53 protein-coding genes and 1 tRNA gene (2 of these 54 only partly in view) are annotated in these 56,884 nt (G+C 62.6%); 20 read left to right on the forward strand and 34 right to left on the reverse strand.

Annotation, left to right across the window (positions count from 1 at the left end; translation table 11 throughout):
• The 4 genes from IGS61_RS05925 to IGS61_RS05940 all read left to right on the forward strand — a co-directional run.
• A protein-coding gene (locus tag IGS61_RS05925; protein WP_230538753.1) for a hypothetical protein crosses the window boundary here: on the forward strand, positions 1 to 630 show its final stretch. 768 nt of this gene lie to the left of the window's left edge; only the last 630 of its 1,398 coding nucleotides appear in the window; its start codon lies off the left edge, out of view; the stop codon is at positions 628 to 630.
• 128 nt (positions 631 to 758) lie between these two features.
• Positions 759 to 1,046 (forward strand): protealysin inhibitor emfourin, encoded by a 288-nt coding sequence (locus IGS61_RS05930; protein ID WP_230538754.1) that lies wholly within the window; start codon positions 759 to 761, stop codon positions 1,044 to 1,046.
• Between the two features lie 332 nt (positions 1,047 to 1,378).
• Positions 1,379 to 1,702, forward strand: a complete 324-nt coding sequence (gene fdxA / locus IGS61_RS05935) for a ferredoxin FdxA (protein ID WP_010395176.1) — start codon at positions 1,379 to 1,381, stop codon at positions 1,700 to 1,702.
• A 273-nt stretch (positions 1,703 to 1,975) separates the two neighbouring features.
• Positions 1,976 to 3,196: a polyhydroxyalkanoate depolymerase gene (locus IGS61_RS05940; protein WP_230538755.1), complete on the forward strand. Its 1,221-nt coding sequence runs from the start codon at positions 1,976 to 1,978 to the stop codon at positions 3,194 to 3,196.
• A gap of 67 nt (positions 3,197 to 3,263) precedes the next feature.
• Here IGS61_RS05940 and IGS61_RS05945 read toward each other — a convergent pair whose 3' ends face one another.
• The 3 genes from IGS61_RS05945 to IGS61_RS05955 all read right to left on the reverse strand — a co-directional run bounded on the left by IGS61_RS05945 (position 3,264) and on the right by IGS61_RS05955 (position 7,415).
• Positions 3,264 to 3,941 (reverse strand): DOPA 4,5-dioxygenase family protein, encoded by a 678-nt coding sequence (locus tag IGS61_RS05945; RefSeq protein WP_230538756.1) that lies wholly within the window; start codon positions 3,939 to 3,941, stop codon positions 3,264 to 3,266.
• A gap of 42 nt (positions 3,942 to 3,983) precedes the next feature.
• Positions 3,984 to 6,548: a TonB-dependent receptor plug domain-containing protein gene (locus tag IGS61_RS05950; protein ID WP_230538757.1), complete on the reverse strand. Its 2,565-nt coding sequence runs from the start codon at positions 6,546 to 6,548 to the stop codon at positions 3,984 to 3,986.
• Between the two features lie 126 nt (positions 6,549 to 6,674).
• Positions 6,675 to 7,415 carry a substrate-binding periplasmic protein gene (locus IGS61_RS05955; protein WP_230538758.1) on the reverse strand — a complete coding sequence of 247 codons (741 nt, stop codon included), beginning with the start codon at positions 7,413 to 7,415 and terminating at the stop codon, positions 6,675 to 6,677.
• Positions 7,416 to 7,458: 43 nt separating this feature from the next.
• Between IGS61_RS05955 and IGS61_RS05960 the strand changes: the two genes are divergently transcribed.
• From IGS61_RS05960 to nth, 3 genes are read left to right on the forward strand one after another with little or no spacing between them, the layout of a single operon-like run.
• On the forward strand, positions 7,459 to 7,767 hold the full coding sequence (locus IGS61_RS05960) for a hypothetical protein (RefSeq protein ID WP_230538759.1): 309 nt from the start codon (positions 7,459 to 7,461) through the stop codon (positions 7,765 to 7,767).
• A gap of 8 nt (positions 7,768 to 7,775) precedes the next feature.
• Positions 7,776 to 8,498: an electron transport complex subunit RsxB gene (rsxB, locus tag IGS61_RS05965; protein ID WP_230538760.1), complete on the forward strand. Its 723-nt coding sequence runs from the start codon at positions 7,776 to 7,778 to the stop codon at positions 8,496 to 8,498.
• Complete coding sequence (nth, locus tag IGS61_RS05970; protein ID WP_230538761.1) at positions 8,495 to 9,142, forward strand: endonuclease III; 648 nt, start codon at positions 8,495 to 8,497, stop codon at positions 9,140 to 9,142. Before rsxB ends, nth begins: the two co-directional genes overlap by 4 nt.
• A 57-nt stretch (positions 9,143 to 9,199) precedes the next feature.
• Here nth and proB read toward each other — a convergent pair whose 3' ends face one another.
• The 5 genes from proB to rplU form a co-directional block, all read right to left on the reverse strand.
• Positions 9,200 to 10,318, reverse strand: coding sequence for a glutamate 5-kinase (proB, locus tag IGS61_RS05975; protein WP_230538762.1), 1,119 nt, complete (start codon positions 10,316 to 10,318; stop codon positions 9,200 to 9,202).
• A 27-nt stretch (positions 10,319 to 10,345) separates the two neighbouring features.
• Complete coding sequence (locus IGS61_RS05980; protein WP_230538763.1) at positions 10,346 to 10,756, reverse strand: hypothetical protein; 411 nt, start codon at positions 10,754 to 10,756, stop codon at positions 10,346 to 10,348.
• A gap of 13 nt (positions 10,757 to 10,769) precedes the next feature.
• Positions 10,770 to 11,879 carry a GTPase ObgE gene (obgE, locus tag IGS61_RS05985; protein ID WP_071325171.1) on the reverse strand — a complete coding sequence of 370 codons (1,110 nt, stop codon included), beginning with the start codon at positions 11,877 to 11,879 and terminating at the stop codon, positions 10,770 to 10,772.
• A gap of 114 nt (positions 11,880 to 11,993) precedes the next feature.
• Positions 11,994 to 12,266, reverse strand: a complete 273-nt coding sequence (rpmA, locus tag IGS61_RS05990) for a 50S ribosomal protein L27 (protein WP_070219281.1) — start codon at positions 12,264 to 12,266, stop codon at positions 11,994 to 11,996.
• Positions 12,267 to 12,319: 53 nt separating this feature from the next.
• Entirely contained in the window at positions 12,320 to 12,631 is a 312-nt protein-coding gene (gene rplU, locus IGS61_RS05995; protein WP_034754730.1) for a 50S ribosomal protein L21, read from the reverse strand.
• A 304-nt stretch (positions 12,632 to 12,935) separates the two neighbouring features.
• Here rplU and ispB point away from each other — a divergent pair, with 304 nt between their 5' ends.
• Positions 12,936 to 13,925: an octaprenyl diphosphate synthase gene (gene ispB / locus IGS61_RS06000; RefSeq protein ID WP_099395339.1), complete on the forward strand. Its 990-nt coding sequence runs from the start codon at positions 12,936 to 12,938 to the stop codon at positions 13,923 to 13,925.
• Positions 13,926 to 13,975: 50 nt separating this feature from the next.
• On the opposite strand, the gene arsH is transcribed toward ispB, so the two are convergent.
• From arsH to IGS61_RS06015, 3 genes are read right to left on the reverse strand one after another with little or no spacing between them, the layout of a single operon-like run.
• A complete protein-coding gene (gene arsH / locus IGS61_RS06005; RefSeq protein ID WP_230538764.1) occupies positions 13,976 to 14,701 on the reverse strand; it encodes an arsenical resistance protein ArsH in 726 nt (241 codons plus the stop codon).
• Positions 14,702 to 15,124, reverse strand: coding sequence for an arsenate reductase (glutaredoxin) (gene arsC, locus IGS61_RS06010; RefSeq protein WP_230538765.1), 423 nt, complete (start codon positions 15,122 to 15,124; stop codon positions 14,702 to 14,704).
• Complete coding sequence (locus IGS61_RS06015) at positions 15,121 to 15,492, reverse strand: ArsR/SmtB family transcription factor (RefSeq protein ID WP_230538766.1); 372 nt, start codon at positions 15,490 to 15,492, stop codon at positions 15,121 to 15,123. The genes arsC and IGS61_RS06015 overlap by 4 nt, the downstream gene beginning before the upstream one ends.
• 123 nt (positions 15,493 to 15,615) lie before the next feature.
• On the opposite strand from IGS61_RS06015, the gene IGS61_RS06020 reads away from it, so the two are divergent.
• From IGS61_RS06020 to IGS61_RS06030, 3 genes are all read left to right on the forward strand, one after another.
• Positions 15,616 to 17,709, forward strand: coding sequence for an AsmA family protein (locus IGS61_RS06020; RefSeq protein ID WP_230538767.1), 2,094 nt, complete (start codon positions 15,616 to 15,618; stop codon positions 17,707 to 17,709).
• 54 nt (positions 17,710 to 17,763) lie between these two features.
• Positions 17,764 to 17,840 (forward strand) — tRNA-Pro (locus tag IGS61_RS06025).
• A 92-nt stretch (positions 17,841 to 17,932) separates the two neighbouring features.
• A complete protein-coding gene (locus tag IGS61_RS06030; RefSeq protein ID WP_230538768.1) occupies positions 17,933 to 19,327 on the forward strand; it encodes a GntP family permease in 1,395 nt (464 codons plus the stop codon).
• A 13-nt stretch (positions 19,328 to 19,340) separates the two neighbouring features.
• Here the strand turns inward: IGS61_RS06030 and IGS61_RS06035 are convergent, their stop codons facing one another.
• From IGS61_RS06035 to IGS61_RS06050, 4 genes are all read right to left on the reverse strand, one after another.
• Entirely contained in the window at positions 19,341 to 20,744 is a 1,404-nt protein-coding gene (locus tag IGS61_RS06035) for a sodium:solute symporter family protein (RefSeq protein ID WP_230538769.1), read from the reverse strand.
• A 131-nt stretch (positions 20,745 to 20,875) separates the two neighbouring features.
• Positions 20,876 to 21,679, reverse strand: coding sequence for a 3-oxoadipate enol-lactonase (pcaD, locus tag IGS61_RS06040; RefSeq protein WP_230538770.1), 804 nt, complete (start codon positions 21,677 to 21,679; stop codon positions 20,876 to 20,878).
• Between the two features lie 11 nt (positions 21,680 to 21,690).
• Entirely contained in the window at positions 21,691 to 21,981 is a 291-nt protein-coding gene (catC, locus tag IGS61_RS06045; RefSeq protein WP_230538771.1) for a muconolactone Delta-isomerase, read from the reverse strand.
• Between the two features lie 10 nt (positions 21,982 to 21,991).
• Entirely contained in the window at positions 21,992 to 23,101 is a 1,110-nt protein-coding gene (locus IGS61_RS06050) for a muconate/chloromuconate family cycloisomerase (protein WP_230538772.1), read from the reverse strand.
• 102 nt (positions 23,102 to 23,203) lie between these two features.
• Here IGS61_RS06050 and IGS61_RS06055 point away from each other — a divergent pair, with 102 nt between their 5' ends.
• A complete protein-coding gene (locus IGS61_RS06055; RefSeq protein ID WP_230538773.1) occupies positions 23,204 to 24,130 on the forward strand; it encodes a LysR family transcriptional regulator in 927 nt (308 codons plus the stop codon).
• Here the strand turns inward: IGS61_RS06055 and IGS61_RS06060 are convergent.
• The 10 genes from IGS61_RS06060 to IGS61_RS06105 all read right to left on the reverse strand — a co-directional run bounded on the left by IGS61_RS06060 (position 24,122) and on the right by IGS61_RS06105 (position 36,084).
• Positions 24,122 to 24,514: a hypothetical protein gene (locus IGS61_RS06060; protein WP_230538774.1), complete on the reverse strand. Its 393-nt coding sequence runs from the start codon at positions 24,512 to 24,514 to the stop codon at positions 24,122 to 24,124. The two genes, IGS61_RS06055 and IGS61_RS06060, sit on opposite strands and share 9 nt — an antisense overlap.
• Positions 24,515 to 24,570: 56 nt before the next feature.
• Positions 24,571 to 25,911, reverse strand: coding sequence for a PepSY-associated TM helix domain-containing protein (locus IGS61_RS06065; RefSeq protein WP_230538775.1), 1,341 nt, complete (start codon positions 25,909 to 25,911; stop codon positions 24,571 to 24,573).
• 8 nt (positions 25,912 to 25,919) lie between these two features.
• Positions 25,920 to 28,031 carry a TonB-dependent receptor family protein gene (locus IGS61_RS06070; RefSeq protein ID WP_230538776.1) on the reverse strand — a complete coding sequence of 704 codons (2,112 nt, stop codon included), beginning with the start codon at positions 28,029 to 28,031 and terminating at the stop codon, positions 25,920 to 25,922.
• Positions 28,032 to 28,109: 78 nt separating this feature from the next.
• A complete protein-coding gene (locus IGS61_RS06075) occupies positions 28,110 to 28,517 on the reverse strand; it encodes a DUF2946 domain-containing protein (RefSeq protein ID WP_230538777.1) in 408 nt (135 codons plus the stop codon).
• A gap of 47 nt (positions 28,518 to 28,564) precedes the next feature.
• On the reverse strand, positions 28,565 to 29,161 hold the full coding sequence (locus IGS61_RS06080; RefSeq protein ID WP_230538778.1) for a PqiC family protein: 597 nt from the start codon (positions 29,159 to 29,161) through the stop codon (positions 28,565 to 28,567).
• On the reverse strand, positions 29,158 to 30,789 hold the full coding sequence (locus tag IGS61_RS06085) for a PqiB family protein (RefSeq protein WP_230538779.1): 1,632 nt from the start codon (positions 30,787 to 30,789) through the stop codon (positions 29,158 to 29,160). Before IGS61_RS06085 ends, IGS61_RS06080 begins: the two co-directional genes overlap by 4 nt.
• Positions 30,782 to 32,074 carry a paraquat-inducible protein A gene (locus tag IGS61_RS06090; RefSeq protein ID WP_442908029.1) on the reverse strand — a complete coding sequence of 431 codons (1,293 nt, stop codon included), beginning with the start codon at positions 32,072 to 32,074 and terminating at the stop codon, positions 30,782 to 30,784. The genes IGS61_RS06085 and IGS61_RS06090 overlap by 8 nt, the downstream gene beginning before the upstream one ends.
• 129 nt (positions 32,075 to 32,203) lie before the next feature.
• Positions 32,204 to 33,565, reverse strand: coding sequence for an amidase (locus tag IGS61_RS06095; protein WP_230538781.1), 1,362 nt, complete (start codon positions 33,563 to 33,565; stop codon positions 32,204 to 32,206).
• 63 nt (positions 33,566 to 33,628) lie between these two features.
• Positions 33,629 to 34,861 carry a M20/M25/M40 family metallo-hydrolase gene (locus IGS61_RS06100; RefSeq protein WP_230538782.1) on the reverse strand — a complete coding sequence of 411 codons (1,233 nt, stop codon included), beginning with the start codon at positions 34,859 to 34,861 and terminating at the stop codon, positions 33,629 to 33,631.
• Positions 34,858 to 36,084 carry a urate hydroxylase PuuD gene (locus IGS61_RS06105; RefSeq protein ID WP_230538783.1) on the reverse strand — a complete coding sequence of 409 codons (1,227 nt, stop codon included), beginning with the start codon at positions 36,082 to 36,084 and terminating at the stop codon, positions 34,858 to 34,860. Before IGS61_RS06105 ends, IGS61_RS06100 begins: the two co-directional genes overlap by 4 nt.
• 131 nt (positions 36,085 to 36,215) lie before the next feature.
• On the opposite strand from IGS61_RS06105, the gene IGS61_RS06110 reads away from it, so the two are divergent.
• Both IGS61_RS06110 and IGS61_RS06115 read left to right on the forward strand, forming a co-directional pair.
• A complete protein-coding gene (locus IGS61_RS06110) occupies positions 36,216 to 37,154 on the forward strand; it encodes a LysR substrate-binding domain-containing protein (protein ID WP_100875714.1) in 939 nt (312 codons plus the stop codon).
• Positions 37,155 to 37,227: 73 nt separating this feature from the next.
• A complete protein-coding gene (locus IGS61_RS06115; protein WP_230538784.1) occupies positions 37,228 to 38,985 on the forward strand; it encodes an allantoate amidohydrolase in 1,758 nt (585 codons plus the stop codon).
• 213 nt (positions 38,986 to 39,198) lie between these two features.
• Here the strand turns inward: IGS61_RS06115 and IGS61_RS06120 are convergent, their stop codons facing one another.
• From IGS61_RS06120 to IGS61_RS06155, 8 genes are all read right to left on the reverse strand, one after another.
• The gene (locus tag IGS61_RS06120; RefSeq protein ID WP_230538785.1) at positions 39,199 to 40,539 is read right to left on the reverse strand and encodes a sulfatase-like hydrolase/transferase; all 1,341 of its coding nucleotides are present in this window, start codon (positions 40,537 to 40,539) and stop codon (positions 39,199 to 39,201) included.
• A gap of 459 nt (positions 40,540 to 40,998) precedes the next feature.
• Complete coding sequence (locus IGS61_RS06125) at positions 40,999 to 42,234, reverse strand: Zn-dependent hydrolase (protein ID WP_230538786.1); 1,236 nt, start codon at positions 42,232 to 42,234, stop codon at positions 40,999 to 41,001.
• A gap of 10 nt (positions 42,235 to 42,244) precedes the next feature.
• Positions 42,245 to 43,636, reverse strand: coding sequence for a dihydropyrimidinase (hydA, locus tag IGS61_RS06130; RefSeq protein ID WP_230538787.1), 1,392 nt, complete (start codon positions 43,634 to 43,636; stop codon positions 42,245 to 42,247).
• A 17-nt stretch (positions 43,637 to 43,653) separates the two neighbouring features.
• The gene (locus IGS61_RS06135) at positions 43,654 to 45,138 is read right to left on the reverse strand and encodes an NCS1 family nucleobase:cation symporter-1 (RefSeq protein ID WP_230538788.1); all 1,485 of its coding nucleotides are present in this window, start codon (positions 45,136 to 45,138) and stop codon (positions 43,654 to 43,656) included.
• 109 nt (positions 45,139 to 45,247) lie between these two features.
• On the reverse strand, positions 45,248 to 46,528 hold the full coding sequence (gene preA, locus IGS61_RS06140; RefSeq protein WP_230538789.1) for an NAD-dependent dihydropyrimidine dehydrogenase subunit PreA: 1,281 nt from the start codon (positions 46,526 to 46,528) through the stop codon (positions 45,248 to 45,250).
• Complete coding sequence (locus IGS61_RS06145; protein WP_230538790.1) at positions 46,528 to 47,895, reverse strand: NAD(P)-dependent oxidoreductase; 1,368 nt, start codon at positions 47,893 to 47,895, stop codon at positions 46,528 to 46,530. Before IGS61_RS06145 ends, preA begins: the two co-directional genes overlap by 1 nt.
• A gap of 47 nt (positions 47,896 to 47,942) precedes the next feature.
• Positions 47,943 to 49,445: a CoA-acylating methylmalonate-semialdehyde dehydrogenase gene (locus IGS61_RS06150; protein ID WP_230538791.1), complete on the reverse strand. Its 1,503-nt coding sequence runs from the start codon at positions 49,443 to 49,445 to the stop codon at positions 47,943 to 47,945.
• A gap of 8 nt (positions 49,446 to 49,453) precedes the next feature.
• A complete protein-coding gene (locus IGS61_RS06155) occupies positions 49,454 to 50,770 on the reverse strand; it encodes an aspartate aminotransferase family protein (protein WP_230538792.1) in 1,317 nt (438 codons plus the stop codon).
• A 188-nt stretch (positions 50,771 to 50,958) separates the two neighbouring features.
• Between IGS61_RS06155 and IGS61_RS06160 the strand changes: the two genes are divergently transcribed.
• From IGS61_RS06160 to IGS61_RS06185, 6 genes are all read left to right on the forward strand, one after another.
• Positions 50,959 to 52,428 (forward strand): aminotransferase-like domain-containing protein, encoded by a 1,470-nt coding sequence (locus IGS61_RS06160; RefSeq protein ID WP_230538793.1) that lies wholly within the window; start codon positions 50,959 to 50,961, stop codon positions 52,426 to 52,428.
• A gap of 10 nt (positions 52,429 to 52,438) precedes the next feature.
• A complete protein-coding gene (locus IGS61_RS06165; RefSeq protein WP_230538794.1) occupies positions 52,439 to 53,116 on the forward strand; it encodes a TetR/AcrR family transcriptional regulator in 678 nt (225 codons plus the stop codon).
• 91 nt (positions 53,117 to 53,207) lie between these two features.
• On the forward strand, positions 53,208 to 53,723 hold the full coding sequence (locus IGS61_RS06170) for a hypothetical protein (protein WP_230538795.1): 516 nt from the start codon (positions 53,208 to 53,210) through the stop codon (positions 53,721 to 53,723).
• A 141-nt stretch (positions 53,724 to 53,864) separates the two neighbouring features.
• Positions 53,865 to 54,134 (forward strand): hypothetical protein, encoded by a 270-nt coding sequence (locus IGS61_RS06175; RefSeq protein ID WP_230538796.1) that lies wholly within the window; start codon positions 53,865 to 53,867, stop codon positions 54,132 to 54,134.
• A gap of 160 nt (positions 54,135 to 54,294) precedes the next feature.
• The gene (locus IGS61_RS06180; RefSeq protein ID WP_230538797.1) at positions 54,295 to 54,717 is read left to right on the forward strand and encodes a VOC family protein; all 423 of its coding nucleotides are present in this window, start codon (positions 54,295 to 54,297) and stop codon (positions 54,715 to 54,717) included.
• 11 nt (positions 54,718 to 54,728) lie between these two features.
• Complete coding sequence (locus tag IGS61_RS06185) at positions 54,729 to 55,892, forward strand: dipeptidase (protein WP_230538798.1); 1,164 nt, start codon at positions 54,729 to 54,731, stop codon at positions 55,890 to 55,892.
• Here the strand turns inward: IGS61_RS06185 and IGS61_RS06190 are convergent.
• Positions 55,889 to 56,884 carry the 3' portion of a nucleoside deaminase gene (locus IGS61_RS06190; protein WP_230538827.1) on the reverse strand. 222 nt of this gene lie beyond the right edge of the window, so the window shows 996 of its 1,218 coding nt (coding positions 223–1,218); the start codon falls outside the window, past its right edge; the stop codon is at positions 55,889 to 55,891. The two genes, IGS61_RS06185 and IGS61_RS06190, sit on opposite strands and share 4 nt — an antisense overlap.

Below are 56,884 nucleotides of genomic sequence, written 5' to 3' on the forward strand. Positions count from 1 at the left end.
CTGGACCAGGTGGAGGCGGTGATCGCGCAAACGAAGTCCGACCTGCACGATAAAACCTTCCTGGCCGACCTGGCGGAGCAATTCGGCCTGGCGCTGGGCCGTCCCAATGGCTTGCGCAATGCCGACAACGACATCAAATTATCGGAAGCAGGCACGGAAGTGCACGCCATCTCGCAAGTGTTTACGGGCGCCATCTACGACATCCTGGCCGACATCTTTGCCCACGAACGCCAGCCCCAGCTGGAAGACGACGCGGCCGTGCTGCACCGCTGCGGCGACTACCTGCGCAGCCTGGTCTTGCGCGCCCTGGTGGCATCGCCCGAGCAGGCCGCCACGTATGCCGACGTGGCCGGCCACATGCTGACCATCGCCCAGGCCGACGGCAACGGCGCCTACCTCGATTTCATCCGCAACAGCTTTACCGTGCGCGAAGTGCTCAAGGCCAATGCCATGACGGACGATGGCCAGATGACGTTTGCCCCCGATGTTGTCGACGAAGACGACGCCGTGCAAGACAGGCGCGCCTGCTGCGGTACGATGAACCATGCGGAATACAGCGAATCGGATCAATTGCTCGAAGCGGAACGCGAAGCGCTGGCCGCCTGGTGCCGCAGCTACGGTCCCCGGTAAACAGTACAAGTACAGCCCAACAACAGTACAGTGCACCGTACGGCAGCGCACCGGCGCGCCCGCTTCAGGCCAGTTGCACCGGCGGCAGGCCATGGCGTACCCCACCACCATCGATAGCAAGGAGCAGCATGAAAATTTCAGCCCGCAGCAGCGGCGGCTTTGCCGGCCTGAGCGAACAGTACGAGATCGATACGCAAGCCCATCCGGCTGGCCCCAGGCTGGAAGCGGCACTGGCCAGCAGCGGCTTTTTCACGCACCAGCAAGCAACGGGTGAACAGCTAGGCGCCGACATCCCCCACTGGCAGATCACCGTCGATGCGCCCACCGCGCGGCGCACCATCACGTTTGCCGAGGATGGCAGCGCAGAAAATGCACGTTGGCAACAGTTGCTGACGCAAATACGTGCCAGCGCCTGATTTTTTGGCATGTATTTTGTACCGCACTTGATTTGAGTAAAACAAAAACACCACACGGCAAGCCAGCACGCCACCCGCCCTGCATCCTGCCGCGGCGGGCGACTGTCGCTTTCTTGCCGCGTTCTTCATGGCAACGTCCCGGATAGTCGCTGAAATGCCCGCTCTGCGCAGCAACGGCACTGCCAAAAAATGAATTTGCTTATATGTATTGTATATAAGCGGGATTTGTGAGAAATAGCGAATTGCCTTAAAATACAATGCTTTGCTTTAGTATGCGCCGCCGAGGTTCCTGCAGGCGCTACAGCACCTCCCCCCAAATTGATAGGACTGTTATGACCCACGTTGTCACCGAATCCTGCATCGCCTGTCGCTATACCGACTGCGTCGATGTCTGCCCGGTAGATTGTTTCCGGGAAGGCCCGAACTTCCTGGCAATCGATCCGGACGAATGTATTGACTGCGCCGTCTGCGTGGCAGAGTGCCCGGTGAACGCGATTTTCGCGGAAGAAGACGTGCCGGGCGACCAGCAAGCCTTCATCAAGATCAACGTCGATCTGGCCCGCAACTGGCCCTCGATCACCAAGACGAAGGCTGCCTTGCCGGAAGCCGAGCAATACAAGGACGTCAAGGACAAGCTCGACATGCTGGTGCGCTAAGCGCGCGGCAGTTGCGGCGGCAGTTCCGGCGGAGACTCTTCCCCGCAGGGGCGTGGCGGCAAAAAAATGTACAAAAAGCAGCGGAAACGCTGCTTTTTTTGCTTTTATGGCATCGTTGCAGGTCTATCCACGCAAGTGTGGCGCGCTGTCACAGCAAAGCGCAAACTGTGGACCTGTGCGCGGTAAAGCACATTTTGTCCTCAACAAATATCGTAAAATTGGATTATGATATTTGAGCCGATATTGGCGCTTGGAATTAAACAAGGACTCTATATGCTTTACCAACTGCACGAACTGCAACGCTCTTTCCTCACTCCGGTGATGCAATGGGCAGACATGTCCTCCAAGTTATTTACCAACCCGGTTTCTCCACTGGCCCACACCCCGTTTTCGCAACGCATCGCAGCCGGCTACGAGCTGATGTACCGCCTTGGCAAAGACTACGAAAAACCACAATTCGACATCAAATCCGTTCTCGTCCAGGGCGAGAGCGTCGACATCCGCGAACATGTTGTCGTGACAAAACCGTTTTGCCGCCTGATTCACTTCAAAAAAGAAACCACTGGCTTGCAACAGCCCAAAGTTTTGCTGGTTGCCCCCCTGTCCGGTCACCACTCGACCCTGCTGCGCGATACCGTGCGCGGCTTGCTGGCCGAGCACGATGTCTACATCACCGACTGGACGGATGCGCGCATGGTACCGCTGACGGAAGGCCCGTTCCACCTGGACGACTACATTTATTATGTGCAGGAATTCATCCGCCTGCTGGCGCCCGACCTGCATGTCATTTCCGTCTGTCAACCGACCGTGCCCGTGCTGGCTGCCATTTCGCTGATGGCGACGGCCAAAGATCCGCACATGCCGAAAACCATGACGATGATGGGCGGCCCGATCGACCCGCGCCGCTCGCCCACGCAAGTGAACAACCTGGCGACGGAAAAGAAATTCTCGTGGTTTGAAAACACCGTGATCTACGCGGTGCCGCCGAACTACCCGGGCTTTGGCCGCAAGGTGTATCCGGGCTTCCTGCAGCACGCCGGTTTCATCGCCATGAACCCGGGCCGCCATGCCCAAAGCCACCGCGAGTTCTACATGCACCTGGTGACGGGCGACGACGAACCGGCGGAAGGCCACCGCCAGTTCTACAACGAGTACAACGCCGTGCTGGACATGCCGGCCGAGTACTACCTGGAAACGATCAAGACCGTGTTCCAGGAATTCAGCCTGCCGAAGGGCACGTGGAAAGTGGGCGGCCAGCTGGTGCGCCCGCAAGACATCACGAACGTGGCGCTGTTCACCGTGGAAGGCGAACTGGACGACATTTCCGGCGCCGGCCAGACGCAGGCAGCGCATGACTTGTGTTCCGGCATCCCTGCCGAGATGCAGCAAGATTTCGTGGCGCCGAAATGTGGCCATTACGGCATCTTCTCGGGCCGCCGCTGGCGCGAGATCATTTGCCCGAAAATCGGCGAATTCATTCAGAAGCACGGCTAATACACGGTATCTCCATCGAAACGCCACGCCAGTTCATACTGGCGTGGCGTTTTCTTTTATGCCCGGCTCACGCGCGCTCGATTTTTACCGTCGGGCGCGTATTGACAAAGATTTGCTCGACCCTCGGCTCGCCCGGCCCCGGCTTCTTCATCGCATAGCCATTCACGGGCTGCGAGCGGTTCACCCACAGCGCGTAATACAGGTGGTCGGCGCGCGGATCTTCCGTATTCGGGTGGATCAATATCGTCAGGCCCAGGCTGTTGAGCTGCAGCCACGGCACGATCACCGATATCAGGTCATTGGTAAAGCCAAAGTAAAACGACGGCGTCACGTGCGGGCCGCGCGGCTCCAGGTTCCAGTCGCCCAGCTCGATCTGGAAGCGTTCGGCCGCCCACTTGCGTATCAGCGCCGCCTTCTGGTAACTGTCTTCGTCAAAATAGATATGCGCGTGATAACTCTCGATATCCGTATAGGCGCGCGGCTTGCCCGGCAAGGTTTCCTCGCCGGGCCGCACGCTGACGGGGCGCGGCGTAGGCGCCGTGTCCGTATGCTCGCCCCACGGACTCTTGCCGGATACTGGCTTCACCCGTTTCACGGCGCCATCCTGCGCCAGCGCCGTCCCCGCCAGCCCCGAGGCGGCCAGCGCCGCCACCAGGCCGCCGCCGCGCAAGACCGTGCGGCGCTGCGGAGAAAGGAGATTGGCCCATTCCAGGTCGATGGCCGCGTGTTGATTTTTGTCAGACATAGGAGTTCCTGTTCTTGATGATCGGTAGAGGGATGCGGCAAATCAGAATGACAGTGTTGCGCGGGCGTAGTAATAGCCGCCCAGCACGCCCAATGGCCCCGAGTTGTCGTAAGCCCCCGTGTACTGCGCCAGATTCGCGGCGCTGCGCGCCTCGCGCGGCACCTGGCTCGGTTTCTGGTCGAAGACATTGTTGGCGCCCACCGTCACGTTGATGCGCTTGCTGATGTCGTAGCCGATGCTGACATCCGTCACAAAGGCGGCTTTCAGCTGGTAATCGCCGCCCGTGATGGCGTTCAGGCGCTTGAGCTTGCCGTAGCGCGTCTCGCGTACATTGAATGCCCAACCGGCTTTTTCATACGCCAGGGTGAGGATTTCCTTGTCGCGCGGCGCGCGGTACAGCAAGTCGTACTCGGCCGATTTGCTCAGGGTGCCGATGTTCGGCAAGCCTTGCAGCACGGCGGGAAGTTCCGCCTTGCCCACCAGGCTCGTATGGTTGAGATTCGCCGCCGCCGTCCAGCGCAGCTTGCCGTCGGCCACGCGCAGCACATCTTCCGCCGTGAAATCGATGCCGCGCGTGCGCGTGTCGCCCACGTTGGCAAAATAATGCGCGACGAGGCCATTGCCGACCGTCAAGCCCGCCGAACGCAGCAGGTTTTCAATCACGCCCGCTTGCGCCGCCGTCAGCGGCCGGCCACTGCCGTCGAGCGCCACGCCCGAGCTGCGGTCGATGCCGATGTTCGACGACACACCGAGGCGGTCGCTGACCTTGATTTGATACGCGTCAACGGCCAGGCGCAGGGTCGGCGTAGGATTGAAGGTCAACCCGGCCGACAGATTCGTCGATTTTTCCGGTTTTAATGCTTGCGCGCCCAAGGCTCGCGCCGCAAGCGAATTGGGCTGCGCCAGGGTGTAGGGCACGCCCGCATGGTCGGACGTGTTCGAATACGATTGCGTCACCAGGCTCGGTGCATGGAAGCCATTGCTGACGGTGCCGCGCACGGCGACAGCGGGTGTGACGTCATAGCGGGCCGACAAACGCCCCGTCGTCTTGCTGCCGAAATCGAAATATTTTTCGGCACGCAAGGCCGTATCGAGCAGCAACTGCGGCGTCAGTTTGGCGCCCAGACCGATATACGCCGCGTAGCTGTGGCGCGCCGTGTCGGACGCATCGACGGGCAGGTAGCCCGCCAGCGCCGACGAACCGCTGCCCTGCCACGAAACAGGCTCCCCCGGGCTGCGTTGCTGCGTTTCATGCGAATACTCGAGGCCGACGCTGAGGTCGGCCGGTTCGCTCAAGCCAAGCTGCACGGGGCGGCGCAGGTCGGCGTTGGTGGTCGAACGGCTGTAGCGCTGCTTGCCGATATCAAAATCCGTCTTGCCGCCCGGATAAGTCAGCGAGTAGTTGGCCGAGTGCTCCACGCCCACGTCGATATCGTCGCGGCCGTAGGTGCTGCTGATATCCCAGCTCCAGCCCGCCGTCTCGCCCTTGATGCCGCCCGTCAAGGAAAAGTCGTTTTCGCTCGTCGTTTCATACGGCGTGAAGCCGTCGGGATACACGGCCAGCAAGCCCTTGTTGTTATTGAAAATGGTATTGGGCAGACGGAAATTCTGCGCCGAGCGGGCATTGCGGTGCGCATACGTGCCGAAGCCGTACAGTTGCACCTCGTTCGACACGTCATAGCCGACGTTGGCGCTGAGCGAGGCGGTCGTGCTTTGCGGGACACCCGTATTGCGCCAGGGATTGCTGTTGCGCGTCGCTTCGGCCGGGTTAGGCGAAGCGCCGGCTGGCAAGCTGTTGTTCGGCCCCAATTTGACCAGCTGGCCATCGCTGTTGCGCACGGCCGGATACGACAGATAGCCGGGATTCAAGCCGAAGTTACGCACGGCAATGCCCTGGCGCTGCACTTCGGCACCGAAGTGGGCAAAGCCGTGCTCACCCAGGCGCGTGCCGCCGTCGATGCGCGCGGAACCGTTGGTGCCGTCGCCGTCGTAGGTGGAACCGAGCTGCGTGCTGAAGCTGCCCTTGTCATCCGCTTTCAGGATGATGTTGATGACGCCGGCGATGGCGTCGGAACCGTAGATGGCGGAAGCGCCGTCGCGCAGGATTTCCACGCGGGCAATAGCCCCCGTGGGGATCAGGGCCAGATCGGTGGCGACGGAGCCGGGAAAACCATCCTCATTAACGATGGCCGTCGTATGCCGGCGCTTGCCGTTGACCAGCACCAGCGTATGCGAGGGGTCGAGGTTGCGCAGCTGGCCCGCGCGCACGATGCTGCCCAGGTCGGGCTGTACGCGGGCCGGCAAGTTAAACGATGGCAAGGCCGTGTCCAGCGCATCGAGCAGGTTCAATTTGCCCGTCGCCTGCAATTGCTGCGCGCTGATCACGTCGATCGGCGCGGCGCTGTTGGCCACCGTGCGGCCGGTGCCGCGCGCGCCCGTGACGATGACGGCGTCCAGCGGCGCGCCGGCGAGCGCGCCGGCGTCGTCCGCCGCCGCTTGCGCATGGGCCGCGCCTGGCGCGCCCAGCACGAGCACGGCCAGCGAGACGGCGTGCGCCAGTTGCCGCAAGCGTGGTGCGGGGGAATGCTTGTGAATCAGTTCCAGCATACGAAAACATCCTTTCAAAGTCGTCAACACAGTGGCTGCAGACTAAAGGATGGACAAACAAACAAGAACGAATGGTTTCGTATTTAGATATTTCGTTTTGGCAACTAACAACAGTGCCGCGGGACGTCAGGGAAGGGACGGGGCACTAGCCAGGCTCTGGTCGAGCCGCTTCCAGTAATCGCGTTCCAGCCTGGCCGTATCGATTTCACGGGCCGCTTCGTTGAAGCGTTTTTGCTGCGCCGCGCCGTCTGCCGTGCGCTGGAAGCACACGTGCACGGGGCGCTCCTTGAAGACGGTATCGATGATGGCGATGCGTTCCCGCTCGGCCTTGCTGAAGTTGCGCCCCATCAGCAAGTGCTGCAGGACATGGCGCTCGATGACGATCACGCGGTAGCGCTTGATGAACAGTTTTTTCAGATTCGTCGCGTCGTTCAAGCCCTCTTCCGTCTTCAGCTCGCCGCGCGCCACCATGCCATCGAACTGTTCTCCATTCGAATAGCCGGCCACGGTGCCGATGCGCAACTGGCCCAGCTCCGCCAGGGTGGCGCCAGGCACGCCATCTTCCTTCAGATATGCGAGCACGCCTTGCGTATTGCCAACCGGAACAGAAAAGTGGCAGAGTTTTTCCCGTTCGGGCGTGCGCCAGACGGCCAGGAAACCGGTATAGCGGGGACTGGCCAGGCCAAACTGCATGGCGCGCTTCCAGGGAAAATACTCATATTTGACCGTATAGCCGAGACGCTCGAAGACGGCGCTGACCATCGCGCCCGACATGCCGTCGGCCGGCAGGCTGCGGGAAATAAAGGGCGGCCAGTCTTCCGCCGCGAAGCGGACGATGCGCGAACTGGCAGCGCCCGGCGCCGCCATGGGGGAGCTAGCCTGCCCGTGTGCAAGGGCAAGTGCAGAGTGCATGAACAAACAGAAGGGCAAACCAACTGTCCGGAGGAAACGCATGTTTTGCTCCTATGGCCTGGCGCGCATGGCAATGCAGGCGCGGCAACAGGACTGGCGGTCGGCTTTTTTTGATCACTGGCTTGATAAAAATCATGCTCCCATAAAAAAAGGAATTTTCAAAGTTGTTTATTTGCACTTTGACATTCCCAGGAGAAATAAAATACGATTGCGGCGCGCCCGCAACAGCCCGCTATGCCCCTCTCGCAACACAGGTTTTTACTTGTATGCGGGCCAGATGGCCGATAATGACGTTTTAGCGTATTGAAGACGACCGTGCCGCATCCCGTTCCTCCCTCACTTGCCGACCAGATCGAAGACTTGCTGCCGCAAACGCAGTGCACCAAATGCGGCTACAACGGCTGCCGCCCGTATGCGGAAGCGATTGCCGCAGGCAGCGCCGGCATCAACCAGTGCCCACCGGGCGGCGCGCAGGGCATCGTGCGCCTGGCCGGCTTGCTGGGCAAAAAAGTCATTCCGCTCAATCCCGTCAACGGCCTCGAACGTCCGCGATCTGTCGCCTACATCGACGAATCGCTGTGTATCGGCTGCACCCTGTGTATCCAGGCCTGTCCCGTCGACGCCATCGTCGGTGCCGCCAAGCAGATGCATACGGTGGTGACCAGCCTGTGCACGGGCTGCGACCTGTGCGTGGCGCCCTGCCCCGTCGACTGCATCGTCATGTACCCGGTCAGCGGCGACGCCACGGGCTGGGATGCCTGGAGCCAGGCGGAAGCGGACGACGCGCGCGCGCGCCACGATTTCCGCACGCAGCGCCTGCGCCGCGAAAGCGAGGAAAACGAGGCGCGCCTGGCCGCCAAGGCCGTCGCCAAGATGCGCGAAGTGACGCAGGAAGTGCCCGTCACGCCCGACGAACAGGCGGAAAAGGAGCGCAAGCGCGCCATCATCGCCGCCGCCATGGAGCGCGCGCGCGCCAAGGCCGCCGCCAGCGCCCAGACCGAACCGCCCGCCCCCAACGCCCCGAAAAAAGACGCATGAACGCCGCCAAACGCCTGGAAATCTTTACGCGCTTTCGCGCCGCCAACCCGTCCCCGAAAACGGAACTCGAATACACGACGCCGTTCGAGCTGCTGATCGCCGTGCTGCTGTCGGCGCAGGCAACGGACGTGTCCGTCAACAAGGCGACCCGTTTGCTGTATCCGGTCGCCAATACCCCGGCCAAGATGCTGGCCCTGGGCGTGGACGAACTGGCCAGCTACATCCGCACCATCGGCCTGTTCCGCACCAAGGCGAAGAACGTGATCGCCACCTGCCAGATCCTGCTCGATCAGCACGGCGGCGAAGTGCCGCGCGACCGCGCCTCGCTGGAAGCCTTGCCCGGCGTGGGCCGCAAGACGGCCAACGTGGTCATGAACACGGCGTTCGGCGAACCGACGATGGCGGTCGACACGCATATCTTCCGCGTCTCGAACCGCACGGGCATCGCGCCAGGCAAGAATGTCGATATCGTCGAGCAAAAACTGCTGAAATTCATCCCCAAGGAATTCCTGCACGACGCCCACCACTGGCTCATCCTGCACGGGCGCTACACCTGCACGGCGCGCAAGCCGCAATGCTGGAATTGCATGATCGCCGACCTGTGCGACTACAAGGACAAGTCGCCGATGCCGGCCGTGGTGTAAAGAAAAAAAACGGCCCGCAGGGGCCGTTTTGACATTCTACTGCCTGCAAGCAAGCATTTACAGCAAGACCATATTATCGCGGTGAATCAGCTCATGGCCTTCCATGTAGCCGAGGATGGACTCGATCTCGGTGGACGGCTTGCGCATGATGCGGCGCGCTTCGCCGCTCGTGTAGTTCGACAGGCCGCGCGCCACGGGCACGCCATCCACGTCGACGCAGGTGATGACGGCGCCGCGGCCAAATTCCCCGTTCACGCCCGTCACGCCGATCGGCAGCAGGGACTTGCCTTCCTGGCGCAGCTTTTGCACGGCGCCCGCGTCGAGCACGACGGCGCCGGCCGTGTGCAGATGATCGGCCATCCACTGCTTACGTGCCGTCAATTGGCCCGTTTGCGCCCGCAACTCCGTGCCGATCGCTTCGCCCTGCGCGAGGCGGCTGAGCACGTCGCTGTCGCGGCCCCAGGCGATGATGGTATGCGCGCCGGACTTGGCGGCGCGCTTGGCGGCGAGGATTTTCGTCAGCATGCCGCCACGCCCCAGGCTGGAGCCGGCGCCGCCCGCCATCGCTTCCAGGGCCGGATCGCCGGCGATGCCCTGCGTGATCAGGTAAGCGTTCGGATCCTTGCGCGGGTCGGCCGAGAACAGGCCGTGCTGGTCCGTCAGGATCACCAGCGCATCGGCCTCGATCAGGTTGGCGACGAGGGCGCCCAGGGTGTCGTTGTCGCCGAACTTGATTTCATCGGTGACGACCGTGTCGTTTTCATTGATGATCGGCACCACGCCCAGGCGCAGCAGGGTCGTCAGGGTGGAGCGGGCATTCAGGTAGCGTTCGCGGTCGGCCAGGTCGGCGTGCGTGAGCAGCACTTGCGCCGTGCCGAGGCTGTGGGCGCGGAAGCTGCTTTCATAGATTTGCGCCAGGCCCATCTGGCCGACGGCGGCGCACGCCTGCAATTCGTGGATATCGGTGGGGCGCTGCTCGAAGCCGAGGCGCAGCATGCCTTCGGCGATGGCGCCGGAACTCACCAGCACCACTTCCTTGCCCAGGGCGCGCAAGCCGGAAATCTGCGCGGCCCAGCGGGCGATGGCGGCATGGTCGAGCCCGCGGCCATCGTTGGTGACCAGCGAGGAGCCGACTTTGATGATGATGCGGGTAGCTTTTTGAATCACGGAATCCATGGGGCGGCGCTCTTCACTTAATAGACGTCAGCGCGCAGGACGCAGCAGCAGCAAGGCCAGCCCCGCCGTCAGCTCGATTGCGCACATGAACAACACAAAACCCTGAGGCAAGCCGAAGCTGATGGCCGCGAACAGACGGCCGGCGGGCTGCGCCAGGACCAACATTGCAGTGATATCGCCGAGGATGGGCGGTTCGCCCTGCCGTGCCGCGAACAGCGCCAGCAGCGCGGTAGCGCCCCAGACACCGACATGGGAAGCGTAGAACTGGCTGTAGCCATCGACGCCATTGAGGAAGATGCCCATGCCGGCCGCCATCTCGTCGGCGAACAGCAGGCAGGCGACCGCGCTCAGCCCGTAAGCATACGCGATCAGATGCAATACACGGCGCTGCCACGCTTGCTTGCGCGCGGGCGCGACAGCGATCGTCTGTACCGGCATCAGGGTAAGGCTCTTAGTCGAGAATCTTGAAACGCGGATCATCCGGGTCGATCGACGAGATACCGCGTGCTTCTTCGGTCATCTGCGTTTCTTCGGCACGGCTTTCGCTGTGTTTCTTCTCTTCCAGATGTTGATAAATCGCATTCACCAGTTCCGGGCAACCTTGGTGGTTCAGCGCGGAAATCTCGAAAACGGGACCTTTCCAGGCGAAACGCTTGAGGAAATCCTTGACGATCTTCTTGCGCTCTTCTTCCGGCACCATGTCGAGCTTGTTCAACACCAGCCAGCGCGGCTTGTCGACCAGCGACTCGTCGTACTTTTTCAGCTCCTTGACCAGCGCCTTGGCTTCCTTGACAGGATCGACATTGGTTTCAAACGGCGCCAGGTCGACGATGTGCAACAGCAAGCCCGTGCGCTGCAAGTGGCGCAGGAATTGATGGCCGAGGCCCGCGCCTTCGGAAGCGCCTTCGATCAAGCCGGGAATATCGGCGATCACAAAGCTCTTCTCGTGCGACACGCGCACCACGCCCAGGTTCGGGTGCAGGGTGGTAAATGGATAATCGGCAATTTTCGGACGCGCGTTCGAGACGGCCGAAATAAAGGTCGACTTGCCGGCGTTCGGCATGCCCAGCAGGCCCACGTCGGCCAGTACTTTCAATTCCAGGCGCAGTTCGCGGCGTTCGCCTTCCTTGCCCTCGCCTTTTTGGCGTGGTGCGCGGTTGGTCGAGGACTTGAAGTGAATATTGCCCCAGCCGCCTTCGCCGCCCTTGGCCAGCAGTTCGATCTGGCCGTGTTCGGTCAAATCGGCGAGGATTTCGCCGCTCGCGTTGTCGATGATCAAGGTGCCGACCGGCATGCGCAGGTGGATGTCATCGGCGCCCTTGCCATAGCAATCTGCGCCACGGCCAGGCTCGCCATTGCGAGCCTTGTGCATTTTGGAGAAACGGAAATCGACGAGCGTGTTGATATTGCGGTCGGCCACGGCCCAGATGGACCCGCCCTTGCCGCCATCGCCGCCATCGGGACCGCCGAAAGGCCGGAATTTTTCACGGCAGAAAGATGCGCAGCCGTTGCCGCCATCGCCCGCGATGACTTCGATTTTTGCTTCGTCGATAAACTTCATAATTTTGCCGCCATAAAACTAAAAAGGCTCTACCTTGGGCAGAGCCTTTCGATTGAAGGCTTGCGCCTTACATCATGCGATCATTGCGGAGCGAACTGGCGCTCCGCCAATGAATTACGCTGGTACTGCTTCGTTTGGTACAACGGTCACGAATTGCTTCGAGCCGGCACCTTTGACAACGAACTTCACTTTGCCCGCGATCAGCGCGAACAACGTGTGGTCCTTGCCCATGCCTACGCCTTCGCCGGCGCGCACTGGGGTGCCGCGTTGACGAATGATGATGCCGCCAGCATTGATAGCTTGGCCGCCGTAGACTTTAACGCCCAGACGTTTTGATTCTGAATCACGGCCGTTTCGCGTTGTGCCGCCGCCTTTTTTATGTGCCATTTAAGACTCCTTGATAGCTGATTATGTAGACAAACTGCGTCAAACAGCGGCGATTAGCCGTTGATCGAAACGATTTGGATTTCGGTAAAATTCTGGCGATGGCCTTGATGCTTTTGGTAGTGCTTACGACGACGCATCTTGAAAATTTTGACCTTATCATGGCGACCATGCGCCACAACCGTAACCAGTACCGTTGCACCTTCGACCAATGGAGCACCAAACTTGATGCTGTCGCCCGCGCCTACTGCGAGAACTTGATCGATGGTGATTTCGGAACCAATGTCTGCCGGTATCTGTTCTACTTTAAGTTTTTCGCCAGCGACAACTTTGTATTGTTTGCCACCGGTTTTTATGACCGCGTACATGATTTGAAACCTCATCAAATGTTGAAAGAATTTGTCCCACTGCCATGAAAAGCAAGCCGTGCACAACAGGGGGAACCAGCGATTATACACGGACTGAGAAATTGCGTCAAAAACTATTCACAAAGCTTGATGATCGTGGTATGTCGACAACCTGACCACCATGTCAGGCTTGCGCCAGGCAGACAGGAAAACACACGCCAATGCCAACAAGATCAAACAATTGCCCTACAGCCATAGGCAAACATCACGCGCGCGCAAGCCTTGTCGTATAATCGCGGCACCCACAATCTAATGCAGGTTCGCCTTGTCTGACGCTAACAAACACGTTAACCAAAACACCATCGTGCAAACGATTGCCGCCGATATGGACGCAGTCAATACGGTGATCCGCCAAAAGTTGCACTCCGATGTGATTCTGATCAACCAGATCGCCGAATACATCATCAGCGCAGGCGGCAAACGCATCCGTCCCGTGCTGATCTTGCTGGTGGCCAATGCCCACGCCTATCGCGGCACGGCGCACCATGAACTGGCTGCCGTGGTCGAATTCATCCACACCGCCACCCTGCTGCACGACGATGTCGTCGATGAATCGTCGATGCGCCGCGGACGCCAGACGGCCAACGCCCTGTTCGGCAATGCGGCTTCGGTGCTGGTGGGCGACTTCCTGCACTCGCGCTCGTTCCAGCTGATGGTATCGCTGAACAATATGCGCGTCATGCAAATCCTGTCCGATGCCACCAACGTGATCGCCGAAGGCGAAGTGCTGCAGTTGCTGAACATGCACGATCCGGACGTGACGCAGGACAGCTACCTGAACGTCATCCGCTCGAAGACCGCGAAGCTGTTCGAAGCCTCGGCGCAACTGGGCGCCCTGATCGCCGGCGCCAGCGAAGACGACATCGAAGCGGCCGCCGAATACGGCCGCTCGCTGGGCACGGCTTTCCAGCTGATCGACGACGTGCTCGACTATGCTGGCGACGCCGCCGAAATCGGCAAGAACGTGGGCGACGACTTGCGCGAAGGCAAACCAACCATGCCGCTGATCTGGCTGATGGAAAATGGTACGCCAGAGCAACGCGAACTGGTGCGCAGCTGCATCGAGCAAGGCGACGAACAGCATTTCGATGCCGTCCTGACGGCCATCACCAGCAGCGGCGCCCTCGACTACACGCGCAAGCAGGCGGAAATCGCCGGCCAGCGCGCCGCCGATGCCATCGCCGGCTGGCCTGACAGTGTTTATAAACAATCCATGCTGCAACTGTGCTCGTTTGCCGTGGATCGCAATCACTGATCGTGTTTGACCTGCATCAATAAAAAACGGCGCCACTGGCGCCGTTTTTATTACTGCCGTTCATGCTCCATGGCCGCATTCGCCAATTCCTGCACGATGGCCGGCGCCGCCTCCAGCCGTTCGCTGTAGCGGCTGCCCAGGTAGTCGCGGCGGTCGCGCACCAGCAAGGTGAATTTATACAGTTCCTCCATCACATCCACCAGGCGCTCGTAATACGGCGACGGCTTCATGCGGCCGTCATCGTCGAATTCCTGGTACGCCTTGGCCACCGAGGACTGGTTCGGGATAGTCACCATGCGCATCCAGCGCCCCAGCACGCGCAAGCCGTTGACGGCATTGAACGATTGGGAGCCGCCCGACACTTGCATCACAGCAAGAGTCCGGCCCTGCGTGGGTCGCACGCTGCCCGTTTCCAGCGGCAGCCAGTCGATCTGCGATTTAAAGACGCCCGTGACGGCGCCATGCCGCTCGGGGCTGCACCACACTTGCCCTTCCGACCATAGCGACAATGCGCGCAACTCCTGCACCTTCGGATGCTCGGGCGACACGCTGTCGACCATGGGCAAGCCATGCGGGTCGAACACGCGCGTGTCGGCGCCGAAATGGCGCAGGATACGCTCCGCTTCCAGGGTCAGCAGCTTGCTGTACGAGCGCTCGCGCAAGGAACCATACAGCAACAGGATACGCGGTGCATGCGTGGACACATTGATCGGCGCCAATTTATCCAGGCTGGGTACGTCCAGATGGGCGGCGCTGATGTTCGGCAACTCTTCCATTTATGCCACCGGCTTGCCGTCGGCGCCCACCACGGCCTGGCCATCTTCCTTGACGAATGCCCCTTGCTGCGGCAGCGGCAGGATTTCCAGCACTTTTTCCGACGGCCGGCACAGGCGCACGCCCAGTTCCGTGACGACGATGGGGCGGTTGATCAAGATAGGATGGGCTTGCATGGCGTCCAGCAGGGCCGCTTCGGGCAAATCCGGATTGGCCAGGCCCAGCTCATCGTACAGGGCGCCCTTGTCGCGCATGGCCGCGCGCACGGACAGGCCCGCACGCTTGATCAGGTCGGCCAGTTCCTCGCGCGAAGGCGGCTGCTTGACGTAATCGATGATGACGGGCTCGACACCCGTGTTGCGGATCAGGGCCAGGGTATTGCGCGAGGTGCCGCAAGCGGTGTTGTGATAGATCGTGATCGTCATGTCGTGATGTCCTTCAGTAAATGTGGTTCGCTGACGCAGCAAGGCGCGCCAGCGCAGCAGTTCTCGGTCAAAAAGGCCAGCAAGCCGTTCATGCCCGCGTAATTGGCCGCATAGATGATGGAGCGCCCCGCCTTGCTTGCCGTCACCAGATTGGCGTGCGCCAGTTCTTTCAGATGAAACGACAGGGACGAGGGTGCGATTGCCAGCGCGTCGGCGATTTTCGTCGCGGCCATGCCTTCGGGCCCCGTCTGCACCAGCAGGCGGAACACGGCCAGCCGCGATTCCTGTGCCAGCGCGGCCAGGGCCGAGATGGCAGCCGTGCTCGTCAGCGGCGCAGCTTGCGTTGCGATTGTATTTTCGTTTTCCATACTTCAATAATAATCGAATTATGGAATCAATGCCAGCAATCGCGCTGCCTACGTAACCCAGCGCACCGACCGATATGAGCAATCGGTCTACCTTGATGAAAAATCACTGCGATTGGCATTCCCATGAGACGCTCGACACCCCTGAAAATGCTCGGCTGGAGCCTGGCCGCCCTGCTGGCCCTGATTGCCATCCTCGTCATCCTCGTGCTGACCTTCGACTGGAACCGCGCCCGCCCCTACATCAACGAGAAGGTGTCGGAAAGCACGGGCCGCAGCTTCGTCATCGGCGGCGATTTGCAGGTGAAATGGAAACAAGGCCTCAAAACGGAGCCGGGCTGGCGCCGCTACGTGCCGCGCCCTGTCATCAGCGCCCAGGATGTGCGCATGAGCAACCCGGACTGGGCCACGGCCGGCCCGCAACTGGCCAGCGCGAAACGCATCGACGTGGCCCTCCACCCGCTGCCCCTGCTGCGGCACAAGCTGGTGCTGACGGACCTGGCGCTCGACGCACCCAATATCGCCCTGCAGCGGCGCGCCGACGGCAGCAATAGCTGGACCCTGAAAGACAATGGCCCGTCGGCATGGGACGTGGAAATCCAGCGCATGGCCTTCGCCGACGGCGCCATCCGTTATCTGGACGAGGGCATCGCCCTGGACCTGCGTGCCAAGGTCAGCTCGACGGCGCCCGACGCCACGCCGGGCGATGCGCCAGGCAACGCCCCCATGCAAAAATACGGCATCGAATTCACCCTGGGCGGCAGCTACCGCAAGGCGCCCGTGACGGGCGGCGGCAAGGCGGGCGCCGTGCTGTCATTGACCGACAACAACACCGTCTATCCCGTGCAGGCGCATGCCGTGCTGGGCAAGAACAAGGCCAGCATTGATGGCACCCTGACGGACCCGCGTTCGCTGTCCGGCATCGACTTGCAACTGAGCCTGGCCGGCGCCAGCATGGCCGACCTGTACCCGCTGACGGGCGTGCTGCTGCCGGAAACGCCGGACTACGCCACCAAGGGCCGCTTGCTGGGCAAGAAGGACGGCGCCACCTGGAGCTGGACGTACCAGAACTTCAAGGGCACGGTGGGCCAGAGCGACCTGGCCGGCACCCTGCAATATTTACCGCGCCAGCCTCGCCCCCTGCTGCGCGGCGAAGTGACGTCGCAGCAATTGCGCCTGGAAGACCTGGGCCCCACCATCGGCGCCGACAGCAATGCGCAAAAGCAGGCGCGCGGCAAGGCGCCCGTGCAGCCGGACAATAAAGCCTTACCCGTGGAACAGTTCAACACGGCGAAATGGAATGCGCTCGATGCCGACGTCAAATTCACGGGCAAGAAACTCGTGCGCACGCACGATATCCCGCTCAACGACATTGTCGCCAACATCCACATGAAAGACAAGGTGCTCAGTTTGACGCCGCTCAACTTCGGCATGGCCGGTGGCGACATCACGTCGAACATCACGCTCGACGGCCGTCAAAAGACCATCGCCGCGCAAGCGAAGGTGGCGGCGCGCCACCTCAAAATCCGCGAACTGTTTCCCAAGCTGCAATCGATGCAAGCGAGCTTCGGCGAAGTGTATGGCGATGCGGCGCTGACGGGCCACGGCAATTCCATTTCCGCCATGCTGGCCAGCGCGAATGGCGAACTGGCGGCCACCGTCAGCGAAGGCTCCGTCAGCCAGTTCATGCTGGAACTGGCGGGCCTGAACCTGGCCAATGCCGTGTTCGTAAAAATCTTTGGCGACAAGCAGGTGCACCTGAACTGCCTGGCCAGCGATTTCGCCGTCACGAATGGCCAGGCCGACGTGCGCCGCTTCGTGCTCGACACGGACACGGCCGTGGTGAACATCACGGGTAACGTCAACCTGGCCCACGAAACCCTGGACCTCGACGTGCGTCCCCGTACCAAGGGCGCCCGCATCATCACCCTGCGCACGCCGCTGTACGCGAAAGGCACGTTCAAGAACCCGGACGTGGGCCCGCAAAAAGGCCCGCTGGCCCTAAAAGCGGGCGCCGCCGTGGCCCTGGCCACCGTCGTCACCCCGCTGGCCGCCCTGCTGCCCCTGGTCAACGTCGACAAGGCCCCCGACACGGATTGCGCCGCCGTCATGGCCCAAGCGAACGCCACCCGCAAGGCCCCGACTTCGCCGGCCACGCAGGCGCCGGCGAAAAAAGTCAGCGAAGCGGATATCAAGAAGGCCCAGCAGGAAAAGAAATAGACCTTGATACAGCCGCTTGAAACCCGCACCGCCATCTGCTGTAATAAAGGAAAGCGGGGTGTGGCTCAGCCTGGTAGAGCGCTGCGTTCGGGACGCAGAGGCCGGAGGTTCGAATCCTCTCACCCCGACCAGTCCTTGACCCACGCGTTGGCGTGTTGCCGGGAAGTATGATACTAATTGCATCATTAGTATCCTGATCACTTCTCGAGCAAGGGCCTGACCGATGTCTTTCCTGATAGTTCTGGCCGCACTGGCCTTCCTGATGCTGGCCGCCTACCGCGGCTACAGCGTGATCCTGTTTGCGCCCGTCGCCGCGCTCGGTGCCGTGCTGCTCACCGATCCATCGGCCGTGCCGGCCGTCTTCAGCGGCATCTTCATGGAAAAGATGGTGGGCTTCATCAAGCTGTATTTCCCCGTCTTTTTGCTCGGCGCCGTGTTCGGTAAGCTGATCGAGCTGTCCGGCTTTTCGCAGGCCATCGTCATGGCGGCCATTCGCTACATCGGCAGCGCGCGCGCAAATGCCGTGATCGTCGCCGTGTGCGCCGCACTCACTTATGGCGGCGTGTCGCTGTTCGTGGTGGTGTTTGCCGTGTATCCGTTTGCGGCCGAACTGTATCGCCAGAGCAATATCCCCAAGCGGCTGATGCCGGGCGCCATCGCCCTGGGCGCGTTTTCGTTCACCATGGATACTTTACCGGGCACGCCGCAAATCCAGAACATCATTCCCACCACCTTTTTCAATACGACCGGCTGGGCCGCACCGTGGCTGGGCACGATAGGCGCCGTGCTGACGGTGATCATAGGACTGGCTTTCCTCGAATGGCGCCGCCGCTCCGTCATGGCGACGGGCGAAGGGTATGGGGCCGAGGCCGAAAAGGCCACGGCCGACGCGGGCGACTTGCCCCATCCGCTGCTGTCGGTGGCGCCTCTGGTGCTGGTGGGCGTGGCCAACTTTGCGCTGACCAAGCTGATCCCCCACTGGTATGGCGCCAGCTACGTGCTCACCGCCGAGGCCCTGCCGGGCCTGCATGCGCCCGTGTCCACGTCGATCGCTTCCGTGACCGGTATCTGGGCCGTGGAAGGCGCGCTACTGCTGGGAATCTTGCTCGTGTGCATTACCGCCTTCGGGCGCATCCGCGCCGCCTTTGCCGAAGGCACCAAGGCGGCCGTGGGCGGCGCACTGCTGGCGGCCATGAATACGGCGTCCGAATACGGTTTCGGCGGCGTCATCGCGGCGCTGCCCGGTTTTCTTGCCGTCAGCAACACCTTGCGCAGCGTGCCCGATCCGCTCGTCAACGCGGCCGTCTCCGTCACCACCCTGGCCGGCATCACGGGCTCGGCCTCGGGCGGCATGAGCATCGCGCTGGCGGCCATGTCGGACAGTTTTATCCAGGCCGCGCAACAGGCGCACATTCCGCTCGAAGTCATGCACCGCGTGGTGGCCATGGCCAGCGGTGGCATGGATACCCTGCCGCACAATGGCGCCGTGATCACCCTGCTGGCCGTCACGGGCCTCACGCACCGCCAGTCCTACCGCGACATTTTCGGCATCACCGTCATCAAGACGGTGGCCGTGTTCCTCGTCATTACCATCTATTACATGACGGGGCTGGTCTGAGGGTTGGGGCAAACTACAGGCGCGACGACGATGCCGGCTTCGCCACAGCGTGCGCCGGCTTGAACAGATGGCTGATGCCCATGGTCAGCAGCGGGCCAGCCAGCGCCAGGTAGGAACTGTCGACGCCGTACGGATTGCCCGCCAGGAACCAGCCGATGGTGGCGATCACGGAAACGATCACGCCGACGAAGGCGCCGCGCGGCGTGCCGAACTTCGGCGCATAGAAAGCCATCAGCACCAGCACGGCCAGGGTGGCGCGCAGGGCCTTGCCGAGGAAGGCGATCATCAGCAGTTTTTCCGCATACAGCGCCAGCACCAGCGGCAGCAAACCGGCCACGACGATGGCGATGCGCAGGAACATCAGCGATTTCGCATCGTTCTTCGCCTTGTTGTACCAGGGATCATAAAAGTCTTTCATCGCCAGCGTGGCCGACGCCAGGGTGGTGGCGGAAATGCCGCCGAACAAGGCACCGGCCAAGCCGACGATCATGATGCTGGCGGAAAACGCCGGCATGTGCGCGATCAGGGCAGGAAAAGCATCGATCGACTTCATGCCCGGATACAGCACGGCGCTGCACATGCCGATCAGGGCCGCCATCAGGCCGAACGGGATCATCAGCGAGGACACGTAATAGCAGGCGCGCTTGGCCACGGCCGGGTTGTCCGTGCTGACGAGGGCCTGGATCACGTATTGCGTGGCGAAGATGGAACCGATGCCGCCGATCATCCAGGCGATGATCTGGCCCCAGCCGATCTCGACCCAGTTGAACATCTTGGCCGGCAATTGCGCCTGCAGCGCGCCGATGCCGCCGGAGGCTTCCAGCGCATACGCCAGCGCCAGGATCACGCCCAGGTACTTGACGATGGAATGGGCAAAATTCGTGTACACGACCGAGCGCATGCCGCCCAGGCTGACGTAGATCACGGTAATGGCGCCCACCAGCAAGATGGCGACGGTTTTGTTGATGTGCAACACGGCCGCCAGCACGGCGCCGCCGCTCGCATACAGGGCCACGGCAACGATGCTCAACGCGACGATGGTGAGGATGGACGCCGCATAACGCACGGGCTCGCCATACGTTTGCGCCAGGATGCCGGAAATCGTCGACTGCCCGCTTTCCTTGTATTTCTTGACCAGCACGATGGCCAGCAGCAAGAAGCCCAGCGACAGCGCCACCAGGTTCCAGGCGGCGGAAATGCCCAGCTCATAACCCTTCTGGGCCGTGCCGATGCTGACGGAACTGCCAATAAATTCCGATAATAACAGTGCGCCGATCAGGTAGGCGGGATAATTGCGCCCGCCCGCCGTCATGCCCTCGGCGCTGTTGGCATGCTTGCGCACGCTGTAGGTAATGTACGACATGAGGGCGAAATAGCCCACCGTGATCGCAGCGATGATGATCAATCTGTTTTCCATCCGTCTACTCCAAGTCTGCTTTTCTTATTATTATTTTTCAAGAAAGCTTCCCCTGCCGCATGCCGGACGAGCCGGTGGCGGTGCTCAGGGGGAAGTCAAATTCCTGCCATACCTATACGGTACAGCAAGCCTCACAACAAAAAAGTCCGCAACTGCTCTGTAAACAAGTCCGCCGCCTCGACGTTCGAGATATGCGAGGCGGGCACGCTTGCCAGGCGGGCGCCCGCGATCTGCCGCTGCAGCCAGCGGCCGTCGTCGAGGGTGGTCACGGGATCGTGCTCGCCCGCGATGATCAGGGCCGGCACGCTGATCGTGCCGACGCCGGCGTGCAAGTCCGCCTGGGCCAGCACCTCGCAGCAGGCCGCGTAGCCGCCGGCATCCTGGCTGCGCAAAATGCCGACCAGGCGCGCCACCGTATCCGGCTCGCGCGCGATAAATTGCGGCGTGAACCAGCGCGTGGCGGCACTTCCGGCCACCGCGGCCATGCCGTCGCGGCGAACGTGCTCCGCCCGCAGCTGCCACGGCGCGGCGCCGCCGATGCGCGCCGCCGTATTCGCCAGCACGAGCTGCGTCAGGCGCCGCGGCTGGTGTATGCCCAGCCACTGGCCAATCAAGCCGCCCATGGAAATGCCGCAGAAGGCAGCGCGCGCGATATCAAGGTGGTCGAGCAGCGCCACCACGTCCAGGCCCAGGCGCCCGATGCCGAACGGCGCGCTGCCGCTGGCGGACTGGCCATGACCGCGCGTGTCGTAGCGCACGACAAAAAAGTCGCTTGCCAGCGCGGCCGCCTGCGCCTCCCACATGGACAGGTCCGTGCCGAGGGAATTCGACAGGACCAGGCAGGGTTTGGCGCGCTCGCCATCCGTGCGGTAATGCAGGCCGATACCGTCCACCTCGCACGTTTTCCCGGCAGTGTCATTGCCTGTCTGCGTCATCGCCGGTCTCCTCAGGAATCGTCGCCGCGCACCGACGAAGGATGGCGGCACAGCGGCATCACGTCGATCTGCATGTAGGGGAACAGCGGCAGCGAGGTCAGCAAATTATGCAGCTCGTCCACGCTGTCCACGTCGAAGACGCTGATGTTGGCGTACTGGCCGGCGATGCGCCACAGGTGGCGCCATTTGCCCTCGTGCTGCAGGCGCTGCGCCAGTTCCTTTTCCGTTTGCTTGAGCTGCGCCGCCTGCTCGGCGGGCATGTTCAACGGCAGGTTCACGTTCATGCGTACATGGAATAACATGATTTCTCCCTTATTGACGCTGCATCGCATGCAGCTTGTCCATATCGATCTCGACGCCCAGACCCGGGCCCGTCGGCACCTGCAGCATGAAGTCGCGGTACACGAGCGGCTCGCGCAAGACTTCCTGCGTCAGCAGCAAAGGCCCGAACAATTCCGTGCCCCAGGCCAGTTCGGCAAACGTCGAGCAGACGTGGGCCGTGGCGGCCGTGCCGACGCCGCCTTCGAGCATGGTGCCGCCGTACAGGCCGACGCCCGCCAGGCGCGCCACGGTGGCCACTTCCAGCGCGGGCAGCAAGCCGCCCGACTGGGTGATTTTGACGGCAAACACGTCGGCCGCATCGGCCTGGGCCAGCGCCAGCGCATCGGCGGGGCCGTGCAAGGCTTCGTCGGCCATGATGGCCACGTCGAAGCGCTGCTTCAGGCGCGCCAGCGCGGCGCGGTTACCCGCCTTCACCGGTTGTTCGATCAGGTCGATGCCGCCCGCTTCCAGCGCGGCGATGCCGCGCACGGCGTCCGTCTCGCTCCAGGCCTGGTTGACGTCGACGCGCACGCTGGCCCGCTCGCCCAGCGCCCGCTTGATCTCCAGCACGTGGGCCACGTCGTCCATCACGTCGCGCAGGCCGATCTTCAGCTTGAAGATGCGGTGGCGGCGCAGGTCCAGCATTTTTTCCCCTTCGGCGATATCGCGTGCCGTGTCGCCGCTGGCCAGCACCCAGGCCACGGGCAGCGCATCGCGCACGCGGCCGCCCAGCAATTCCGACAGGGGCACGTTCAGGCGGCGCGCCTGCGCATCGAGCAGCGCCGTCTCGATCGCGCACTTGGCGAAGCGGTTGCCCTGGATGACCTTGCGCACCCTGGCCATGGCCTTGGCCACTTCGCTCGCTTCCATGCCGACCAGCAGCGGCGCGATATAGGTATCGATATTCGTCTTGATGCTTTCCGGGCTTTCGCCGCCGTAGCTCAAGCCGCCGATGGTGGTCGCCTCGCCCCAGCCCGTGATGCCGTCGGCGCAGCGCAGCCGCACCAGCACCAGGGTTTGCGTATTCATGGTGGCGACGGACATCCGGTGCGGGCGGATGGTTGGCACATCGACCAGGTAGGTCTCGATATTTTGAATCATATTTATTCCGTATAATTCTGTGGAGTGAGCATACGATATGCCCCCAATGCGGCCACGTCCAACACCGAGTTGGTATCAAACCTATACCTGAAAGGTATGAAGATGGAATTACGGCACTTGCGCTACTTCGTTGCGGTCGCAGAGGAAAGGAACTTCACGCGGGCCGCCGCGCGCCTGCATATCGCGCAGCCGCCGTTGAGCCGGCAGATGCAGCAACTGGAAGAAATCCTGGGCGTGGCGCTGATCGAAAAGGGCTCGCGGCCCTTGCGGCTGACGGAAGCGGGCGAGTTTTTCCTCGCCCATGCGCGGCCCCTGCTCGACCAGGTGCGCGACCTGCAGGCGATGACGCAGCGCGTGGGCAAGCTGGAACGCACGCTGTCGATCGGCTTCGTCGCCTCGACCCTGTATGGCGAATTGCCCGACATCGTGCACCGCTTTTGCGAGCGCCATCCCGAGGTCGACGTGACCCTGCATGAAATGACGACGGTGCAGCAGTTGAAGGCCCTGAAGGAAGGCCGCATCGACGTGGGCTTCGGGCGCCTGAAAAGCGAAGACCCCAGCATCCGCCGCATCCTGCTGCGCGAAGAGCGGCTGGTGGTGGCCCTGCCGCCCGGTCACAGGCTGGCCAAAGGAGAAGGCGGATTGCGCCTGACGGAGCTGGTGCATGAAACCCTGCTCGTGTATCCGAAAGCACCGCGCCCCAGCTTTGCCGACCAGGTGCTGGCCATGTTCAGCGAAGGCAATGTCACGCCCGGTCCCGTCACGGAAGTGCGGGAGCTGCAGATTTCCATGGGACTGGTGGCGGCTGGCCAGGGCGTTTCGATCGTGCCGGAAAGCGTGCAAGCCATGCATCACCGGAACGTCGTGTACCGCAAGCTGGACGACAAGCATGCGTTCTCGCCCATTTTATTCAGCATGCGGCATATGGACCGCTCGCCGGAACTGGAAAACCTTCTCGCCGCCGTGTATTCGATCTACGATGAACACGGCATCGCGCACGTCAAGGAAAGCCTGTCGCCCTCACGCTGACAGCGGCGCGTCGGCCAGCAATGCCGGGCGCAGCGCGCGGATGCGCAGTTCCGTGAAATAGCCGCCCGCCTCGTTGTAGCGCAGGTAGTGGCGGCCGCAGTCCAGGCAGCGCGCCACCTGGCTCAGGTTGGCGGGATAGTAACGGGGTGCGATAGGCGCATCGATGCTGTCATAGCGCGTGCCCTGCGGGTGGTATTCGGCAAACGTCGGTTCCTCGTACGGATCTTCGCGCAGGGTGCCGATTTCTTCAAAGCGGTCCAGCTCCAGCGAGGTGGGAAGACGCTGCCAGGCATCGAGCAGGACGGCGCAGCAGCTGCATTTTTGCGTGACGCCTGCCGACGTGGCGGCCAGCGTGGACAGGGCGGGGAAGTCGATGAATATCATGTTCAGCCAAGGCAAAGGGGCGGCCCTTGGCAACGCACCTGGCCGCGCCCCTTATTCTAGCGCAGCCACATCCGGCCGACACGCGGCCCACATTTTGCCAGCCCCAGTTCCAGCAGCATCAGCATGCAGCCGGAAACGAGCAGCAGCGGCATCAGCGCGCACATGCCGGCCGCCACCAGCCAGGCCAGCGCGGACGGCGAGGTCCAGGCGCCCGGCAGCAGCTTGGGCAAGCCCAGCGAGCCCGGCAGGCGCCGCTTGAAGAACATCAGCCAGCCCGATACCAGCGAGAACAGCACGCTGGCGCCGAACAGCAGCAGCAAGGCCTGGTTCCACCAGCCGAATTCGCCACGGTGGAAGGGGATGCCGATGGCGGTGGCCTTGCCGAACGCCGTCTGCGCGTCCCATCCCGCATAGTACAAAGGCTTGCCGCTGTAGGCATCGAATTGCAGGTCGAAGCGCAGGGTGGGCTGGCTGCGGTCGGCCATGGTGGCGCGCCACACATCGTCCTGGCTGGCCGGCGCCGTCAGCTGCACGGCGATGGCGGGCGCATGGCTGCGCGCCACCCGCCACGCATCCTGCCAGTCGAGCGGAGCGCCCTCCTCGGTCGAGTGCAGGCCGCGCGGCACGGGCGGCGGCGCCTGGCCGCTGACGTCGCGCAGCACGCGGATGCGCGCGCCCGCCTGCTGGCTCCACGTCAGGCCCGTCGTCAGGATCACGACGCTGACGATGCCGAGCGCGACGCCAAGAAAGGCATGCCACTGGCGCCAGCCATTGCGGCCCCGCGCGCCCCGCTTCGGCAAACCCGTTTGCGCGCCGCGCGGCCACCACAGCACCACGCCCGTCACCAGCATCACCATCAGCCAGCTGGCCGCCAGCTCGATCATCCAGCGCCAGCCATCGTTTTGCAGCAGGCGCGAATGCAGCTTTTTCGCCCAGTTGCCGAAGCGTTCACTGCTGGCCAGGCTGCCCAAGACGCGCGCATCGTAGGGATTCACATACACGATGACGGCTTGCGCCGGCAGGCCGAATTTTGGCTTGACCGGTGCGGCATGCCCGCCATGGCCCGCATGTTCATCCTGCGCGCCGCCGGGCGGCGCGAACGCCACCGGCACCGCATCGTCCGGCTGAAACGGCGGCACCACGTGCTGCACCGTCCAGCCGCGCGGCGCCGCCTGCTCCGCTGCCGCCACGGCGGCGTCCAGCGGCAGCATGGACGCTTGCGGCGCCACATGGTCGAGGTGCTGGTATAGCCTGGCCTCGATCTGCGGCGTGAACACATACAAGATGCCCGTCAGGGTGGCCACCAGGGCAAACGGCGAGGCGATCAGCGCGGCCCAGAAGTGGATGCGCCAGTACAGGCTTTTGCGCCGTGCGACAAGAAAGGTTGCGTCGTCCATGGCCATCCTCACATTCCGCCATAGGTATAGGCCAGGCCCAGCATCACGCTGCGCGGCGCACCGGGCGTGTACTGGTTCTGGCTGTTCGGCGCATAGCTGCCCGTGCCCGCATAGCTGCTGCTGGCCGAATCGGCATAGCGCTTATCGGCCACATTGCGTACCTGCGCCCACGCGTCCAGGCCACGCGCAAGCTGGTAGCTGGCGCGCAGGTTCAGCAAGGCGTGGCCCTTGTACTCCACCGTGTTGGCATTGTTCATCCAGTAGCGGCCCTGGTGCACGGCTTCGAGTGCGATACGCGCGCCCGTCACGGGCTTGTAGCCGATCTCGAACGAGGTGATGTCGCGCGGCGCCTGCGGCATGGTGCGGCCACTGTAATCGAGGCTGGCGGAGACCTGATAGCGCAGGTAGCGGTGGCGCGCGATGGCCGTGGCGAAGCGCGCGTCGAACGGGCCGCCGTCGTAGTTCAGGCCCAACTCCAGGCCTTCGCTGCGCGTGCGTCCCGCATTGCGGTTTTCGCTGTTGCCCGGCGAGAGCGTGTAGCTGACGATGGTGTCGCGCCCATCGAGGCGGTACAGGGCCGTGTCGAGTTTCAAGCGGCCCTGCAAAAAGGCCCAGCGCAAGCCCAGTTCATAGTTGTTGTAGACGGACGGCTGCAAATCGGCGATGCCCGTCTTGCCATACAGCTGGCTCACTTCGGGCGGCGTGAAGCCCTGGCTGACGTTCGCATACGCGCTGCCCGCATGGCCGATGGCGTAGGTGGCGCCCAGCTTCGGACTCGCGTGCGAAAAACTGCGCGACTCGTCGGGCGCGCCGTAATTGACGCTGCCGCCCGGCGCCACCTTGTTGTGGTAATCGTAGCGGATGGCGTCCGAACGGCCGCCCAGCACCACGCGCGTGCCCGCCAGCGGAGACCATTCCCACTGCGCGAAGACGGCCGTGTTCAAAATGTCCGTCTGGTAGTCGCGCACGCCTTGCGGATTGGCCGCATTGGCCAGCGTATAGCGCAGGTAGCGCCCTGTGGCGGCATCGCGCACGATGGACAGATTGTCGCTGACAAAGGAATTGTCGCTCCTGTCCACGTACACGCCAGCGATCAGGCGCGAACGCAGCCACGAGAATTCCTGCTGGTGTTTCACATCCAGGCCCAGCGAATCGACGTGGTTGTTGTTGATGACGCCCTTGCACTTCAGCCCCACGCAACTTCCTATGGAATACGCGGGAATCTGCCCATGGTCGTTCTTGCGCGTAAACACGGTGACGGTGCTCGTGCCATGCGCTGTCGTCGCGCCCTCCCACGCCAGATTCATGCGCGTGGTCTTGTCCTTGCGATAGGTGAAAGTGTTCAGGCTCTTGCCGGGATTGCTGCGGTAATCGTTCTCGAACAGACTGCCCGTCATGGCCGCATCGAGATCCGTGTGGACGATGGTGGCGCGCAGCTGCGAGGTGGGGCTGAGCGCATAGTCGGCGCGCAGCGAGAACGAATCCTTGTCGCCATAGCTGTACTCTTGCCAGTTGTCGCGCGAACGGCGCGAACTGTAATGGGAAAAGCGCAGTCCCAGCGGCCCCCAGGTATCGCTGGCGGACGTGTCGTAGCGGGTGAAGCCGCCCACATTATCGCGCCGCACACCCACCTTGGCCGTCGGCGTGGCGCTGGCGCCGGCCGTGAGGAAATTCACGGCGCCGCCGACGGCATTGCTGCCGTACAGCGACGAGGCGGCGCCCTTTACCACTTCCACGCCGCTGGCGCCCGCCATGTTCATCTCGTTGAGCGAGTTGTGGTTGAAGACGCCCAGCGGGCGGATGGGTATGCCGTCTTCCAGGTACTGGTAGACGGCATTCGTGCCGATGGGCTGGCGGATGCTCATGCTGTGCTGCTCGTTGCCCAGGTCATTCCAGTACACGCCGGCGATGCGGTTGAGGATATCGCCCATGGTCCTGGGCTTGTCGCGCTCCAGGGTCTTGGCGTTGACGACGCCGATGGCCTGCGGCGTCTCGGACAGCCACGATTGCGCGCGCGAGCCGGAAACGACGACGGTGTCGATGGCGTGATCGGATTGCGCCCGCGCGCAGGGGTAAGCCACGGTGCCGGCCAAGGCCAGCACCAACAGTTTCTTGTTCATGTGATTCTCGTTTAAGTGTGCGGATGCTGCCCCGTCGCACTGGAAGGCGCGCAGGGCAAGTACTAAAAATGCAAAAACTTAAATGAGACGGGGCGGCGCGCGCGACTGCGCGGTGGACCAGATGAACAGCGGGGATGGGGATTGGTAGTACAGGGCCGGGAAAATCGCCGTGCCGCTGGCCACAAGCAGCGGCAGCACGGGGCTGGCCGGCGGCAGGCCGACGGAACCCGCATGCGTGGAACAGAAGGCACAATGCTCCATCTGCATGGCCTTGCCGCCGGATTTGCCATCGGCGGCGCCGTCATCGGCCTGATCAAGCTGCACAAAACGGATGCCGGCCACCGAGCAGATTTCCGCCCAGCCGGAGCCGGATTCCTGCTTGGCGTTGGCGACGGCCTGGGAAATCGATGGCGCGAGCGCCGCCAGCAGGATCGCGAAACAGGCGATCCAGGCGGCAAAGCGGCGCGTGAACAAGGTCATTCCCATGGCCGCATTTTACCAGCGGCCGCCGGGACTGGGTAGCGGAAAGCGGCTCAGGCGGCCGGGCAGGCGGCGCTGCCGTTGTCAAAAGCGCGCACGACGCTGGCCGCATCGGCGGCGATGCGGTTCACGGCGCGGCGGTGACCGAGCACCAGTTCATCATAGCCGGCGCCCACCTTTTCATTGGCGATCGTGCGGCAAGTGACCACCTTGCCGCTGGCCAGCTGGCGCACGCTCCACACGGCATCGATCAGCGCATACTGGCCCATCACGGACTCGAAACGCTGCACATTGGTGCTGATGCGGTACACGGGCAGATTGTCCGGATGCGGCGTGCGGAACACGTCGATGGCGCCCAGGTCGTTCGTCACGGCCGTCGACAGGGCCTGTCCGATCTCGCCAGCCAGCGGCCCCGCCCAGCGCTGCTGCTCCAGCAATTCGATGCGCCCCGACGGCGCCGTCACGACGAACTGGTTGCGGCTCACCTGCTGCGGCACGCTGACGGCCAGCACCTCGACATAGTATTTCACGGGCTTGGCCGGCTGCGCGTCGGCGCCGCCGCTGAGCGTATAGAAATGCTCGGGCTGGGGCGTGGAGCAGGCGCCCAGCAGGCTGGCCGCCAGCAGCGCGGCAAACATCGGCTTCATCATTTTTTTTCATCTCCTTTTTTACCGCGGATCAGGGACTCGGGATGGCGTTCCAGGTAATCCGACAGGGCATTGAGCGATTGCAGGGTTTGCGTCAGCTGCTGCAAGGCCTGGCGCACGTCCGACTGCAGCGGCGAATCCTTCTGCAGCACCTGTTCGGCCGTGCCAAAGGTCTGCTTCGCCGCCGTCAGGGTGTCGCGCATTTCCGGCACCACCTGGCCGTCGATCTGCTTGAACAACACATTGGCCTGCTTGATCGTGGCGTTCAGGTTATTGCCGATCTCCGCATACGGTACCTGATCGAGCTTGCGGGCGATGCTGGCGATCTGCGTCTGCAATTCATCGAGGGTGTTCGGCACGGTCGGCACTTCCAGCGGATACCTGTTCGGATCGAGCGCCACCTTCGGCGCTTTCGGGAAGAAGTCCAGCGCGATATACAGCTGGCTGGTGAGCAGGTTGCCCGTGCGTAGCTGCGCGCGCAAGCCGCGGCTGACCATGCGTTCGAGCAGCTGGTGGCCGGCCGAGCCTTCCTCATCGTCGACGGCCGCCTTGAAGCGCATGCCCAGGCGGGCCGGGTACAGATTGACGGTGACGGGCATGCGGAAGTTCTTCTTCACGGGGTCGAACTCGATGCCGACCGAGCGCACCTCGCCCAGCACGATGCCGCGGAAATCCACCGTGGCGCCGGGCTGCAAGCCGCGCAGGGACTGGTCGAAATAGAATACGGTGGTGATGGCCTCGCCATCGGGCTCGCGCATGGCGCTCGCCTCGTCGGCCGCCAGGCGGTAATTGGTGCCGGCCGGCGCCGGTTCGACGGGCTTGCGGCCGTTTTCCGCCTCGAAGGCGATGCCGCCCACCAGCATGGCGGCCAGCGATTGCGTATTCAATTTGAAGCCATTGGAATCGAGGCGCACGTCGACGCCGCTGGCATGCCACCAGCGCGCATCCTTGCCGACGAACTGGTCGTACGGCGCGTTCACGAAGACCGACATGGTGATGCCGTTGCCATCCTTGTCCAGCGCGAAGCTGACCACCTTACCCACCCGCAGGCGGTGGAAGAACAGGGGCGAGCCCACGTCGACTGAGCCAAGGCTGTCCGCATGCAGGGTGTACAGCTTGCCCTTCTGGTCGCCGGCCACGGCGGGCGGACTCTCCATGCCGATGAAGTTCTCTTTCTTCTGTTCCGACTTGCCCGTGTCGACGCCGATGTAGGCGCCCGACAGCAAGGTGCCCAGGCCCGTCACGCCGCTGGCGCCGATCTGCGGGCGCACCACCCAGAAGCGCGAATCGGCGGTGGCGAAGCGGCGCGCCTCCTTGCTCATGTCGATCGTCACGAGCACCTTGCTCAAGTCGTCGCCCAGGGTGATGGCGCGCACCTGGCCGATATCGACGTCCTTGTACTTGACCTTGGTCTTGCCCGGCTCCAGGCCTTCGGCGCTCTTGAAGCTGACCGTCACCGTGGGTCCCTGGTCGAGGATGGACTTGGCGGCCAGGCCGGCGCCGATCAGCGCGGCCAGCAACGGGATGAGCCACACCAGCGACGGCAGCCAGCGGCTGCCCTGTTCCACATCGGGTTCCGGCAATGGACGGCCACCCGTTTCGGCAAGGCCGCCCGCTTCTTTGTCAGACATGCTGTTCTCCAATCACTGTATTGTTTCCGGTATTTGCCACCACCACGGGTTCTTCCTCGCCAGGCACCTGCCCATCGACAGGGTCCCAGATCAGGCGCGGGTCGAACTGCATCGCCGCCAGCATGGTCAGCACCACCACCGCGCCGAAGGCCAGCGCGCCGGGTCCGGCCGTGATCACGGCCAGCGACTTGAAGCGCACCAGCGCCACCGTCAGGGTGACGACAAAGATGTCGAGCATGGACCAGCGGCCGATGAATTCGACCATGCGGTACAGGATGGTGCGCTGGCGCGGCCGCCAGCGCGAACGCCGCTGCGCCGTGAACGCCAGCAGCGCCAGCACGCCCAGTTTCAACATTGGCACGACCACGCTGGCGATGAAAATGATGATGGCCAGGCCCTTCGAGCCGCTGGTCCAGAACAGCACCACGCCGCTCATGATGGTGTCGTCCTGCGCGCCGAACAGCGATTGCGTCACCATCACGGGCAGCAGGTTGGCGGGAATGTAGAGGATCATGGCGGCGATCAGCAAGGCCCAGGTGCGGTTGATGCTGTCCGGTTTGCGCACGTGCAGGGCCGTGCCGCAGCGCACGCACGCCAGATGCCTGCCCTTGCCCGCAGGCGGCGCCACCAGGCCGCAAGCATGGCAGGGCACCACCTTTTCACCGGGCGCGAAAGCCTTGTAGCGGATGCCGGGCAGCGCTTGGCGGGTCAGGTCGTCGCCCAGGTTCCACAGGGCCTTGGGGTCGAACGAGACGACGATGGCCAGCAGCACGGTGAGCGCGCCAAACGCGAACAGGCCAGGTTGCGGCAGCACCGTAGCCAGGCTGGTCATCTTGACGACGGTGATCAGAATGCCGATCATCAGCACTTCCGTCATGCCCCATTCGCGCGCCGTCTGCACGGCGCGCAGCACGCGGTTGAATCCCGGTACCTTGACGCCGCCGCGCAGCCCCAGCGCCACGTACAGCAGGGAACCGAGTTCGATGGCGGGAAAGAGGATGGTAAACAGGAAAACCATCGTCGCCACGATGTGCATCTGCTCGTACCACAGCACGCGGATGGAGCCGAGCAAGGTGGCGCTGGAAGTGAGGCCATTGACGTCGAGTTCGACGATGGGGAAAAACTGGGCGATCAGGAAGACAAAGGCGGCGCCCAGCGTGAGCGCCACCACCTTGCTCAATTCGGCCGATGCGCCGCGCACGTGGGCGCCGCGGTACAGCACCGAGCGGCAACGGATGCAGCGCGCCTTTTCGCGGGGACGCAGCGGACGTTTGCGGTACAGCACGCCGCAGTCATGACAGCTAATCAGGTCGTATCGGTGCACAGTGTGAAGTTTGCCGGCGCGGGGAAGCGCGACTATCCCATGTCAATGCCAGCCATCATGACAGAATTGGCATCTTCCTGCACTATGGCACTATTCTTTTCCGCTCCCCCGTAGCAACGCCTCCACGGCGCGGCCGATTTGCAGCACCGTATCGTCGGCGCCGGCCAGGCCGCAGATGCCCAGCCCCACGGGCAGCTCGCCGTCGGCATGGCAAGGCAGCGACAGCGCGCAGCCATCGAGGAAGTTGATCACGCTGGCGTTGCGCAGCACCAGGCCGTTCGTGGCAAAGAAGGTGGCGTCGTCCGCTTCCAGCGGCGCGACTTCCGGCGCAAGGATAGCCACGCTGGGCATCAGCCAGGCGTCGAACGGCGCCAGACGCTGCTGCGCGATGGCGATCAGGCGCGCACGCGCGTCGAGCACGTCGATATAGTCCGCTGCGCCCTGCTGCTGGCCGCGGCGGATGCGCGCCGCCACGCGCTGGTCGTACTGTGCGCCCTTCTCTTCCAGTAACGCCCTGTGCCAGTGCCAGGCTTCCGCTGCCACCAGGCCGCCGCCGCCATTGATACCGGGCAGTTCCAGCAATTCGGGAAAATCGAACCGTTCCACCAGGGCGCCGGCTTGCCGCAGCTTATCCAGCGCGGCGTCGAAAGCCCGCTGCACCTGCGGCTCCACGTGCGTGCCGACGTAGTCAAGGGTAAAGCCGAAGCGCAAGCCCTTTAATGCCGATACGCCGTCGGCGACCTCCTTGCCAGACAAGGCAGCGTACAGGATGGCGCAGCAATCGACACTGTGCGCGATGGGCCCTGCCGAATCGAGGGAGCGCGACAAGGGCACGGCGCCGGCCAGCGACACGGAAGCGGCCGTCGGCTTGAAGCCCGTCAAGCCGCAAAAGGCGGACGGAATGCGGATCGAGCCGCCCGTATCCGTGCCCAGCGCTCCGGCCGCCATGTCCAGCGCCACCGTCACGGCGCCGCCCGAGGTGGAGCCGCCCGCCACGCGCGCGCCGTCGTGCGGGTTGCGCGGCGTGCCGTAATGGGGATTCAAGCCCAGACCGGAAAACGCGAATTCGCTCATGTTGGTGCGCCCCAGCAGAACGGCGCCGGCCGCGCGCAGGCGCGCCACGGCACCAGCATCCACATCGGCGGGCGGCCCGCCGGCCAGCGCCAGCGAGGCGGCGCTGCTGACCTGCCCCTTGACGTCGAACAGGTCCTTGATCGAAACGGGGATGCCGGCCAGCGGCGAAGGCACCCAGCCGGCGGCGCGCGCCGCATCGCTGGCGCGGGCCTCGGCCAACGCCTGTTCGCCATCGAGGCTGACATACGCAAAGCCGCCCTGCGCCCGGTGCGCCTCGGCGCGTGCCAGCATCTGCTGTGTCAGTGCCACGCTGGTGATGCGGCCGGCGACCAGGTCGGCCGCCAGTTCCCTTATCGTCTTCTTGCCAATCACATCCATGCTGCCTCCCCGATTTCCCAGGCATGCATCTTACCGGATGCCAGCGGCATGGTCGCCGCCCAGTCAGGCGGCCAGGAAGTCGAGCAGGGTCAGGGCGACGATCTTGCTGGCCTTGCGCAAATCATCGAGCGCCAGCCGCTCGTCGGCCTTCTTCGCATTCGATTCGGGCACCGTGCGCGGGCCGGCGCCATACAGCACGGCGGGGATGCCCCGCTCGCCATACAGGCGCGCATCCGCATACAGGGGGGTGCCGACGGCGGGAATCGTTTCGCCAAGGATGGCTTGCGCGTTCTTTTGCAAGCTGCCGACCAGTTGCTCCGAACCGGGCAAGGGCCGCAGCGCGTGCGACAGCAGCAGGCGGCGGATCTCGACGCGGATGCCCGGCTCGCCGCGCACCGCGTCTTCGATCAGCGCGCGCACCTGCGCTTCCACCGCCACCGGATCTTCCTCGGGAATCATGCGGCGGTCCATCTTCATGACGACCTTGCCCGGCACCACATTCGTATTCGTGCCGCCATCGATGCGGCCCACCAGCATGGTGGGCGAGTCGATGCCGGCCACTTTCGATTTGATCTTTTTCAGCTCCGGCAGCTGGCCATAGATGGCGTTCAGGATCTTGTTAGCCGCCTGTAGCGCATCGTGGCCCGTTTCCGGCATCGAGCCGTGGCCCGACTTGCCGTGCACGGTGATTTCCAGCTGCAGGCAGGCGTTGTGCGCCGTGACGATGCCGTAGCTGAAACCGGCGGCGATGACGAAATCGGGCTTCGTCAATTGCTGTTCCAGCAGCCAGCCCGGTCCCAGCAAGCCGCCGAATTCCTCGTCGTACGTGAAGTGCAGCTCGAGCTGGCCCTTCAATGGAATGCCCAACGCTTCGAGGGCGCGCGCGGCAAACACATAGGTGGCGAAATCGCCTTTCGACACGGCCGTCGCGCGGCCATAGATATAGCCGCCGTCGATCTGGCCGCCATATGGCGGATACGTCCAGTTGTCGCCGGGCGGCACCACGTCGCCATGCGCATTCAGGGCCACCGTCGGCCCGCCTGCCGCATATGGGCGGCGCACGATCAGGTTGGTGATGCTCTGCATGCCGTAGGCTGCCACCTGATCGGCCGGCACGGCGTGCTTTTCCGCGTTCCAGCCATACGCCTGCAGCAGCTGCGCGACCAGCTCCGCGTGCGGCGCGTTGTTGCCCGGCGGCGTATCCGTCGGCTGCTGCACCACCTGCTGTAAAAAGGCGATCTCCTCGTCGAAGTGGTCGTCAATCCAGGCCGTGATTTTTTCCGCGTGCGTAGTCATTTTGCTCCTTGCATGGTCTGTTGCAGCCAGGCGCCCAGTTCGCTGCGCTCGGCCTCCGTCATATTCGTCAGGTTCCCGATTGGCATGGCCTTCAATTCGATGGCCTGCTTGTAGATTTGCGCCGCGTGCTGGCGAATCTCCGTTTCATTATCCAGCATCATGCCGGCCGGCGCCGTGGCGAAACCGGCTTGCGTCGGGTGCGCCGAATGGCAGGTGGCGCAGCGCTGGGCGATGATGGCATGCACGGCCACGAACTGGGCGGCGGGGTCCGCCACGGGCGCGCTGGCCACGGGCGCCTTCGGCGCGATGGCCACGGCCACGCCCACCAGCAAGGCCACGCCAAGGGCCGGATAGCGCCACTCGACTCTTCCCTTGTGGCGCAGGTTGAAGAAATGTCGGATGAAGACGCCGGCCGCCATGATCAGCGCCAGCACCAGCCACGCGTGGTCGTTACGGTAAGTCATCGCGTAGTGGTTGCTGATCATGATGAACAGCACAGGCAACGTAAAATAATTGTTATGCACGCTGCGCTGCTTGGCCTTCATGCCGTGCCTGGGATCGGGCAGCTTGCCGGCGGCCATGGCTTCGACCATTTTGCGCTGGCCGGGAATGATCAGCATCAGCACATTGGCCACCATGATGGTACCGATCATGGCGCCAACGTGGATATAGGCGGCGCGCCCGCTGAGCAGATGCGTGAGCACATAGGCGGCGCCGACGATCAGCGCGAACACCGTCACGCCGAACCACAGCTCATATTGCGCCAGTTTTGACCTGCACAGCAGGTCGTACACGGTCCAGCCGATGACGAGAGTGGCGATGCCGATGCCGACGGCCTGGCCGCTGGAGATATCGGCCACGGCCTTGTCGATCATCATGGCCTGCGCATTGAAGTAGTAGGCAATCGTCAAGAGCGCAAAGCCGGACAGCCAGGTCGAATACGCTTCCCACTTGAACCAGTGCAGCTCCTTCGGCAGTTCGGCCGGCGCCACCAGGTATTTTTGCGGGTTGTAGAAACCGCCGCCATGCACGGCCCACAATTCTCCCGACACGCCCTTCTTCGCCAGCTCGGAGCCGGGCGCGGGCGGGCGGATCGAGTTGTCGAGCCAGACGAAATAAAAGGAAGCACCGATCCAGGCGATGCCCGTGATGACGTGCAGCCAGCGGACGATCAGGTTCAGCCACTCAAGGCCATACGGAATCAGGTAGGCAAATACTTCCATAAATTTCCTCTAGTCAGACCGAACCCATATTCGTGCCAATCTACACAAGATAAACGGATTTACCGCTCATCACATGAAAAATATCGTATATTTGACATATTCAAATCGATATACAACAGAGGCGCCGCCACATGTCCAGCCTGCCGCAACACCTCGACCTGCACCTGATCCGCATCCTTTACCTGCTGCTGGTGGAAAAGAATGTCTCGCGCGTGGCGCTGAAACTCAATCAGCCGCAGCCCTCGATTTCCGCCTCCCTGCGCAAACTGCGCGAATTGACGGGCGACCCGCTGCTCGTGCGCGGCGCGCGCGGCATGGTGCCCACGCAGCATGGCGAAAGCCTGCTCAATCCGGCCAAGCGCATCCTCGACCAGACGGAAAGCCTGTTTATCAAGAAGACGCCGTTCGTGGCGCAGGAGGAGGCGCGCACCTTCCATATCGCTGCGCCCGACTACCTGGACAGCCAGTTCCTGCCCAATGTGGTGGCCCTGCTGCGCCGCGGTTCGCCGAAAAGCCGCGTTGTGCTGCATAGCCTGGGACCGGGCATCGATCATATCCGGCAATTGTCCGACGGGGGCCTGGACCTGGTCATCGCCAACTGGGACGAGCCGCCCGCGCACCTGCACATCTCGAAGTTGTTCGAAGATCCCATCGTCTGCGCCATGCATGCGGAAAACGCCTATGCGCGGCGCACGGCCAGCGACGCCATGACGCTCGATGACTATCTGAGCCTGCCGCACGTGGCGCCGTCGCAGATGATGCCGGGCTACCACGGCGTGATCGATTCCTTCCTCGAACGGCAAAACCTGCAGCGCAACGTGGTGGTGGAATCGGCGTATTTCGGCCTGATCCCCTACATGCTGACGCAGACGGACCTGGTGCTCACCACGGGCCGCCAGTTCATGCGCTTCTATGAAAAGACCCTGCCGCTGAAAACGTATACCGTGCCCTTGAAATTCCCGCCCATGCGCTTTTACCAGCTGTGGCACCAGCGCGTGCACCAGGCGCCCGAACACAAATGGCTGCGCGACCAGGTCAGCGCAGCAGCCAAGGCGCTGGTGCAGCGATAGCCGCTATCAGCGCGCGCATATAATGGAGGCAGGAACGGGGCGCTATCATCACCGCTTGCATGATCGGAAAACCATGACCACCCTTTCAGACCTGAACGCCGGCAGCCAGGCCGATTTTATCGCGCACCTGCATGGCATCTACGAACACTCGCCATGGATCGCCCAGCGCGCGGCCGCCGCCCGGCCGTTTGCCAGCCTGACGGCCCTCAAGACGGAGCTGCAGCGCGTGCTGGCGCAAGCCTCGCCCGAAGAGCAGCTGGGCCTCATCCGCGCCCATCCCGAGCTGGCCGGCAAGGCCGCCATCGCGGGCCAACTGACGGCGGAATCGACGCGCGAACAGGCCAAGTCCGGCCTGAACCTGTGCAGCCCCGAGGAATTTGCCACCCTGCAGCGCCTCAACAGCGAATACAACGCCAAGTTCGGCTTTCCCTTCATCCTGGCCGTCAAGGGTCCGACGGGCGAGGGCCTGACGCGCCAGGACATCATCGCCACGTTTGCGCGGCGCCTGAAAAACCGGCGCGCCGATGAACTGGCCGAATCGCTGCGGCAGATCAAACGCATCGCCGAACTGCGCCTGAACGACCTGTTCGACGTGCGCCTGGATTTCGGCCCCGCCATCATGCAGCAGGCGGAAACGCTGGCCGGCTGGAGCGACAGCGATTACAACCTGACCTGCGCTTACCTGACGCCGGCGCACCGCAAAACGGCCGCGCAGCTGGCCGACTGGATGCGGGACGCGGGCATGCAGGTGCACATCGACGCCGTCGGCAATGTCGTCGGACGCTACCTGTCCGACGCGCAGGGTGCGAAGACCCTGATGACGGGATCGCACTACGACACCGTGCGCAACGGCGGCAAGTACGATGGCCGGCTGGGCATCGTACTGCCGATCGCCGTCGTGCGCCACCTGCATGAGCGGGGCGAAAAGCTGCCGTTTCATTTCGAGGTCGTCGGCTTCGCCGAAGAAGAAGGCGTGCGCTTCAAGAGCACGTTTTTGGGCAGCACGGCCGTCACGGGCAAGTTCGACGTGTCGCTGCTGGAGCAGTTGGATGCGGACGGCGTGAGCATGCGCGACGCGCTGGCCGCCGCCGGCCACGAGGCGAGCGCCATCGGCGCCATCGCGCGCGACCCCGCCGACTTGCTCGGCTATGTGGAAGTGCACATCGAACAGGGTCCCGTGCTGCTCGAGCGCGACTTGCCGCTGGGCATCGTCACGGCGATCGCCGGCAGCTCGCGCTACCTGGTCAGTCTTGGGGGCGTGGCCAGCCATGCGGGCACCACGCCCATGACCATGCGCAAGGATGCGGCCAGCGCGGCCGCGGAAATCATTCTGCTGATGGAACGGCGCTGCAGCCAGGGCGAAGCGCTGGTGGGCACCGTGGGCCAGCTGCAGGTGCCCAACGGCTCCGTCAACGTGATCGCCGGCGCCTGCACCCTGTCGCTCGATATCCGCGCGGCCGTTGATGCCGTGCGCCAGGCTGCCGTCGACGATATTTTGGATGGCATCGCCGCCATCTGCGCGCGGCGCCAGATCGACTACCAGCTGGAACTGCTGCTGTCGGCGCGCGCGGCGCCGTGCGCACCGTGGCTGATGGCACAGCTGGCGCAAGCCGTGGCATCCGTCGGCATCGCACCGTACGCGCTGCTGTCGGGCGCCGGCCACGACGCCATGGCCATGGCCGCCATCACGGACGTGGCCATGCTGTTTACCCGCTGCGGCAATGGCGGCATCAGCCACAATCCGCTGGAAACCATGACGGCCGACGACGCCGACATCGCGGCGCGCGCGCTGCTGGCGTTTTTGCGCAACTTCCAGAAGAAACACACGTAACAGGAAGAGAGTGGTGGAACCCGGACAGGCGCCGCGCCAGGGATGCGGCCGGGAAGGCAGCCAGGCCGGTACATGCTGGTATAAGGCGTACGTTGTGCAGCAGCAACGAACTACTAAGGCAGCCACCTCGATCCACGGAAAGATGCGTGCTTGGCTGGAACCGGGTCCGTTGCAAACCACCACATTATGATACTTTTCACAGGCTGAAACATGCTATGGCTGGCAGTGAAAAGACATCCGTATATATGGAACCATGCCTTCGGAGAGTTGCCCGCTATTTACGGCAGACGGCGGCTGATGATCACCAACCACATAAGCTTCGGTACAGCCTAGCTCAGCACTGGCACTTAATGTATCGACCAAAAATCCAATCGCATTGCGTGCTACCAACTGTGAATCACCAATCTTCTCCATATCTTGGAAATATTGGACAGATGCATCGGGCATGCCCGATGCAATGGGTTCATGGCTGGACAACGAAAGCATGTACAAAAAAGCCTTGTCTTGCTGGCGTATCAAATCCACACCAAAATTAATCATATCTTCGTCACAAACACCACGAAATGGCCCCGGACAAGTTCTCAGCTTACTCAGCTCAGGCTGGAAATATGCGTGCTCGATGCCCAGGCTTTTCCAGACGGAATCGCGGGCATAAAACATTTTTTGATAACCATGTACGCCAAAAACCTCATACCCTTTAGTTTTCATGTAGGCAGGAGCACAAGCATCAGCCATTGCTGAGAAATTGGTACTTGCATCAAACTGAATGTATTCGGAACACAACTCACGAATCTCGCCTTGCATCGTCGAACCATGATAATCAGTAAATCCAGTCTTCAGCACTTTCACGCCGCGACTCTTCAGCTTCTTTTCGACGGCCACCAACGAACCATGGCTTTCTCCCCATGACTCCACGATCATCAAAACCATTTTTGCGGGCATTGAACTTTCACTTTTCACATGATTCAAAAAGGTCGGTTCGCTGGTTTTCCCCAAAGAATTCTGTTTATTTAAAAAACTATCACTGATCAGCGTTTTAATTGCAAACGGTGACGGTGTGACAATTCTATTGCGGATTTCACTTACGCCAACATCCAGCACCAGCAGTACACCTTTTAGCGATATCAGGAAAATACCAATAAAAAATACAATGCGCCTGAATCCCAACGAAGTTTTCCGATAAACATCGGAAGACAGGAAGAAAAACATTATCAAAAAAAACAAGAAACAGATTATTAATATCGGCGCTGGAGAATTCCCCAAAACAGTGAACAAGTAAAATTCATATGAACTGGGTCGAATATTCCAATTTGACAATATGGAAACCAAGAAGATGAAAATCCATAAAAACTTAATTAAAAAGGAAACCCATCCCTTGAAACGTTTTTCCATATACGGAAAAAACAATGGCTCGATGCAGATATATATACGACCAAATGCAAAGCTCCAGATTAAGCTGGGCAATAACATCCATAAAAAACAGCGCACATATGTGAATTTTTCAGAATAATTTAAAAATAGCGGTTTTTCTTGTAGCGTAAAAATTGAACTCATGGGTAAGCAATACTAAAGATGGCATCTTGTCATAGCAAGAAAGACACAGGAAAGCCATGACATTGGCTCGGTGATTTTTAATTATTTTTTTTGGGCAACAATTGTAACATGCTTGTCATAATTGGTTCCTCACCATACCCGGAACAGAAAAATACGCATAGTGAAAATTTAAAAACATCGTTTTTTGAACTGCAATTTTCTCATGATTTCTTGACACTCTGACTGCATGTCAAGTGATAGATGAAGGAAAGACAGATACAAAAAACCTGACGCGAAAGTCGACGGATGGATGCAAGATACGCTCTCGCAACACTTGGCATCGAGACGAAATATCTGCTGTCAGGTGCGAGAAAAGTGGCAGGGATTTGGGACGTCTTACGCGGCGAGGCAGCTGGGCAGCTGATGTCCGCCAGAGACCTGGAAGCAGGCGGCAAGCGGGCCGCCTGGTGATTTTTTTGGCTACACGGCCACGGCCCGCTCCAGCATCGCGTGCAGCAGCACGTTGCAGCCCGCTTCCAGGTGCTCGGGCTTGGCGTCCTCGATTTCATTGTGGCTGATGCCGTCCTTGCACGGCACGAAGATCATGCCGGCCGGCGCCAGCCGGGCCGCGTAGATGGCGTCGTGGCCGGCGCCGGACACCACGTCCATCACGGAGTAACCGAGTTTTTCAGTCGCATTGCGCACGGCGCCCACGCAGTCGGGGTGGAACGGACATGGCGGGTAATAGGACACCCTTTCCAGTGAAATGCCCAAGCCTGTTTTTTCGCGCGTGGCGTCGATGAAGGCCGTGATCTCGCCATGCATGGTGTTGAGCAGTTCATCGTTCACGTTGCGCAGGTCGATGCTGAACTTGACCTCGCCGGGGATCACGTTGCGGCTGTTCGGAAAGACCTGCACCATGCCCACCGTGCCGCGCCCATACGGCGGGTAGCGGTTGGCAATCGCCACCACCTCCTGCATGATGGTGGTGGCCACCTGCAGCGCATCCTTGCGCAGGCCCATGGGCGTGGGCCCCGCATGCGCTTCCATGCCCGTCACCACGCAGTCGTACCACGACAGGCCCATCACGGCCGGCACCACGCCGATGATTTTATCGGCGTCTTCCAGCACGGGCCCTTGTTCGATATGCGTCTCGAAATACGCACTGATGGGATGGTCGCCCGGCACCTGGTCTCCACGATAGCCGATGCGCGCCAGCTCCTCGCCCACCGTTTTACCTTCCGTGTCTTTCGCCGCGTACGCGGTTTCGAGCGAAAAGGCGCCGCAAAACACGCCGGAGCCCATCATCACGGGTACGAAACGCGAGCCTTCCTCGTTGGTCCAGAACGCCACCTCGATGGGCGATCGCGTCTTGATATTGAGGTCATTCAGGGTGCGCACCACTTCCAGGCCCGCCAGCACGCCGTAATTGCCATCGAACTTGCCGCCCGTGGGCTGGGTGTCGATGTGGCTGCCCGTCATCACGGGCGGCAAGGTATTGTCGGTGCCGTCGCGGCGCATGAAGACATTGCCGATCTGGTCGATGGTAATGCTCATGCCCGCCTCGCGACCCCAGCGCACCACCAGGTCGCGCCCCTGTTTGTCGAGGTCCGTCAGGGCCAGGCGCTTGACGCCGCCCTTCACTGTCGCGCCGATCTGCGCCAGTTCCATCAGGGCTGCCCACAGGCGCTCACCATTGATACGTAATTCATCCATCGTCAACTCCTTATGCGGTCGTGGCGGCAAACGCGGGACGCTCGATATAGCGCCCCGCCCCTTCGACGGCCATCAGTTCGCCCTGGTGGAACACCACCTTGCCGGCGGCAATCGTGGTGCGGGGAGTGCCGCGCACGGTGCGCCCTTCGAAGACGTTGAAGCCCCCTTTGGCGAACTGCGTGGCGGCGGAAATGGTGCGCGTGCCTTGCGGGTCCCACAGCACGATATCGGCATCGCTGCCTGCGGCGATGATGCCCTTGCGTGGATACATATTGAAGATCTGCGCCGCATTGGTGGACGACACCTTGACGAATTCGGAGGGGGTGAGCATGCCCGAATTGACGCCAGCATCCCACACGACGGCCATGCGTTCTTCCACGCCGCCGCAGCCGTTCGGGATGCGCGTGAAGTCCTGTTTGCCAGCCGCCTTCTGCTCGGCGCAGAAGGTGCAGTGGTCGGTGGCCGTCGTGTGCAGGTTGCCGCTTTGCAGGCCGTGCCACAGTGCCGATTGATGGTGCTTGCCGCGGAACGGCGGGCTCATGACGTGGCCCGCCACGTAGTCGAAATCGTCGCTCTGGTAGACGCTGTCGTCGATCACCAGGTGGCCCGCCAGCGCTTCGCCATACACGCGCTGGCCGTTGGCGCGCGCCCGCGTGATGGCGTCAAGCGACTCGGCGCACGAGACGTGCACGATGTACACGGGGGTATTCAAGACATTGGCGATGGCGATGGCGCGGTTGGCCGCCTCGGCTTCCACGGCCGGTGGCCGCGACAGCGGATGCGCCTGCGGCCCCGTGATGCCTTTTTTGAGCAAGGCTTGCTGCAATTGAAAAACCAGCTCGCCGTTTTCCGCATGCACGGTGGGCAGCGCTCCCAGTTCCAGCGAGCGGGTAAAGCTTTTCACCAGCGTTTCATCATCGGCCATGATGGCGTTTTTATAGGCCATGAAGTGCTTGAAGCTGTTCATGCCATGCTCGCGCACCAGCACTCCCATCTCTTCATGTACCTGCTCGCTCCACCAGGTGATCGCCACGTGGAAGGTATAGTCGCCGGCCGCCTTGGCCGACCACGCGCGCCACTGGTGATACGCCTCGATCAGCGACTGCTTCGGGGCGGGAATAACGAAGTCCATGATGGTGGTGGTGCCGCCGGCCAGTCCCGCCGCCGTGCCCGTGAAAAAATCGTCGGACGTCACCGTGCCCATGAAGGGCAAATTCATGTGCGTGTGGGTGTCTATCCCGCCCGGCATCACGTACAGGCCGCCCGCGTCGATCACGGTGGCGCCAGCCGGCACGGGCAGGTTCTCGCCGACGGCGACGATCACGTCGCCCTCGATCAGCACATCGGCGCGAAACGCGCGGTCGGCGTTGACGACGGTACCGCCACGTATCAGTGTAGTCATCTTCTCTCCTTGAGTGATTACGACTGCGGCGCCTGCTGCACGTGCGCCACCACCTTGCCCTTCATCATGACGCCATACACGACGGCGGCGATGGCCACGCCCACGAACCAGGCGTAGGTGTAAATGGTTTTAAAGCCTTCTCCCACGCCGGGAAACGCCGTGGGAAAGGCCGCGTTCAGAAAGCCCGGGATATTCGGCAGCACGGCGATAATGAAGGCGATCAGCGCCGCCATGTTCCAGCCACTGCCATACGAATAGATGCCATCGTCGCGATACAGCTGTTTGACGTCGAGTTGCGTCTTGCGCACAAAATAATAGTCGACGATGAGAATGCCGGCGATGGGACCCAGCAGGGCCGAATAACCGATCAACCACGTGAAGATATAGCCCTGCGTCGACTCGAGCACCTTCCACGGCATCATGACGATGGCGATGAAGGCCGTGATGTAGCCGCCCATCTTGTACGAAATCTGCTTGGGCGCCAGTGCGGAAAAGTCATACGCAGGCCCCACCAGGTTGGCCGCCAGGTTGACGCTGACGGTGTCGATCAGGAGGATGATCAGGGCGATCAGCACGGCGGCGCCCGTCATGCGGCTGGCCAGGTCGACGGGGTCCCAGATGGCCTTGCCGTACATGACGACCGAACCGGCGGTAACGATCACGGCCAGCATGGCCAGCAAACCCATGGGCACGGGCAAGCCGACCGACTGGCCCACGATCTGGTCGCGCTGCGTCTTCGCGAAGCGCGTAAAGTCGGGAATGTTCAAGGCCAGGGTGGCCCAGAAACCCACCATGGCCGTCAACGATGGCCAGAAGACGCTCCAGAACTGGCCCGCCTTTTTGCCGCCGGGGATGAATTGCGATGGCTGGTCCAGCAGGTTGGCCACGCCGCCGGCCTTGCTGTGCACCCAGTACAGCAGCACGAAGCAGATGAGGATTTTCAGCGGCGCCGTGTAGGTTTCGAGTTTACGGATCGATTCCATGCCGTGCAGGATGTAATAGAACTGGATGGCCCAGAAAGCCAGGAAGCACAGCAGCTGGCTGCCATTGATGCCCAGGCCCGCGATCTTCTCGCCGCCCAGTTCATGCCCCATTAATACACCCATCAAGGTGTAGATCATCTGGCCGCCGAACCAGGTCTGGATGCCGTACCAGCCGCAGGCAACGATGGCGCGCATCAGGGCCGGCAGACGCGCCCCCGCCGTGCCGAACGAGGCGCGCGCCAGCACGGCATACGGGATGCCGTACTTGGTGCCCGCATGGCCGATCAGGAGCATCGGCAGGAGCACGATGGCGTTGGCGAGAAATACCGTGAGCACGGCCTGGTAGCCGGACATACCGCTGTCGATCAGGCTGGCCGACAGGGTGTAGGCGGGAATGCACATCACCATGCCGACCCACAGCGCGGCAAAGTGATACCAGCGCCAGGTGCGCTGCGCCGCCGTGGTGGGCGCCAGGTCTTCATTCCAGAGTTGCGTATTGCCTGAATAGTCGTGGTTCACAGGGTTGCTCCATCGGTTGGGAGGTTGGGCGTTTTAAAAACGGCTGCGGCCTAGCTTACTGCAAAGTTGGGCAACTGTTTATAAAATATACGTACGCAAAAAACGTGCCCTATGCCGATTCCGCCAATGCCCGTGGATTCCTGGGATCCTGCGTCCAGTTCATGTACGGCTTGCCCGTCGCCTGCGGCACCATCGTGATGCAGCCCTGCACCGGACAGGTGATTTCGCACAGGTTGCAGCCCACGCATTCCTCCTTGATCACCTCATATGTGCGCGTACCGGCCGCGTCGATCAGTTGCGCAATCGACTGGTGCGAGGTGTCTTCGCAAGCCACGTAGCACTTGCCGCACTTGATGCAGTCGTCCTGGTTGATCTGCGCGATCACCTGGTAATTCATGTCCAGGTATTTCCAGTCCGTCGTGTTGGCCACGGCCTTGCCGGAAAAATCGCTGATGCGTGCATAGCCCTTCTCGTCCATCCAGCGCGACAAGCCATCCTTCATCTCGTCGACGATGCGGAAACCATGCAGCATGGCGGCCGTGCACACCTGCACGCAGCCGGCGCCCAGGGCGAGGAATTCGGCCGCATCGCGCCAGTTGCCGATGCCGCCGATGCCGGAAATGGGCAAGCCCCGCGTCTGCGGATCGCGCGCGATTTCCGCCACCATGTTCAGGGCGATCGGTTTCACGGCAGACCCGCAATAGCCGCCGTGCGTGCTGGCGCCGCCGACAATCGGCAAGGCCACCATGCGGTCCAGGTCCAGCGAGGTGATGGAATTGATGGTGTTGATCAGCGAGACGGCGTCCGCGCCGCCCGCCTTGGCCGCGCGCGCCGGCATGCGCACGTCCGTGATGTTCGGCGTGAGCTTGACGATGACGGGTAGCTTGCTGTGCTTCTTGCACCAGGCAGTGACCATCTGCACATACTCGGGCACCTGGCCCACGGCCGCGCCCATGCCTCGCTCCGGCATGCCATGCGGACAGCCGAAATTGAGTTCGATGCCGTCCGCTCCTGTCGCTTCCACCTTCGGCAAAATGTCGGCCCAGTAGTGCTCTTCGCAGGGCAGCATCAGCGAGACGATCATGGCGCGGTCGGGCCAGTCCTTTTTCACCTGCGTGATTTCGCGCAGGTTGATCTCCAGCGAGCGGTCGGTGATCAGTTCGATGTTATTGAAACCCACCACTTCGCGGTTCTTGCCGTACAGGGCGGAATAACGCGACGAGACGTTGACGGCGGCCGGATCTTCACCGAGGGTTTTCCACACGACGCCGCCCCATCCTGCCTCAAACGCGCGCACCACGTTGTAGGCCTTGTCGGTCGGCGGTGCGGACGCCAGCCAGAAGGGATTCGGCGCCTTGATGCCGCAAAATTCGATGCTGAGATCAGCCATTATGCAGCCTCCACTTTATTCAACAAATCGGAATGGATGGCCAATGCGGCCAGCTTGCCATGCTGGACGGCTTGCACCGTCAAGTCCTGCCCCGGTGCCACGCAGTCGCCGCCCGCGTAGATCCCCGGCAGCACCGTGCGAAAACCCGCATCGACGGCGATCTTGTCGCCTTCGCGCCGCAACAAGGATGCCATCGGGTCATGCAGCACCTGCGTATCGAGGCTCTGGCCGATGGCCTTGAAGATGGCGTCGGCCGCCACGTCGAACGTTTCGCCCGTGCCCGCCAGGCGCGTGCCCTGCATGCGCGTTTTCTCGAAACGCATGCCGGCCACATGGCCAGCCGCATCGAGCAACACCTGCCGCGGCTGGGCCCACGTCAGCATGCGCACCTGGTTGGTCTTGGCGATTTCCTGTTCGTGGTGCGTGGCCGTCATGGCGTCGAAACCGCGCCGGTAGACCAGGGTGACTTCCTCGGCGCCCAGGCGCTGGATCTGCACGGCCATGTCGATGGCCGTATTGCCGGCGCCAATGACGATGGCGCGTTTCGGCACGGGCAGCGCGGCCAGGTCGTTCGCCTGGCGCAGCGCGCTGATGTAATCGACGGCGGCCAGGAGACCCGGCGCATCTTCGCCCGTCAAGCCCAGCTTGCGGCTGGCGCCCAGGCCCAGGCCGAGGAAGACGGCGTCATACTGCGCATGCAGGTCGCGCAGCTGCAGGTTCTCGCCCAGTACCTGGCGACATCGGATTTCAATGCCGCCTATGCCCAGCAGGAAGTCGATTTCCTTTTGCGCGAAATCGTCCGTCAGCTTGTACTTGGCGATGCCGTATTCATTCAGGCCGCCGGCCTTGCCTTCCTTTTCAAAGATCACCACGTCGTGCCCCAGCATGGCCAGCCGGTGCGCGCACGACAGTCCCGCCGGCCCCGCGCCGACGATGGCAATGGTCTTGCCGGTGGCAGGCGCACGCTGGAACGGATGGCTGGCAAAATGCATGTGGTCGACGGCGTAGCGCTGCAAGAGGCCGATTTTCACCGGCTGGCCTTCGGCGTCGTGGTTGCGCACGCAGACGTCTTCGCACAGGATTTCCGTAGGACAGACGCGGGCGCAACTGCCGCCCAGGATGTTCTGTTTCAGGATGCCGGCGGCGGCGCCGTTGATGTTTTTGTCGTGGATGTTGCGGATGAAGCTGGCCACGTCGATTTCAGACGGGCAGATGCGGCTGCACGGCGCATCGTAGCAATACAGGCAGCGGGCGCTTTCGATTGCCGCCTGGCGTGCCGTCAGAGGCGGCGCCAGGTCCGTGAAATGGCCCGCCAATTCCTCATTGGGCAGGGCGGGATGCGGCAAATAATTCAGGGACTCGATCATCGCGTTTTCCTTCTTTGATCCTGCGGTGGACTATTAGTGTGAAACCGTCACTTCATCTGGGGAAAAGCAAATTCCACACCAGCGCTTGCCGTGTTCGGCCAGCGCTGCATCACGGCCTTGTGACGCGTGTAGAAGCGCACGCCTTCGGGGCCATACGCGTGGTGGTCGCCGAACATGCTGCGCTTCCAGCCACCAAAGCTGTTGAAGGCCATCGGCACGGGCAAGGGGATGTTGACGCCCACCATGCCGACCTGAATCTGGCGCACGAATTCGCGCGCCACGCCGCCGTCGCGCGTGTAGATGGCCACGCCGTTGCCATACTCGTTGGCGTTGATCAGCTCCACTGCCTGCACCACGTCAGGACACCGCAGCACGCACAGCACGGGGCCGAAAATTTCTTCCTTGTAGATTCTCATGTCGCGCGTCACGTGGTCGAACAAGGTGCCGCCGACGAAGAAGCCGTTCTCGCGGCCCGCCACCACGTGGTTGCGGCCATCGACGACCAAGGTGGCGCCCTGCTCCACGCCCGAGGCGATGAGTTTTTCGATCCGCTGCTTGGCCGCCAGCGACACGACCGGGCCCATTTCCGCACCATCTTCCATGCCGTCGCGCACTTTCAGTGCGGCCGTGCGCGTTGCCAGTGCATCGATCAACTTGTCGCCCGCATCGCCCACGGCCACCACGACGGAGATGGCCATGCAGCGCTCGCCCGCCGAGCCGTAGGCCGCACCGATCAGCGCATCGACCGTCATGTCCATGTCCGCGTCGGGCATCACCACCATGTGGTTCTTCGCGCCGCCCAAAGCCTGCACGCGCTTGCCGCTGGCGCTGCCGCGCGCATAGATGTATTCGGCGATCGGCGTCGAGCCGACAAAGCTGATTGCCTGCACCATGGGGTGGTCGAGCAAGGCGTCGACGGTCACTTTATCGCCCTGCACCACGTTGAAGACGCCGTCGGGCAAGCCCGCTTCTTTCAGCAATTTCGCGTGCAGCAGGGAAGCGGACGGATCGCGTTCGGACGGTTTCAAGACGAAGGTATTGCCGCAGGCAATCGCCACCGGGAACATCCACATCGGCACCATCACGGGGAAGTTGAATGGCGTGATGCCGGCCACCACGCCGAGCGCCTGGCGCATGGACCAGGCATCGATGCCGCGCGAAATCTGGTCCGTGAATTCGCCCTTTAACAATTGCGGGATGCCGACGGCAAATTCCACCATCTCGATGCCGCGCGCCACTTCGCCCTGGGCATCGGCAAAGGTCTTGCCATGCTCGCGCGTGAGCATGGCGGCAAATTCATCCGTGTGCTGCTGGCACAGCTGCAGGTAGCGGAACAGGACCCTGGCGCGCGTCAGCGGCGGCGTGGCCGACCACGAGGGAAAGGCGGCGGCGGCCGCCTGCACGGCCGCATCGACGTCTTCCACGGTGCCCAGCGCGACCCGGGCCACGGGTTCGCCCAGGGCGGGGTTGTAGACGTCGCCGTAGCGGCCGCTTTGGGTGTCGACTTTGGCGCCGTTGATGTAGTGGGTAATCGTGTCGAGATCGTTCATGGTCTTCCTTAGTCGAGATTCTTTAATACCTTGGCCAGCTTGCCAAACAGCTCGTCGATATGCTGTTTTTCCAGCACCAGCGGCGGCGACAGGGCGATGATGTCGCCCGTCGTGCGTATCAGCACGCCGTCGGCGAAGGCCTGCTTGAAGGCGTTGAAGGCGCGCGTGCCGGGCTTGCCGGCGATGGGATCGAGTTCGATGCCAGCGATCAGGCCGATGCTGCGCAAATCGATCACATGCGGCAAGCCTTTCAGCGAATGCACGGCGTCGCTCCAGTACGCCTGCATCGCTTTAGCGTGGCCCAGGATGTCCTGCTCCTCGAACACCTGCAAGGTGGCCAGCGAGGCGGCGCAGGCCAGCGGGTGGCCGGAATACGTGTAGCCGTGGAACAGTTCGATGCCCGGTGGCGCATCCATGAAGGCGTCGTGGATGTACTTTTTGCTAAACACGGCACCCATCGGCACCATGCCGTTGGTCAGGCCCTTGGCCGTCGTCATCAGGTCCGGCTCGACGTCGAAATAATCGGCGGCGAACGGCGTCGTCATGCGGCCGAAACCCGTGATGACTTCATCGAAAATCAAGAGGATGCCGTGCTTGGTGCACAGTTCGCGCAAGCGTTTCAGATAGCCTTTCGGCGGGATCAGCACGCCAGTGGAACCGGCCACCGGTTCGACGATGACGGCGGCAATCGTCGATGCGTCGTGCAGGGCGACGATGCGTTCCAGCTCGTCGGCCAGGTGGGTGCCGTATTCGGGCTCGCCCACCGTGTAGGCGTTCTGATTCAGGTTGTGCGTGTGCGGCAGGTGGTCCACGCCCGGCAGCAGGGGGCCGAAGGTCTTGCGGTTACCGCCGATGCCGCCAACGGAAATGCCGCCGAAGCCCACGCCGTGGTAACCGCGTTCGCGGCCGATCAGGCGGGTGCGCGCGCCCTCGCCGCGCGCCCGGTGATAGGCCAGCGCGATCTTCAGGGCCGTATCTACGGCCTCGGAACCGGAGTTCGTATAAAACACGTGGCCAAATTTATGCCCCGTGTAATCCATCAGTTTTTCCGCCAGGTCGAAGGCGGCCGGATGGCCCATCTGGAAGGTCGGCGCGAAGTCGAGCTGGCCCACCATCTCGCGGATGGCGCCGACGATTTTCGGCTGCGCATGGCCGCACGGCACGCACCACAATCCCGCCGTGCCATCGAGGATGGCGTTGCCATCGACGTCCTTGTAGTACATGCCTTCGGCCGACACCAGCAAGCGCGGATGGGCCTTGAAATCACGGTTATTCGTAAACGGCATCCAGAATGCCGACATCGATTCCGGCCTTGTTTCGTTCATGACCTTCTCCTTGGGATGGGCTGGCGCGGGGCCAGGATCGTTTTTGACGAAGCGTAAAATAATTTACCAGTTGGCAAAAAGCTGATGTAATAATAGACAGGCCATCCCCAATGGCACAGATACACAAACGGCAAAACATCCCAACCGTACAGGTCGAAAAACCACTACAGTTTTGTGCAAGGCAGCATATGGAGCCACCGGTAACACACAAGGTGAAGCAGGACGAGGGCGACGGCAATGCCAGCGGCTGGCCCGTGCTCGACATCGACCGCCAGAAAAAGGGCGGCCTGGTCGAGCAGATCGTCGTCGCCATCAGCGTCATGGTGGGCAGCCGCGCCCTGCGCATCGGCACGCGCATGCCGTCCGTGCGCCAGTTCGCCCGCTGCAATGGCGTGTCGACCTTTACCGTCGTCGAATCGTACGACCGCCTGGTCAACCTCGGCCTACTGTCGTCGCGGCGAGGTTCCGGCTATTTCGTCGCGCGCCACGATATCGCCGCCTCGCCGCAGGCAAGCATCCACGCCAGTCCCACCGCCATCGATGCCCTCACGCCGGACCTGTATTCGGGCGTGTCCGACGCCCTGCCGGTGGGGGCGGGCTGGCTGCCGCCCGAGATGTATGGCGAGGCGACCGTGCTCGACGCCGTGCGCCAGGCCATGCGCATTCCCGCCAGCCGCCTGCGCGGCTATGGCCACCCGCTGGGCTTTCCTTCGCTGCGCCAGCACCTTGCAACATGCCTGTCGGAAGAGCTGTTCCAGGTGGAACCGGACCAGGTCTTGCTGACGCACGGCGCCACGCATGCTTTTGACTTGATCCTGCGCAGCCTGACCAAGCCGGGCGACACGGTGCTGGTGGAAGACCCCGGCTACAGCAACCTGCAGTCGCTGATACGCCACCACGGTTGCATCCCCGTGGGCATTGCCCGCGGCGAGGCAGGCCTCGATCTCGATGCGCTGGCCGTTGAAGCCGCGCGCACGCAGCCGAAACTCATGTTCGTCAACACGGTGCTGCAAAATCCGCTCGGTACTTCCTTGAGCCAGGCGCAGGCGCACCGCCTGCTGGCGCTGGCCGAGCAATTCGATTTCTGGCTGGTGGAGGACGATATCTACCGCGAACTGGCGGCGCGCGGCGAAGCGTCGCTGGCGGCGATGGATGGCTTGCGCCGCGTGATCCGCGTGGGCAGTTTTTCCAAGACCCTGTCGCCCGTGCTGCGCGTGGGGTCGATTTGCGCCTCGCCACCGCTGGTGGCCGAACTGGTGCGCGTAAAAATGCTGGCGGGACTGACGACGTCGGAAATCAACGAGCGCGCCGTCTACCACGCCATCTGCGCGCGGCCCTACAAGCGCATGGTGGAACGCCTCGTGGCGCAGCTCGATGCGGCCCGCGAGCGCAGCATCGACGGCCTGGCGCAGGCGGGCATGGCGCCCGTGGCGCGGCCCCGCGGCGGCATGTTCGTCAGCGCCGGCTGGCCCGACGTGCAAACGCCGGAATGGAATGGCAAGATCATCGCCGACATGGCCTTGAAGGCGGGCATCCTGCTGTCGCCGAACGAGTTTTTCATGCTGCGCGCGCCCGAGACGGTGTGGTTCCGCTTCAACGTGGCCTATACCGATACCCCCGTGCTGCAGGCCTTCCTGCAATCGATACGCCCACGCTAAAGAACCCGCCATGGCCAGCGACAAATCCCCTGCCCTTCCCGTGAAAAATGCTGGCGGCAGGCGCCTGCAAAACCGCGACCGCCTGGAAGCGGACATCCTGGAGCAAGCCGTGCGCGCCTTCGCGGAAAGCGGCTATGAAGGCGCGTCGATCGCCACCATCGCCGAGCGGGCCGGCCTGTCGAAGCAAAACCTGATGTACTACTTCCCGTCCAAGCAGCTGCTGTACCAGCGCGTGCTCGACGACGTGCTCGACGACTGGCTGGCGCGCATGGAATCGCTGGCCAATGAACACGACGAGCCGCGCGACGTGCTGCGCGCGTATATCGGCGCCAAGCTGCGTTTTTCGCGCGAACAGCCATGGGCCTCGCGCGTGTATGCGCTGGAAGTGATCAATGGCGCGCCCCTGTACGGGGCACAGATACGAGAAAGAGTCGTGCCCCTGCTGCGCAAGGATATCGCCGTCTTCGAAGCCTGGATCGCGGCCGGCCGGATCGCACCCGTCAACGCCACGCACCTGATGTTCGCCATCTGGGCCATGACCCAGTCGTATGCGGATTTTTCGGCACAGATGGCCCTGGTGCTGGAGCGCAAGCAGCTTACGCGCAAGGATTACGAGGATGCAGAAATTCTGCTCACGCACATGGTGCAGGCCGCCATCGCCCTGCCTGCGGCAGCACCGGGCACGTGACGAAATTTCCAAGGAACAATCTGGCAGTGATAGCATGGCGCGCTGGAGCGTTTGCACGGGCGGCGCCATATCGACAGGATAAGGAACAGGCATGAAACAATGGTCATCGGCGCGCACCGCGTCATTGCTGGGCAAAGCTGTCTGCGCGGCCCTGCTGGCAGCGGCATCCACGGCACAGGCGCAGACAGTCGGCATGATAGACAACCAGCCGCTGAGCGAAACCTGGCTTAACGCGGGCTTTTATTCGTATCACTTTCAGCGCGACAAGAACCTGAACGACAGCAATCCGGGCCTGGGTGCCGAATACCGCTTTTCCACGGTCGCCTCGGCCACGGCCGGTCGCTTCTACAATAGCGACCGCGCCTATTCGAACTACCTGGGCGTGTACTATCAGCCGATCAAGGTGGGCCCGCTGCGCGTCGGCGCCGTCGTTGGCGGCTTCAGCGGCTATCCGAAGATGCGCGACGGCGGCTGGTTCCCGGCCCTGGTGCCCACCATCAGCTATGAATACCAGCGCGTGGGCGTGAATATCGCCATCGTGCCGTCCTACAAGGATCGCCTGTATGGCGCCCTCAGCTTCCAGCTGAAACTGAAGGTCTTCGAGTAACCGTTTGTCTTCGCCTGTCGCCGTTCGGTGCGCCATTCCTGCCATTCGTCGCATAGGCGATGTCTGACAGCAAGGTTTTGCCTATAGTGGATTCATCGCCAGCCTGCATACGCAGCGGCCCACACACGACAGGAGAACGGCATGAAAGACATCAATCCGGCACCGGGCGGCACTTCCTTCAGCGCAATCTGGAACGAGCTGTGCGCTTATGCGCGCCAGGGAATGGCCGCCCTGCGCGCCATGTCCTGGCCCATGCTGCTGGCGTGCTGCCTGGGCCTGGCGTTTCTGATCACCATCTTGCCGCTGGCTATCATGCTGTTTGCCCTCGTCATGCTGCTGAAATGGGCAAGCAACAGCGACGATGCCGGCGCGGAACAGAAAGCGGCGGACTCACAGCAATCGCCGCAATAAAAATTTGCGCCGTAGCAAGAGTGCAATGATTATTCTATGGCAATATGGATGGGCACAGCACTGACCAGCATCAAACCCATTCCGATGGATGGGGTTGATACGGAACGCCACGCAGTATCCATGATCGAAGCTACTCCCCCACAGCCATAGGAGTTTTCTGATGACCACGATAGCAAAAGCTACAGTAAATACGACCATTCCCTGCCTGCGCTACCATGACGCGCCCGCCGCCATCGAATGGCTGTGCAAGGCGCTCGGTTTTGAAAAACAATTGATCGTGCCTGACGGCAACGGTGGCGTCGCGCACGCCCAGCTCAGCTTTGGAAACGGCATGGTCATGGTGGCGCCGGTCCTCGACAGCGACTATGGCCGCCTGATGAAACTGCCCAGTGAAATCGGCGGCGCCAACACGCAAAATTGCTACCTGGTCGTCAACGACGCCGACGCCGTCTACCGTAGCGCGCGCGAAGCCGGCGCCGAGATCGTGCTCGACATCAAGGATGAAGATTACGGCGGACGGGGCTTTACCTGCCGCGACCCGGAAGGCCACATCTGGAGCCTGGGCACCTACGATCCATGGTAAAACGGAGAACAATGATTATCAGCACCCTCACCGCCGCCAGCCTTGCGCTGATCGGCGGTTTCCTGTCCGCCCCCGTCCTCGTCGACGAGCACCTCAACCGTATCCACGCACCATCCGGCAAGGCGCCGTCGACAGCGGCCATGGCCCTGCACCAGAGCCTGTGGATTGCCGACCTGCACGCGGACAGCCTGCTGTGGCAACGCAATCTGAACCGCGACAGCCAGCGCGGGCACGTCGACTTCCCCCGCCTGCAGCGGGCCAACGTGGCGCTGCAGGCCTTTTCCGTCGTCACCAAGACGCCGCGCAAGATGAATATCGAGCGCAATGGCAGCGACACGGACAACATCACGGCACTGGTGGTGGCGCAAGGCTTGCCGCCGGCCACCTGGACCAGCCTGCTGGCGCGCGCCACTTACCAGGCCGACGAGCTGCGCCAGCAAGCGGCCAAGAGCCATGGCAAGGTGCGCGTGATCGGCAGCCGCGCCCAGCTGCGCAGCTTCATCGCCGCGCGTGAGCAAGATCCCGCCCTGCTGGCCGGCTGGCTAACGCTGGAAGGCGCGCATGCGCTGGAAGGCAAGCTGGACAACCTCGATACCCTGTACCAGGCCGGCTACCGCATGGCCGCGCCCACGCATTTCTTCGACACGGAACTGTCCGGCTCCCAGCATGGCTTGAAAAAAGGCGGCCTGACGCCGCTGGGCCGGCAATGGCTGCGCGCCATGGAGCAGCGCAAGATGATCGTCGACCTGGCGCACGCATCGCCAGCCACCATCGACGACGTATTAACGATGGCGAAACGCCCCGTGATGGTGTCGCACACGGGCGTGCGCGGCACCTGCGCCAACGGGCGCAACCTGAGCGACGCACAATTGAAACGCATCGCCGCCCAAGGTGGCCTGGTGGGCATCGGTTTCTGGAATACGGCCGTCTGCGGCAAGGACGTGGCATCGATCGCGCGCGCCATCAAGTACACGGTAAAGCTGATCGGCGCCGACCATGTGGCCTATGGCTCGGACTTCGACGGTGCCGTCACCACGGCCATCGACGCGGCCGGCCTGCCGCGATTGACGCAGGCGCTGCTGGACGCGGGCCTGTCGGAAGCGCAGATCCGCCGCGTGGCCGGCGACAACGTGCGCGACTTTCTGCTGAAAAACCTGCCCGATGACGATGCCTAGGCCAGGGCGCTGATCAAGGCCTGGTCCGCCACCTGGCGCGGCCGGATGCATATCAGCTTGCGGTACAGCGGCGGCATGGCGTCGCACAGCGCCAGCAGCGCGTCTTCCCCCATGGCGGGTCGCACGTACTGGAATTGCGCGGGATTATTCTCCGGCAGCGCCCCTTCCATGGTGGAGCCGTAGGCGCCCAGGGTCATGAAACTGGCGGCGCTGTCATCCGGGCCGATGGCCAGCACGAAGGTGCCGTGCTTGGGGTGGCCCAGGTAGCTTTTGATTTCTTCCTGCAGCGCCGGCGCCGCATTCGCCATCAGCTCAAAGCGCAGCTGCGCATACTGGCGCGTGCATTCCATGAACGGCGTGCGGATGGCCGATTGACTCAATTTTCCCGGCATGCACAGCAGCAGGTTACCGAAGGAATCGAGCAAGGCGGCCGCATCGCCCTGGCCACCATCGCGCAGATCCTGTTCCATGGCCGCCTGCAGGAATGGCGCCAGGCCCGCATCGGGCGCGTGCGGGTCGCAGCGGTAAGTCAGGGCGTCGGGATAGCGGCGCCGCAAGGCGCGCACCACCGCGTGCTCGGGCGGCAAGGCGGCCGGATCGCGCAAGGGCACGTCGTCGCCGGCGTTCAGCAGCTGCATCACCTGCGCCGATGTCGCTTCGAACACGAGCGAGCACAGTGCCTGCGTCGCCTCGTGGATGCTCTTGCCGATGAAAAAAGATTTGGGCGCGGCGCCGGACGGGGCACGCGCGTACTCGGTGGCACCGCGCACGGCCGGATAGCAGAAGCTGCGGCCCGCCTGCGCCTGCAGCGGCGACGGCAAGGCCGTAAACGTGGCGCTGCCATCGTAATTGATGCCCGCCTTGACGTCGGGCGCGGCCACCACCACGTTGAAACCAGCCGCCAGGATGGCCCCCGTACACATGCAGCAGGGGTCGAGCGAGGTGACGATGGTCAGTTCTCCCGGCGGCGGCAAGGGCGCGCCCTTGGCCCG

Origin of the sequence: Janthinobacterium sp. FW305-129 (assembly GCF_020858115.1) — a bacterium.
In the GTDB taxonomy this organism is placed as follows: domain Bacteria; phylum Pseudomonadota; class Gammaproteobacteria; order Burkholderiales; family Burkholderiaceae_D; genus Janthinobacterium.

Coding starts and splice junctions, on each gene's coding strand:
- IGS61_RS06095 (WP_230538781.1), bottom strand. CDS start 33,565: ATGGATGTGATTGGCAAGAAGACGATAAGGGAACTGGCGGCCGACCTG.
- IGS61_RS05960 (WP_230538759.1), top strand. CDS start 7,459: ATGAACAAACAGAAGGGCAAACCAACTGTCCGGAGGAAACGCATGTTT.
- IGS61_RS05950 (WP_230538757.1), bottom strand. CDS start 6,548: ATGCTGGAACTGATTCACAAGCATTCCCCCGCACCACGCTTGCGGCAA.
- IGS61_RS06170 (WP_230538795.1), top strand. CDS start 53,208: ATGAAACAATGGTCATCGGCGCGCACCGCGTCATTGCTGGGCAAAGCT.
- IGS61_RS06050 (WP_230538772.1), bottom strand. CDS start 23,101: ATGATTCAAAATATCGAGACCTACCTGGTCGATGTGCCAACCATCCGC.
- pcaD (WP_230538770.1), bottom strand. CDS start 21,679: ATGACGCAGACAGGCAATGACACTGCCGGGAAAACGTGCGAGGTGGAC.
- IGS61_RS06180 (WP_230538797.1), top strand. CDS start 54,295: ATGACCACGATAGCAAAAGCTACAGTAAATACGACCATTCCCTGCCTG.
- IGS61_RS06060 (WP_230538774.1), bottom strand. CDS start 24,514: ATGATATTCATCGACTTCCCCGCCCTGTCCACGCTGGCCGCCACGTCG.
- arsC (WP_230538765.1), bottom strand. CDS start 15,124: ATGACGATCACGATCTATCACAACACCGCTTGCGGCACCTCGCGCAAT.
- IGS61_RS06145 (WP_230538790.1), bottom strand. CDS start 47,895: ATGATCGAGTCCCTGAATTATTTGCCGCATCCCGCCCTGCCCAATGAG.
- IGS61_RS06085 (WP_230538779.1), bottom strand. CDS start 30,789: ATGTCTGACAAAGAAGCGGGCGGCCTTGCCGAAACGGGTGGCCGTCCA.
- hydA (WP_230538787.1), bottom strand. CDS start 43,636: ATGACTACACTGATACGTGGCGGTACCGTCGTCAACGCCGACCGCGCG.
- IGS61_RS05980 (WP_230538763.1), bottom strand. CDS start 10,756: ATGCCGGTACAGACGATCGCTGTCGCGCCCGCGCGCAAGCAAGCGTGG.
- arsH (WP_230538764.1), bottom strand. CDS start 14,701: ATGGAAGAGTTGCCGAACATCAGCGCCGCCCATCTGGACGTACCCAGC.
- IGS61_RS06075 (WP_230538777.1), bottom strand. CDS start 28,517: ATGGGAATGACCTTGTTCACGCGCCGCTTTGCCGCCTGGATCGCCTGT.
- IGS61_RS06100 (WP_230538782.1), bottom strand. CDS start 34,861: ATGACTACGCACGCGGAAAAAATCACGGCCTGGATTGACGACCACTTC.
- IGS61_RS06070 (WP_230538776.1), bottom strand. CDS start 28,031: ATGAACAAGAAACTGTTGGTGCTGGCCTTGGCCGGCACCGTGGCTTAC.
- rplU (WP_034754730.1), bottom strand. CDS start 12,631: ATGTACGCGGTCATAAAAACCGGTGGCAAACAATACAAAGTTGTCGCT.
- IGS61_RS06035 (WP_230538769.1), bottom strand. CDS start 20,744: ATGGAAAACAGATTGATCATCATCGCTGCGATCACGGTGGGCTATTTC.
- IGS61_RS06080 (WP_230538778.1), bottom strand. CDS start 29,161: ATGATGAAGCCGATGTTTGCCGCGCTGCTGGCGGCCAGCCTGCTGGGC.
- IGS61_RS06020 (WP_230538767.1), top strand. CDS start 15,616: ATGAGACGCTCGACACCCCTGAAAATGCTCGGCTGGAGCCTGGCCGCC.
- IGS61_RS06160 (WP_230538793.1), top strand. CDS start 50,959: ATGGAGCCACCGGTAACACACAAGGTGAAGCAGGACGAGGGCGACGGC.
- IGS61_RS06030 (WP_230538768.1), top strand. CDS start 17,933: ATGTCTTTCCTGATAGTTCTGGCCGCACTGGCCTTCCTGATGCTGGCC.
- nth (WP_230538761.1), top strand. CDS start 8,495: ATGAACGCCGCCAAACGCCTGGAAATCTTTACGCGCTTTCGCGCCGCC.
- IGS61_RS06055 (WP_230538773.1), top strand. CDS start 23,204: ATGGAATTACGGCACTTGCGCTACTTCGTTGCGGTCGCAGAGGAAAGG.
- IGS61_RS06115 (WP_230538784.1), top strand. CDS start 37,228: ATGACCACCCTTTCAGACCTGAACGCCGGCAGCCAGGCCGATTTTATC.
- IGS61_RS05940 (WP_230538755.1), top strand. CDS start 1,976: ATGCTTTACCAACTGCACGAACTGCAACGCTCTTTCCTCACTCCGGTG.
- IGS61_RS06065 (WP_230538775.1), bottom strand. CDS start 25,911: ATGGACGACGCAACCTTTCTTGTCGCACGGCGCAAAAGCCTGTACTGG.
- IGS61_RS05945 (WP_230538756.1), bottom strand. CDS start 3,941: ATGTCTGACAAAAATCAACACGCGGCCATCGACCTGGAATGGGCCAAT.
- catC (WP_230538771.1), bottom strand. CDS start 21,981: ATGTTATTCCATGTACGCATGAACGTGAACCTGCCGTTGAACATGCCC.
- IGS61_RS06185 (WP_230538798.1), top strand. CDS start 54,729: ATGATTATCAGCACCCTCACCGCCGCCAGCCTTGCGCTGATCGGCGGT.
- IGS61_RS06110 (WP_100875714.1), top strand. CDS start 36,216: ATGTCCAGCCTGCCGCAACACCTCGACCTGCACCTGATCCGCATCCTT.
- IGS61_RS06150 (WP_230538791.1), bottom strand. CDS start 49,445: ATGAACGATCTCGACACGATTACCCACTACATCAACGGCGCCAAAGTC.
- IGS61_RS06175 (WP_230538796.1), top strand. CDS start 53,865: ATGAAAGACATCAATCCGGCACCGGGCGGCACTTCCTTCAGCGCAATC.
- IGS61_RS05930 (WP_230538754.1), top strand. CDS start 759: ATGAAAATTTCAGCCCGCAGCAGCGGCGGCTTTGCCGGCCTGAGCGAA.
- proB (WP_230538762.1), bottom strand. CDS start 10,318: ATGGATTCCGTGATTCAAAAAGCTACCCGCATCATCATCAAAGTCGGC.
- IGS61_RS06015 (WP_230538766.1), bottom strand. CDS start 15,492: ATGGAAAACGAAAATACAATCGCAACGCAAGCTGCGCCGCTGACGAGC.
- fdxA (WP_010395176.1), top strand. CDS start 1,379: ATGACCCACGTTGTCACCGAATCCTGCATCGCCTGTCGCTATACCGAC.
- IGS61_RS06165 (WP_230538794.1), top strand. CDS start 52,439: ATGGCCAGCGACAAATCCCCTGCCCTTCCCGTGAAAAATGCTGGCGGC.
- IGS61_RS05955 (WP_230538758.1), bottom strand. CDS start 7,415: ATGGCGGCGCCGGGCGCTGCCAGTTCGCGCATCGTCCGCTTCGCGGCG.
- IGS61_RS06125 (WP_230538786.1), bottom strand. CDS start 42,234: ATGGATGAATTACGTATCAATGGTGAGCGCCTGTGGGCAGCCCTGATG.
- IGS61_RS06120 (WP_230538785.1), bottom strand. CDS start 40,539: ATGAGTTCAATTTTTACGCTACAAGAAAAACCGCTATTTTTAAATTAT.
- IGS61_RS06155 (WP_230538792.1), bottom strand. CDS start 50,770: ATGAACGAAACAAGGCCGGAATCGATGTCGGCATTCTGGATGCCGTTT.
- preA (WP_230538789.1), bottom strand. CDS start 46,528: ATGGCTGATCTCAGCATCGAATTTTGCGGCATCAAGGCGCCGAATCCC.
- obgE (WP_071325171.1), bottom strand. CDS start 11,879: ATGAAGTTTATCGACGAAGCAAAAATCGAAGTCATCGCGGGCGATGGC.
- rpmA (WP_070219281.1), bottom strand. CDS start 12,266: ATGGCACATAAAAAAGGCGGCGGCACAACGCGAAACGGCCGTGATTCA.
- IGS61_RS06105 (WP_230538783.1), bottom strand. CDS start 36,084: ATGGAAGTATTTGCCTACCTGATTCCGTATGGCCTTGAGTGGCTGAAC.